This is a genomic window from Williamsia sp. R60 (genome assembly GCF_054063855.1).
Map to the genome: position 1 here is coordinate 964,813 of NZ_JBSSGR010000002.1, position 57,421 is coordinate 1,022,233.

At 65.3% G+C, this 57,421-nt stretch carries 53 protein-coding genes, 1 tRNA gene and 1 pseudogene (2 of these 55 running past the window's edge); 35 read left to right on the top strand and 20 right to left on the bottom strand.

The features are described from left to right. Together ACVWY6_RS11390 and ACVWY6_RS11395 are read left to right on the top strand one after the other, a co-directional pair. A protein-coding gene (locus ACVWY6_RS11390) for a methionine ABC transporter permease (protein WP_023962693.1) crosses the window boundary here: on the top strand, positions 1 to 352 show its 3' portion. 320 nt of this gene lie to the left of the window's left edge; 352 of the gene's 672 nt are visible here — the last part of the coding sequence; the start codon falls outside the window, past its left edge; it ends in the stop codon at positions 350 to 352. A 67-nt stretch (positions 353 to 419) separates the two neighbouring features. Next, a complete protein-coding gene (locus tag ACVWY6_RS11395; protein ID WP_457538082.1) occupies positions 420 to 1,091 on the top strand; it encodes a TetR/AcrR family transcriptional regulator in 672 nt (223 codons plus the stop codon). A gap of 97 nt (positions 1,092 to 1,188) precedes the next feature. Here ACVWY6_RS11395 and ACVWY6_RS11400 read toward each other — a convergent pair whose 3' ends face one another. After that, positions 1,189 to 4,755 (bottom strand): indolepyruvate ferredoxin oxidoreductase family protein, encoded by a 3,567-nt coding sequence (locus ACVWY6_RS11400; protein WP_457538084.1) that lies wholly within the window; start codon positions 4,753 to 4,755, stop codon positions 1,189 to 1,191. A gap of 268 nt (positions 4,756 to 5,023) precedes the next feature. On the opposite strand from ACVWY6_RS11400, the gene ACVWY6_RS11405 reads away from it, so the two are divergent. The 11 genes from ACVWY6_RS11405 (at position 5,024) to purH (ending at position 20,182) form a co-directional block, all read left to right on the top strand. Continuing rightward, the gene (locus tag ACVWY6_RS11405; protein WP_457538086.1) at positions 5,024 to 6,607 is read left to right on the top strand and encodes a carboxyl transferase domain-containing protein; all 1,584 of its coding nucleotides are present in this window, start codon (positions 5,024 to 5,026) and stop codon (positions 6,605 to 6,607) included. A 7-nt stretch (positions 6,608 to 6,614) separates the two neighbouring features. Then, complete coding sequence (locus tag ACVWY6_RS11410; protein WP_457538088.1) at positions 6,615 to 8,615, top strand: acetyl/propionyl/methylcrotonyl-CoA carboxylase subunit alpha; 2,001 nt, start codon at positions 6,615 to 6,617, stop codon at positions 8,613 to 8,615. Next, positions 8,612 to 9,784 (top strand): acyl-CoA dehydrogenase family protein, encoded by a 1,173-nt coding sequence (locus ACVWY6_RS11415; protein WP_116915954.1) that lies wholly within the window; start codon positions 8,612 to 8,614, stop codon positions 9,782 to 9,784. Before ACVWY6_RS11410 ends, ACVWY6_RS11415 begins: the two co-directional genes overlap by 4 nt. 5 nt (positions 9,785 to 9,789) lie before the next feature. Next, complete coding sequence (locus ACVWY6_RS11420) at positions 9,790 to 10,302, top strand: MaoC family dehydratase (protein WP_317713160.1); 513 nt, start codon at positions 9,790 to 9,792, stop codon at positions 10,300 to 10,302. Positions 10,303 to 10,343: 41 nt separating this feature from the next. After that, positions 10,344 to 11,174, top strand: a complete 831-nt coding sequence (locus ACVWY6_RS11425) for an HpcH/HpaI aldolase/citrate lyase family protein (RefSeq protein WP_457538090.1) — start codon at positions 10,344 to 10,346, stop codon at positions 11,172 to 11,174. 10 nt (positions 11,175 to 11,184) lie between these two features. Next, positions 11,185 to 12,816 carry an AMP-binding protein gene (locus ACVWY6_RS11430; protein ID WP_457538091.1) on the top strand — a complete coding sequence of 544 codons (1,632 nt, stop codon included), beginning with the start codon at positions 11,185 to 11,187 and terminating at the stop codon, positions 12,814 to 12,816. A 5-nt stretch (positions 12,817 to 12,821) separates the two neighbouring features. Beyond that, positions 12,822 to 14,771: an acetoacetate--CoA ligase gene (locus ACVWY6_RS11435; protein WP_457538590.1), complete on the top strand. Its 1,950-nt coding sequence runs from the start codon at positions 12,822 to 12,824 to the stop codon at positions 14,769 to 14,771. 128 nt (positions 14,772 to 14,899) lie between these two features. Then, positions 14,900 to 16,192, top strand: coding sequence for a DUF5336 domain-containing protein (locus tag ACVWY6_RS11440; RefSeq protein ID WP_457538093.1), 1,293 nt, complete (start codon positions 14,900 to 14,902; stop codon positions 16,190 to 16,192). 175 nt (positions 16,193 to 16,367) lie between these two features. Then, positions 16,368 to 17,897, top strand: a complete 1,530-nt coding sequence (locus ACVWY6_RS11445; RefSeq protein ID WP_457538095.1) for a cell division protein PerM — start codon at positions 16,368 to 16,370, stop codon at positions 17,895 to 17,897. Between the two features lie 114 nt (positions 17,898 to 18,011). Further along, the gene (gene purN, locus ACVWY6_RS11450; protein ID WP_457538097.1) at positions 18,012 to 18,620 is read left to right on the top strand and encodes a phosphoribosylglycinamide formyltransferase; all 609 of its coding nucleotides are present in this window, start codon (positions 18,012 to 18,014) and stop codon (positions 18,618 to 18,620) included. Then, on the top strand, positions 18,617 to 20,182 hold the full coding sequence (gene purH, locus ACVWY6_RS11455) for a bifunctional phosphoribosylaminoimidazolecarboxamide formyltransferase/IMP cyclohydrolase (protein WP_116915947.1): 1,566 nt from the start codon (positions 18,617 to 18,619) through the stop codon (positions 20,180 to 20,182). Before purN ends, purH begins: the two co-directional genes overlap by 4 nt. A gap of 70 nt (positions 20,183 to 20,252) precedes the next feature. Here purH and ACVWY6_RS11460 read toward each other — a convergent pair whose 3' ends face one another. From ACVWY6_RS11460 to ACVWY6_RS11470, 3 genes are all read right to left on the bottom strand, one after another. Then, a complete protein-coding gene (locus tag ACVWY6_RS11460) occupies positions 20,253 to 21,164 on the bottom strand; it encodes a MetQ/NlpA family ABC transporter substrate-binding protein (protein WP_457538099.1) in 912 nt (303 codons plus the stop codon). A gap of 134 nt (positions 21,165 to 21,298) precedes the next feature. Continuing rightward, entirely contained in the window at positions 21,299 to 22,015 is a 717-nt protein-coding gene (locus tag ACVWY6_RS11465) for a methionine ABC transporter permease (protein ID WP_457538100.1), read from the bottom strand. Continuing rightward, a complete protein-coding gene (locus tag ACVWY6_RS11470; RefSeq protein ID WP_116915945.1) occupies positions 22,012 to 23,016 on the bottom strand; it encodes a methionine ABC transporter ATP-binding protein in 1,005 nt (334 codons plus the stop codon). The genes ACVWY6_RS11465 and ACVWY6_RS11470 overlap by 4 nt, the downstream gene beginning before the upstream one ends. Before the next feature lie 203 nt (positions 23,017 to 23,219). Between ACVWY6_RS11470 and ACVWY6_RS11475 the strand changes: the two genes are divergently transcribed. Next, positions 23,220 to 23,948 (top strand): sulfite exporter TauE/SafE family protein, encoded by a 729-nt coding sequence (locus ACVWY6_RS11475; RefSeq protein ID WP_247208047.1) that lies wholly within the window; start codon positions 23,220 to 23,222, stop codon positions 23,946 to 23,948. A gap of 31 nt (positions 23,949 to 23,979) precedes the next feature. Here ACVWY6_RS11475 and ACVWY6_RS11480 read toward each other — a convergent pair whose 3' ends face one another. After that, entirely contained in the window at positions 23,980 to 25,245 is a 1,266-nt protein-coding gene (locus ACVWY6_RS11480; protein ID WP_457538103.1) for a CaiB/BaiF CoA transferase family protein, read from the bottom strand. A 121-nt stretch (positions 25,246 to 25,366) separates the two neighbouring features. On the opposite strand from ACVWY6_RS11480, the gene ACVWY6_RS11485 reads away from it, so the two are divergent. Both ACVWY6_RS11485 and ACVWY6_RS11490 read left to right on the top strand, forming a co-directional pair. Next, entirely contained in the window at positions 25,367 to 26,782 is a 1,416-nt protein-coding gene (locus ACVWY6_RS11485; RefSeq protein WP_457538104.1) for a sigma 54-interacting transcriptional regulator, read from the top strand. A gap of 76 nt (positions 26,783 to 26,858) precedes the next feature. Beyond that, positions 26,859 to 28,862: a vWA domain-containing protein gene (locus tag ACVWY6_RS11490; protein ID WP_457538106.1), complete on the top strand. Its 2,004-nt coding sequence runs from the start codon at positions 26,859 to 26,861 to the stop codon at positions 28,860 to 28,862. Positions 28,863 to 28,946: 84 nt separating this feature from the next. On the opposite strand, the gene ACVWY6_RS11495 is transcribed toward ACVWY6_RS11490, so the two are convergent. The 8 genes and pseudogenes from ACVWY6_RS11495 to rpmB all read right to left on the bottom strand — a co-directional run bounded on the left by ACVWY6_RS11495 (position 28,947) and on the right by rpmB (position 32,506). Beyond that, positions 28,947 to 29,579 carry a DUF1707 SHOCT-like domain-containing protein gene (locus tag ACVWY6_RS11495; RefSeq protein WP_317713154.1) on the bottom strand — a complete coding sequence of 211 codons (633 nt, stop codon included), beginning with the start codon at positions 29,577 to 29,579 and terminating at the stop codon, positions 28,947 to 28,949. A 96-nt stretch (positions 29,580 to 29,675) separates the two neighbouring features. Beyond that, a complete protein-coding gene (locus ACVWY6_RS11500) occupies positions 29,676 to 30,626 on the bottom strand; it encodes an AEC family transporter (protein ID WP_062800441.1) in 951 nt (316 codons plus the stop codon). A 76-nt stretch (positions 30,627 to 30,702) separates the two neighbouring features. Then, positions 30,703 to 30,990 (bottom strand): transcriptional regulator, encoded by a 288-nt coding sequence (locus ACVWY6_RS11505; protein ID WP_457538109.1) that lies wholly within the window; start codon positions 30,988 to 30,990, stop codon positions 30,703 to 30,705. Between the two features lie 13 nt (positions 30,991 to 31,003). After that, positions 31,004 to 31,468, bottom strand: coding sequence for a hypothetical protein (locus ACVWY6_RS11510; RefSeq protein ID WP_457538111.1), 465 nt, complete (start codon positions 31,466 to 31,468; stop codon positions 31,004 to 31,006). 56 nt (positions 31,469 to 31,524) lie between these two features. Continuing rightward, complete coding sequence (gene rpsR, locus ACVWY6_RS11515; RefSeq protein WP_023962742.1) at positions 31,525 to 31,770, bottom strand: 30S ribosomal protein S18; 246 nt, start codon at positions 31,768 to 31,770, stop codon at positions 31,525 to 31,527. A gap of 28 nt (positions 31,771 to 31,798) precedes the next feature. Beyond that, complete coding sequence (gene rpsN, locus ACVWY6_RS11520; RefSeq protein WP_023962744.1) at positions 31,799 to 32,104, bottom strand: 30S ribosomal protein S14; 306 nt, start codon at positions 32,102 to 32,104, stop codon at positions 31,799 to 31,801. Continuing rightward, positions 32,104 to 32,268, bottom strand: a complete 165-nt coding sequence (gene rpmG, locus ACVWY6_RS11525; protein WP_457538114.1) for a 50S ribosomal protein L33 — start codon at positions 32,266 to 32,268, stop codon at positions 32,104 to 32,106. The genes rpsN and rpmG overlap by 1 nt, the downstream gene beginning before the upstream one ends. Next, positions 32,269 to 32,506 (bottom strand): annotated as a pseudogene (rpmB, locus tag ACVWY6_RS11530) (50S ribosomal protein L28). Between the two features lie 104 nt (positions 32,507 to 32,610). Here rpmB and mrf point away from each other — a divergent pair. From mrf to ACVWY6_RS11585, 11 genes are all read left to right on the top strand, one after another. After that, on the top strand, positions 32,611 to 33,963 hold the full coding sequence (gene mrf, locus ACVWY6_RS11535; RefSeq protein ID WP_457538116.1) for a ribosome hibernation factor-recruiting GTPase MRF: 1,353 nt from the start codon (positions 32,611 to 32,613) through the stop codon (positions 33,961 to 33,963). Then, complete coding sequence (locus tag ACVWY6_RS11540; protein WP_023962750.1) at positions 33,960 to 34,226, top strand: type B 50S ribosomal protein L31; 267 nt, start codon at positions 33,960 to 33,962, stop codon at positions 34,224 to 34,226. The genes mrf and ACVWY6_RS11540 overlap by 4 nt, the downstream gene beginning before the upstream one ends. A 23-nt stretch (positions 34,227 to 34,249) precedes the next feature. Then, complete coding sequence (gene rpmF / locus ACVWY6_RS11545; protein ID WP_023962752.1) at positions 34,250 to 34,423, top strand: 50S ribosomal protein L32; 174 nt, start codon at positions 34,250 to 34,252, stop codon at positions 34,421 to 34,423. 126 nt (positions 34,424 to 34,549) lie between these two features. After that, positions 34,550 to 35,170, top strand: a complete 621-nt coding sequence (locus ACVWY6_RS11550) for a trimeric intracellular cation channel family protein (protein ID WP_116915939.1) — start codon at positions 34,550 to 34,552, stop codon at positions 35,168 to 35,170. Between the two features lie 108 nt (positions 35,171 to 35,278). Continuing rightward, complete coding sequence (locus tag ACVWY6_RS11555) at positions 35,279 to 35,965, top strand: response regulator transcription factor (protein WP_023962756.1); 687 nt, start codon at positions 35,279 to 35,281, stop codon at positions 35,963 to 35,965. Between the two features lie 84 nt (positions 35,966 to 36,049). After that, on the top strand, positions 36,050 to 37,483 hold the full coding sequence (locus ACVWY6_RS11560) for a sensor histidine kinase (protein WP_031333498.1): 1,434 nt from the start codon (positions 36,050 to 36,052) through the stop codon (positions 37,481 to 37,483). 230 nt (positions 37,484 to 37,713) lie between these two features. Further along, positions 37,714 to 39,321: a S1C family serine protease gene (locus ACVWY6_RS11565; protein WP_457538119.1), complete on the top strand. Its 1,608-nt coding sequence runs from the start codon at positions 37,714 to 37,716 to the stop codon at positions 39,319 to 39,321. Between the two features lie 3 nt (positions 39,322 to 39,324). Then, positions 39,325 to 40,014, top strand: a complete 690-nt coding sequence (locus ACVWY6_RS11570) for a MogA/MoaB family molybdenum cofactor biosynthesis protein (protein ID WP_243404389.1) — start codon at positions 39,325 to 39,327, stop codon at positions 40,012 to 40,014. A 579-nt stretch (positions 40,015 to 40,593) separates the two neighbouring features. Beyond that, complete coding sequence (locus ACVWY6_RS11575; protein WP_116915937.1) at positions 40,594 to 41,196, top strand: MspA family porin; 603 nt, start codon at positions 40,594 to 40,596, stop codon at positions 41,194 to 41,196. Positions 41,197 to 41,268: 72 nt separating this feature from the next. Then, entirely contained in the window at positions 41,269 to 41,910 is a 642-nt protein-coding gene (locus ACVWY6_RS11580) for an MspA family porin (protein ID WP_030170522.1), read from the top strand. Between the two features lie 262 nt (positions 41,911 to 42,172). Beyond that, positions 42,173 to 44,050, top strand: a complete 1,878-nt coding sequence (locus ACVWY6_RS11585; RefSeq protein WP_457538122.1) for a DUF222 domain-containing protein — start codon at positions 42,173 to 42,175, stop codon at positions 44,048 to 44,050. Positions 44,051 to 44,172: 122 nt separating this feature from the next. Here ACVWY6_RS11585 and mscL read toward each other — a convergent pair whose 3' ends face one another. From mscL to ACVWY6_RS11605, 4 genes are all read right to left on the bottom strand, one after another. Next, entirely contained in the window at positions 44,173 to 45,102 is a 930-nt protein-coding gene (gene mscL, locus ACVWY6_RS11590; protein WP_457538124.1) for a large-conductance mechanosensitive channel protein MscL, read from the bottom strand. Between the two features lie 92 nt (positions 45,103 to 45,194). Next, the gene (locus tag ACVWY6_RS11595; protein WP_457538126.1) at positions 45,195 to 45,866 is read right to left on the bottom strand and encodes an RcpC/CpaB family pilus assembly protein; all 672 of its coding nucleotides are present in this window, start codon (positions 45,864 to 45,866) and stop codon (positions 45,195 to 45,197) included. 93 nt (positions 45,867 to 45,959) lie between these two features. Further along, positions 45,960 to 46,289 (bottom strand): FmdB family zinc ribbon protein, encoded by a 330-nt coding sequence (locus ACVWY6_RS11600; protein ID WP_081906855.1) that lies wholly within the window; start codon positions 46,287 to 46,289, stop codon positions 45,960 to 45,962. 81 nt (positions 46,290 to 46,370) lie between these two features. Continuing rightward, the gene (locus ACVWY6_RS11605) at positions 46,371 to 46,997 is read right to left on the bottom strand and encodes a 5-formyltetrahydrofolate cyclo-ligase (RefSeq protein WP_457538592.1); all 627 of its coding nucleotides are present in this window, start codon (positions 46,995 to 46,997) and stop codon (positions 46,371 to 46,373) included. Positions 46,998 to 47,044: 47 nt separating this feature from the next. On the opposite strand from ACVWY6_RS11605, the gene ACVWY6_RS11610 reads away from it, so the two are divergent. The 8 genes from ACVWY6_RS11610 (at position 47,045) to crtI (ending at position 55,055) form a co-directional block, all read left to right on the top strand. Next, on the top strand, positions 47,045 to 47,995 hold the full coding sequence (locus ACVWY6_RS11610; RefSeq protein ID WP_023962785.1) for a UTP--glucose-1-phosphate uridylyltransferase: 951 nt from the start codon (positions 47,045 to 47,047) through the stop codon (positions 47,993 to 47,995). A 186-nt stretch (positions 47,996 to 48,181) separates the two neighbouring features. Then, positions 48,182 to 49,447, top strand: a complete 1,266-nt coding sequence (gene glp, locus ACVWY6_RS11615; protein ID WP_030170543.1) for a molybdotransferase-like divisome protein Glp — start codon at positions 48,182 to 48,184, stop codon at positions 49,445 to 49,447. Positions 49,448 to 49,456: 9 nt separating this feature from the next. Continuing rightward, complete coding sequence (locus ACVWY6_RS11620) at positions 49,457 to 50,110, top strand: GNAT family N-acetyltransferase (RefSeq protein WP_062800468.1); 654 nt, start codon at positions 49,457 to 49,459, stop codon at positions 50,108 to 50,110. A gap of 222 nt (positions 50,111 to 50,332) precedes the next feature. After that, positions 50,333 to 51,535, top strand: coding sequence for a divisome protein SepX/GlpR (gene sepX / locus ACVWY6_RS11625; RefSeq protein ID WP_457538130.1), 1,203 nt, complete (start codon positions 50,333 to 50,335; stop codon positions 51,533 to 51,535). Between the two features lie 40 nt (positions 51,536 to 51,575). Continuing rightward, positions 51,576 to 51,648, top strand: a tRNA-Ala gene (locus tag ACVWY6_RS11630). Between the two features lie 283 nt (positions 51,649 to 51,931). Continuing rightward, positions 51,932 to 52,507 (top strand): isopentenyl-diphosphate Delta-isomerase, encoded by a 576-nt coding sequence (idi, locus tag ACVWY6_RS11635; RefSeq protein ID WP_023962789.1) that lies wholly within the window; start codon positions 51,932 to 51,934, stop codon positions 52,505 to 52,507. Positions 52,508 to 52,545: 38 nt separating this feature from the next. Further along, a complete protein-coding gene (locus tag ACVWY6_RS11640; protein WP_062800471.1) occupies positions 52,546 to 53,463 on the top strand; it encodes a phytoene/squalene synthase family protein in 918 nt (305 codons plus the stop codon). Then, positions 53,460 to 55,055 (top strand): phytoene desaturase family protein, encoded by a 1,596-nt coding sequence (gene crtI / locus ACVWY6_RS11645; RefSeq protein ID WP_457538133.1) that lies wholly within the window; start codon positions 53,460 to 53,462, stop codon positions 55,053 to 55,055. The genes ACVWY6_RS11640 and crtI overlap by 4 nt, the downstream gene beginning before the upstream one ends. A gap of 20 nt (positions 55,056 to 55,075) precedes the next feature. On the opposite strand, the gene ACVWY6_RS11650 is transcribed toward crtI, so the two are convergent. From ACVWY6_RS11650 to ACVWY6_RS11660, 3 genes are all read right to left on the bottom strand, one after another. Further along, positions 55,076 to 56,191 (bottom strand): polyprenyl synthetase family protein, encoded by a 1,116-nt coding sequence (locus tag ACVWY6_RS11650; RefSeq protein WP_457538135.1) that lies wholly within the window; start codon positions 56,189 to 56,191, stop codon positions 55,076 to 55,078. A gap of 142 nt (positions 56,192 to 56,333) precedes the next feature. Further along, a complete protein-coding gene (locus tag ACVWY6_RS11655) occupies positions 56,334 to 57,119 on the bottom strand; it encodes a class I SAM-dependent methyltransferase (protein WP_457538137.1) in 786 nt (261 codons plus the stop codon). Beyond that, a protein-coding gene (locus ACVWY6_RS11660; RefSeq protein WP_457538138.1) for an alpha/beta hydrolase crosses the window boundary here: on the bottom strand, positions 57,116 to 57,421 show its 3' end. Its footprint extends 402 nt past the window's final position; 306 of the gene's 708 nt are visible here — the last part of the coding sequence; its start codon lies beyond the right edge, outside the window; the stop codon is at positions 57,116 to 57,118. The genes ACVWY6_RS11655 and ACVWY6_RS11660 overlap by 4 nt, the downstream gene beginning before the upstream one ends.

Sequence of the window (57,421 nt, forward strand, 5' to 3'; positions counted from 1 at the left end):
GTTCGTGATCGGGCGCGTGGTGGAGCAGAATCTCGTGGCCGTCGACCCGGGTGTGGTGGAGGCGGCGCGCGCGATGGGTACAAGCCGGCTTCGCACGTTGCTGACGGTGGTGATCCCGGAAGGTCTTGCGCCGCTTGTGCTCGGCTACACATTCATCTTCGTCGCGATTGTGGACATGTCCGCGATGGCGGGATACGTCGGTGGCGGGGGGTTGGGCGACTTCGCCCAGCAATACGGCTATCAGCAATTCAACTGGAAGCTCACCGTGGTGGTCATCGCGATGCTGATCGTGTTGGTGCAACTGGGTCAGTGGCTCGGGAACCGGCTGGCCAGGCGCGCGTTGCATCGTTGACGTGCGGTATGACGGCTGCGCGAACCCGTTCCCGACCCATGGGTCGGGCGGGTAACCTCAGCAGGCGATGACCACTGCATCAGCCGGAACTCCTGACGGGCCCGCAGAGCCCGCGGATGATGACGTCCACGAGTCGTCGGCAGAAACCCCGTCCGGACCCGCTCCGGTCACGCGCAGGGGTCTGGCGAAAGCGGCGCGGCGGCGGGAGTTGCTGGCTGCAGCGGCACGTCTGATGGCCGAGCGAGGATTTGCGGGGGTCCGTCTCGAAGACATCGGCGCCGCGGTGGGTGTCAGCGGTCCGGCGATGTACCGGCACTTCACGGGCAAGGACGCAGTCCTGGCCGAGATGCTCATCAGCATCTCGGAACGGCTCTTCGACGGCGGCCAATCGGTGGTCGCCTCCACCGACGGACCCGACGAAGCACTGGACGGTCTGATCGACTTCCACGTACGGTTCGCGACCACCGAGCCCGAGCTGATCCGCGTGCAAGATCGGGATTTCTCGTCACTCGCTTCCGAAGCCAGTCGCACGGTCAGGCGGCTACAGCGGCAGTACGTCGAACTGTGGGCCGACACGCTGATCCAACTCGATGGCTCGATACCCCGGCAGGAAGCGCGGACGCGGGTTCAGGCCGTGTTCGGACTGATCAATTCCTCGCCGCGACTCCCGGATCTGGATGCCCGGCGTCTGCACATGATCCTCGCTCGGATGGCTCACGCGGCTCTGCTGAGTTCGTGACCCCGGTGGTGCGACACCGCTGACCAGAGGTGACAGAACGCGAGGACGCCCACGTGCTCCTGGAGCGTCCTCGCGTACTGCGTGGGGTGCCGATGGTTCAGATATTCAGTGCCGCAGTGTGTTCGGCCACTGCTTCGCGGTACCGGGCCACGTTGCGCATCTTGATGTCTTCGTATCCGCGCACCATGTCGGGCAGCTCGGCCACCGCAACAGCCGAAGGCATGTCGTCGGCGGTCAGCCGGCCGTCCGCAAAGGCCTCCAGCAACCGGGTGATGAGTTCGCGGTACTCGACGATCAGTGCCCGCTCGGTCTCGCGGACCTTGGCACGCGCAAACGGATCGAGCTTGGTGCCACGCAGGCGCTTGGCTTTTGCCAGTGACTTCAGCGCAGGCGTGCCCCAGGCCCCGATGGCGATCTTCTTGCGCATGCCCAGCGACCGGAGAGTCGGCGGATGCAGGCGCACAGCAACTTTTGCGTCTTCACCGAACTGGCCGGCGACCTCGGCTGCGAACTGGTGGTCCTGCGTCAGACGTGCAACTTCGTACTCGTCCTTGTAGGCCATCAGTTTGAACAAGTTGCGCGCCACGGCGTCGGTGAGGCCGCCCACCTCGGGCCGGCCTTCGGCGCGTGCGACATCACCGACGAACCGGACGTAATCGGTTGCGTAGGAGACGCTCTGGTAGTCGATCAGTTCATCGACCCGGCGGCGCACCGTGCCCAGCACCTCGGTGCTCACACTGTCCAGCGACCGCGTGAGGGTGATGGCCCGGGTGCTGGGCTGCCATGGTGCGGGCGCCGGGTGTGCGGCCGCAACAGCAGATCTGACCGCCTCGCGATCGGCGACGATCTGCCGGCCGCGGCGAAACGCCTGCAGATTGCGTTCGACTGCAACGCCGTTGAGCTCGATGGCACGCTCGATCGATTCGGCCGTGATCGGCATGGCTCCCGACTGGAACGCCGCACCCACCAGGAGCATGTTGGCGTACTGCTCGTCCCCGAAGAGTTCGAGCGTGAGTTCGCCGGCGTCGAGGTAGATGCCTCGTTGCACCGACCGGTCGATGGACGACGCAATCTGTGCATCGCTGGGGTAGGACACCGAGGTGTCGATGACCATTGCGCCTGTCGGGATCTTGGTGGTGGAGACGATGGCGGTGGTCTTGAGGGGCGAGGCCACCTTCAGGTTCGCCGGGTCCACGCCGACGAGTCCGTCGCACGACAGGTAGAGGTCGCAGTCACCCGACGCGACTTTCGCCGCCTGTTCCACCACGCCCGAGCTGACCTTGACGTCGCTCACCACTGCGCCGCCCTTTTGCGCCAGCCCGGTCATGTCGACCGTGCGTGCCACGTGCCCGTCGAGAACGGCTGCGGTGGCGATCACCTGGGACACCGTGACAACCCCGGTGCCGCCGATACCCGTGACCCGGAGGGTGAATCCGTCGTCGATTAGTTTGGTGGCGGTGGGTGTCGGCAATACGTCGGCGTCGATGTTCGGCACCGTGTGGCGAACCCGAGCGGCCTCGCCGGGGGTGATCGTGACAAACGACGGGCAATCGCCTTTGAGGCAGGAGAAGTCGAGATTGCACGAACTCTGATCGATCCGGGTCTTGCGACCGAACTCCGTCGACACCGGATGCACCGACAGGCAATTGGACTTCTCGCCACAGTCGCCGCACCCCTCGCAGATCCGCTCGTTGATCATGACGCGCGTGGTGGGAGTCGGTTGCTCACCGCGCTTGCGCTTGCGGCGCTTCTCGGCGGCGCAGTGCTGATCGTGGATGAGCACAGTGACACCCTCGATGGCCGCGAGCTCCTGCTGGATCTGCATCATGTCGTCGCGACTGCGCACCTCGACCCCGGGCGGTAGTTGCAGGGAACGGGTGCGAATCGGATCGTCCGAGGTGACCACCACACGCCGAACCCGCTCGGCCAGAAGTAGTTTGGTGATCTGCGGCAGGTCCATCTGACCGACCGGGTTCTGTCCGCCCGTCATCGCGACCGTGCCGTTGAACAGCAGCTTGTAGGTGATGTTCGACCCGGCGGCGACCGCCGAACGCAACGCCAGCGATCCCGAGTGCATGAAGGTTCCGTCGCCGATGTTCTGCACGAAGTGTTTCTCGTCGACAAACGGGGAGATTCCCAGCCACTGCGCACCCTCGCCACCCATCTGTGTGACTCCGGCGATGTCACCGACCTGGTCGGGGTCCATGAGCAAGACCATGGCGTGGCAACCGATCCCGGCGCCCACCAATGTTCCGTCGGCGACTTTGGTGGAGCTGTTGTGCGGACATCCCGAGCAGAAGTACGGGCTGCGCACTGCCAGCGGTAGTTCGATGCGGCCCCGACTGCGACCGCTGGTCTCGAGCCAGTTCGTGGCTTCGGGGATCTGGTGGTGACGGGCGAGTCGGTTCGCGAGACCGCGGGTGACCGAGTCGATGTCGAGTTCGCCGAACCGCGAGAACAGGGTGGATCCGTCTTCGTTGGACTTGCCGACGATGTTCGGTACGTCCGGGCGGCGGAACAGGATGTCGCGCATCATCGTTTCGAGGAAGTCGCGTTTCTCTTCGACCACGATGACCTCGTCGAGCCCGGCGATGAACTCGGTCATGATCTCGCGCTCGAACGGGTACACCATGCCCATCTTCAGGATCCGGATGCCCAGGCGGCCCAGGTCGGCGTCGGTGATCCCCATCAGCCGCAGCCCTTCGCGGACATCGAGGTAGGTCTTGCCCGCCGCGACGATGCCGATCCTGTCGTCCGGGGTGCGCGAGACGATCCGGTTGAGCCTGTTGATGCGTGCGTATTCCATCGCGCGGGGCAGACGGATCGTCAGCTGGTTCTGTTCGAGCTCCATGAGGTTGGCGCCCAACAGCTTTCCGCTGGGGACATGTGGACTGGTACCGAGATCGCCGTAGATGGGGAGGATGCGGTCGGGGTGCACATCAGCGGTGGATGCCCCGTCGGCGACATGGGCGGAGATCTTCATCGACGTCCACAGGCCGGACACCCGAGACATGATCGCGGCGTGGACTCCGAGGTCGAGGATGTCCTGGGAGTCGGCGGGATAGAGGATCGGCATGTACAGGTCTGCCAGCGCCATCTCGGAGGCGCAGGGGACGGTGGAACTCTTGGCACCCGGATCATCGCCGACCAGGGCGACGGCGCCGCCGGTGGGGTGGGTGCCGATGATGTTGGCGTGCCGGAGGGCATCGGTGGCCCGGTCGAGGCCTGGTGCCTTGCCGTACCAGTAGCCGACCACGCCGTCGAGCGCACTGTTCTCTCCGCGGTTCGACAGTGTTCCGACCTGGGCTGCCACCTGCGAACCCATCACTGATGTCGCGGCGATCTCTTCGTTGAGTCCCGGGCGATGCACCACGTCGAAGGGGTCGAGGTACTTGGCGCGACGGGCGATCTCGAGGTCGTAACCGGCGAGCGGAGAACCCTCGTAGCCGGAGATGAAAGACGCTGTGCGCAGATTCTGCCTACGGTCGAGGCGGGCCCGGTCACGCACCATCCGGACCAGTGCCTGGATGCCGGTGAGGTAGACGGTCCCGGACTCGCGGGTGTAGCGGTCGTCCAGTGAGAAGGACTCGACGGAAGCGGCTGCTCCGCCCAGTGGATCGCGGTCGTGGTCGCCGTCGTGGTGGTTCTGCGTAACGAGGGTCATGGCTGTTTACCCGGCTCTCTATTGTGTTGTGCCGACCCGGGGGTGGTGGGTCGGAGCTTGTTCTTCGGTACCGCGATCGTACGTCAACCTGTGATGCGGGTCACGACGGATCTCAGCGCGTGCGGATATCGGGGGCAGGCGGTGTGTGTGGGCGTGGGCGGGATCGGTGAAACTTCGGCCGTGATGTCGCCAATCGCGTGACAATGGGTCTGCCAGCACTTACAGTGACTTCAGTTAATCGTTCCTAACTGAAAGGCGGTGGACGCCGGTGTCCACGACCGCAACCGCACCCCGGTGGCGTGCAACGCATGAAGCCAACGTGGCGGCTCTGCGTGCCCGACTGGATCGCGTGGCCCAGGGCGGCGGCGAGAAGGCGCGGGCCAGGCACCTGGACCGCGGGAAACTGCTGCCTCGTGACCGGGTCGACACGCTTCTCGATGCCGGGAGTCCGTTCTTGGAGATCGCGCCGCTGGCAGCCGAGGACATGTACGGGGGCAAGGCGCCCGCGGCGGGGGTGATCGCCGGCATCGGGCGGGTGGCCGGACGTGAGTGCGTGGTGATCGCCAACGACGCGACGGTGTCGGGCGGCACCTACTACCCGGTGACCGTGAAGAAGCACCTGCGAGCCCAGGAGGTGGCGGCGGCGAACCGGTTGCCGTGTATCTACCTGGTGGACTCCGGCGGCGCGATGTTGCTGCAGCAGGACGAGGTCTTTCCCGACCGCGACCATTTCGGGCGCATCTTCTTCAATCAGGCCAACATGAGTGCGGCAGGTATCCCGCAGATCTCGGCTGTGCTCGGGTCGTCCACAGCCGGTGGTGCCTATGTGCCGGCCATGAGTGACGAGACGGTGATCGTGCGCGATCAGGGCACCATCTTCCTCGCCGGACCGCCACTGGTGAAGGCCGCAACCGGAGAAGATGTCAGCGCCGAGGACCTCGGTGGCGGACTGATGCACTCGACCGTGTCCGGGGTGACCGACCACCTCGCGGACAACGACGAGGACGCGCTCGAACGGGTCCGGCGGATCGTCGCCACGCTCGGGCCGGCCGACCCCCCGCAATGGGACGTGCAGCCGGTTCGCGAACCTGTTGCGGCGCAGACCGATCTCTACGACGTGGTCCCCACCGATGCTCGTACCCCGTACGACGTTCGCGCGGTGATCGAGATCATCTGCGACGCCGGTCAATACGATGAGTTCAAGGCGGGATACGGGACGTCGCTGGTCACCGCATTCGCCCACATCCATGGCCACCCTGTCGGCATCATCGCCAACAATGGTGTGTTGTTCAGTGAAAGTGCGCTCAAGGGAGCGCATTTCATCGAACTGTGCGACAAACGCAAGATTCCTCTGGTGTTCCTGCAGAACATCACGGGGTTCATGGTGGGACGGGAATACGAGCAGGGCGGGATCGCCAAGAACGGCGCCAAGATGGTCACCGCGGTGGCTTGCGCTCGGGTGCCCAAGTTCACCGTGATGATCGGTGGATCGTTCGGTGCCGGCAACTATTCGATGTGTGGGCGTGCCTACTCGCCACGGTTTCTGTGGATGTGGCCCAATGCGCGCATCTCGGTGATGGGTGGACCGCAGGCTGCGGACACCTTGGCGACCGTGCGGCGCAACCAGATCGAGCGTGGCGGTCAGGAGTGGTCTGCGGAGGACGAGGAACAGTTCAAGTCGCCGATTCGCGAGCAGTTCGAATCACAATCGGACGCCTATTACTCCACCGCACGGCTATGGGATGACGGCGTGATCGATCCCGCCGACACCCGCACCGTGCTCGGGCTGGCGCTTGCCGCTGCGCGCAACGCACCGCTCGCGCCGGTGTCCTACGGCGTCTTTCGGATGTGATGTGGCGATGAAACAGATAGACACGGTATTGGTCGCCAACCGCGGGGAGATCGCCTGCCGGGTGATCCGCACTCTGCGGCAGGCGGGAGTCCGCAGCGTTGCGGTGTACTCGGACGCAGATTCTGATTCGCTGCACGTGGCCATGGCCGACGAGGCCGTCCGACTCGGCCCGGCCGCCGCGACCGAGAGCTACCTGAAGATCGACGCGGTGATCGCTGCCGCGCGAAGTGTCGGCGCCGATGCGGTGCATCCCGGATACGGATTCCTCTCGGAGAACGCGGCGTTCGCACGTGCACTGGCGGAGGCGTCGATCGTCTTCCTCGGCCCGCCGGCAGCGGCGATAGAGATCATGGGCGACAAGATCGCCGCGCGGGAGGCTGTGTCGGCCCGCGACGTCCCCGTGGTTCCCGGCATCTCCCGGCCCGGGCTCACCGACGACGACCTGATCGAGGCAGCGTCCGACATCGGGTTCCCCGTGCTCATCAAACCGAGCGCGGGCGGTGGCGGCAAAGGGATGCACCGCGTTGCCGATCCGGTCGACCTGCCCGCCGCGCTGCGGACCGCCCGGCGCGAGGCCAAGGCGGCATTCGGCGATGACACGCTGTTTCTCGAACGGTTCGTGGACACCCCGCGTCATATCGAGGTCCAGGTACTCGCCGATACCCACGGCAACGTGGTGCATCTCGGTGAGCGCGAATGTTCCCTCCAGCGACGGCACCAGAAGGTCATCGAGGAGGCGCCCTCGGCGCTGCTCGACACCGCCACGCGTGCCCGCATCGGCGCGGCGGCCTGCGACGCGGCGCGGTCGGTCGGCTACACCGGCGCCGGAACGGTGGAGTTCATCGTCTCGGCACACAAACCCGACGAGTTCTTCTTCATGGAGATGAACACCCGTCTGCAGGTGGAACACCCGGTCACCGAGATGGTCACCGGCGTCGACCTCGTCGACTGGCAGCTGCGGGTGGCCCGGGGGGACAAACTGGATTTCGCCCAGGACGACGTGACGATGACCGGCCACGCAATCGAAGCCCGGGTGTACGCCGAAGACCCTGCTGCCGGATTCCTTCCCACCGGTGGGTCCCTGCTCCTCGTGGACGAACCCGCCGGCCCTGGTGTCCGGGTCGACTCGGGCATCGTCACCGGAGACGTGGTGGGCAGCGACTACGACCCGATGCTCGCGAAGGTCATCGTCCACGGCGATGATCGAGCCGACGCCATCGCCCGTCTGGATGCAGCGTTGGCGCGCACCCACGTGCTCGGCGTTCGCACCAACATCGGGTTCTGCCGCCACGTGCTCGACCAGCCCGATGTTCGGGCCGCAGAGCTCGACACCGAGCTGCTCGACCGCCTCGTCGTCGACTACCGCGAACCCCCGCCCCCTTTCGAGGCACTGGCATTGGTCGGGCTTCACCGGGTGCGAACCGGTCGCAGCGGTGAGACACCGTGGACCTCGCAGGTCGGCTGGCGCATCGGTGGACCAGCACCTACGAGGACACGCCTGCAGGTCGGGGACGATGTGGTGACGGTTGCGGTGACCGGACCGGAGACCGACGCCCGCGTCACCATAGGTGACCGGACAGCCACAGCGTCGGTGTCCGGCGAGCGACTCACCCTCGACGGCATGACGTCGCGATGGCTGATCGTTCAGGCACCACCGAAGCCGGCCGCAGGCCACCGGACCGACAGTCCGGGGCATTACTGGGTCAGCGGCCCGGCCGGTACCTGGGAAATTGCCGAGTCGAAGATCCTGCGGTCGTCCATCGATGCCGAGGAACTCGGGGAGATCACCAGTCCCATGCCGGGAACCGTTGTCGCCGTGCTGCATCCAGGAGGCGAGTCGGTGGAGGCCGGTACGCCCGTACTGGTGGTCGAGGCGATGAAGATGGAACACACGCTGACCGCTCCACGTGCCGGTGACCTGTCGGTGGTGGTCGCAGTCGGCGACAAGGTCACCAGCGGCCAGCGGCTGGCAACGATCATCGACCACTCGGAAGGAAATCCCACATGACCATCACCGACGACCTGACGGTCGAGTACGACGAACTGCGCAGGACAGTGGCCGACTTCGCACAGTCGGTGGTTGCCCCGGTATCGGCCAAACACGATGCCGAACACACCTTCCCGTACGAGGTGGTGCGCCAGATGGGGGAGATGGGCCTGTTCGGTCTGCCGTTCGGTGAGGAATACGGCGGGATGGGAGGAGACTACTTCGCGCTGTCGCTCGCGCTCGAGGAACTGGGCAAGGTGGACCAGTCGGTGGCCATCACCCTCGAAGCCGGTGTGGGCCTCGGCGCCATGCCGATCTACCGGTTCGGTACCGAAGAGCAGAAGCAGAAGTGGCTGCCGGACCTGATTGCCGGCCGCGCGTTGGCAGGGTTCGGACTCACCGAGCCGGGCGCGGGCTCCGATGCGGGTGCCACCGCCACCACGGCCAAACAGGACGGCGACGAGTGGATCATCAACGGTGCCAAACAATTCATCACCAACTCCGGCACCGACATCACCTCGCTGGTCACCGTCACGGCCGTCACCGGAGCGCGGTCACCGGGGCCGGACGGGTCGGCCCGCAAGGAGATCTCGACGATCATCGTGCCCAGCGGCACAGAGGGTTTCACCGCCGAGCCCGCGTACAACAAGGTGGGGTGGAACGCGTCGGACACCCACCCGCTCAGTTTCAGTGACGCGCGGGTGCCCGCGGAGAATCTGCTCGGTGAACGCGGCCGCGGCTACGCCAACTTCCTGTCCATCCTCGACGAGGGACGGATCGCGATCGCGGCGTTGGCGACCGGGGTGGCGCAGGGCTGCGTGGACGAGAGTGTGAAGTACGCCAAGGAACGTCACTCATTCGGCAAGGCCATCGGCGAATACCAATCGGTGTCGTTTGCCATCGCCCGGATGGAGGCTCGCGCACACACCGCGCGCACCGCGTACTACCACGCGGCATCGAAGATGCTCGCCGGCAAACCGTTCAAGAAAGAGGCGGCGATCGCCAAGCTGGTCTCGAGCGAGGCCGCCATGGACAACGCACGCATGGCCACGCAGATCCACGGCGGCTACGGCTTCATGAACGAGTATCCGGTGGCACGCCATTACCGGGATTCGAAGATCCTGGAGATCGGCGAGGGCACCACCGAGGTGCAGTTGATGCTGATCGCGCGCGAGCTGGGTTTCGCATGACCGGCGTGAGCGAGACGGACCGCCAGAGCGAGGACTCGCCGCAGCCACGTCGGGTCACCCAGCGCGGCTTGTGGTTTGACGAGTTCGAGGTGGACACGGTGTACGAACACCGGCCAGGGCGCACGGTCACCGAGGCCGACAACGTCTTGTTCACCACCCTGACCATGAACACCCAGGCGCTGCATCTCGACGCGGCGTACGCCGCCGAACAACCGGGTTTCGGTGGGGAGCGACTGGTGAACTCGATGTTCACCCTCTCGACGATCGTCGGATTGTCGGTGAGTCAATTGACGCAGGGAACCCTGGTGGCCAATCTCGGTTTCTCGGAGATCGCGTTCCCCGCACCGCTCTTCCACGGTGACACGCTGTATGCCGAGACCGAATGCACGGGAAAACGGGAAAGCAAATCCAGACCCGGCGAGGGCGTGGTGTCATTGCGTCACATCGGAAGAAACCAGCACGGCGACGTGGTTGCTGTAGCTCAGCGGTCCACGCTCGTGCGCAAGCGCGTCACGTGAGGTCCAGACAGGTGGCGCACCGAGACATAGGAGGAGCACCGGTGACCAACTGGAGTCCGCCCGGCCCGGCCATTCTGTTCTGCCCCGCAGATCGTCCCGAGCGGTATGCCAAAGCTGCAGAGCGCGCCGACGCGGTCATCATCGACCTCGAGGATGCGGTGCGCCCTGAGGCACGCGAGGCCGCTCGCGAAGCGCTGATCAACAATCCGATCGACCCGAACATCACCATCGTGCGGATCAATGCCGCCGGCACCGGTGACCACTACCGCGACCTCAAAGCCCTCGCGCAGACGGCGTACCGCGTTGTCATGCTGTCCAAGAGTGAGACCGCCGAGGATCTGTCACAGGTCGGGTACCAGGTGATCGCCTTGATCGAGACCCCCGCCGGTGCCCTGGCCGTGGAGCAGATCGCCTCGGCGCCGAACTGCATCGGGCTGATGTGGGGCGCAGAAGACCTCGTCGCCGCCATGGGCGGGCGGTCGAGCCGGTTCAGCACCGGCGAAGCCAACACCGGACGTTATCGAGACGTGGTCAGGCAGGTTCGCGGAATGGTTCGGTTGGCCTGCGCAGCCCACGGGCGCTTCGCCGTCGACTCGGTACACATCGACATCGCCGACACCGACGGTCTACACGCAGAGGCGCTCGACGCGGTGAACCTCGGCTACGAGGCCACCGCGTGTATCCACCCGTCGCAGGTGGATGTCGTTCGAGCGGCCTACCGGCCCACTGACGACGAGATCCGTTGGGCGGAGCAAATTCTGGGTGCCGACAAAGACAACACCGGCGGGGTCTTCCAGGTCGGCGGGCAGATGATCGATTCACCCCTGTTGGGACAGGCGGAGGCGATCATGCGCCGCGCCGAATCACACTAGGAGCGCTTTCATGGCAACACCTGAGCCCTCGCACGCAGAGGGGCTGCCGCAACCGCCGCTGCTCACCGTCACGATCGGGGAGTCGTTGCGACAGACCGTCGAGGGATTCGGTGACAACGAGGCCCTGGTCGACGTCCCGACCGGTCGGCGATGGACCTACCGCGAGTTCCGTGATCAGGTGCGTGCGTTGGCTGCCGGCCTGGCTCGCAGTGGCCTGGTGCCTGGCGACCGAATCGGGTTGTGGGCCCCCAACTGTGCGGAATGGGTGCTGACTCAGTACGCGGCGGCGGAGTCGGGTCTGATCCTCGTCAACCTGAATCCGGCCTACCGCCAGACCGAGATCGAGTTCGCGTTGCAACAGTCGGGAACGCGCACCGTGATCGCTGCACCGCAGTTCCGCGACGCCGACTACGCCGGGATGCTCACCACCGCCATCGACAACTGTCCCGACCTCGCATCGGTGGTGCTACTCGGTTCCGATGAATGGTCCGAACTGCTCTCGACCGCAACACAATCAGAGTTGTCCGCACTCGACGACATCGCGTCGACGCTGACACCCGACGACCCGATCAACATCCAGTACACCTCCGGCACAACAGGTAATCCCAAGGGTGCCACCCTGTCCCACCGGAACATCCTCAACAACGGCTATCTGGTGGGGGAACTGTGCAATTACACCGACCAGGATCGGATCTGCATCCCTGTCCCGTTCTACCACTGTTTCGGCATGGTGATGGGAAACCTGGCGGCCACCACCCATGGGTCGGCGATGGTGATTCCGGCACCAGGGTTCGACGCCGCCAAGACGCTGGATGCTGTTGCGGGCGAACGCTGCACCAGCTTGTACGGCGTCCCGACGATGTTCATCGCCGAGCTCGCGCTGGCCGATTTCGACACCTATGACCTGAGCTCCCTGCGCACGGGGATCATGGCCGGATCGCCGTGCCCGGCGGAGGTGATGCGGCAGGTGATCGACAAGATGCACATGTCGGAGGTGTCCATCTGTTACGGCATGACCGAGACGTCGCCGGTGTCGACGCAAACGCGCTCCGACGACACGTTCGACCGGCGTGTGGGCACCGTCGGCCGGGTTGCACCACACCTGGAGATCAAGGTCGTCGACCCGGCCTCGGGGGACACCGTGCCCCGCGGCGACGTCGGCGAGTTCTGCACCCGTGGTTACAGCGTGATGATCGGATACTGGAACCAGCCCGACAAGACGGCCGAGGCCATCGACGGCGACGGCTGGATGCACACCGGCGATCTGGCCGTCATGGATGAGGACGGTTATGTCCAGATCACCGGCCGCATCAAAGACATGGTGATCCGCGGCGGTGAGAACATCTACCCCCGCGAGATCGAGGAGTTCCTCTACACCCATCCCGACATCCTCGACGCCCAGGTCATCGGGGTGCCGGATGAGAAATACGGCGAGGAGTTGATGGCATGGGTGCAATTGCGTGACGGCGTCAGCGATTTCACCGTCGACGATCTCCGCGCGTTCGCCGACGGAAAGATCGCGCGCCACAAGATCCCCAGATACGTTCACGTGGTCGAAGCGTTCCCGATGACGGTCACGGGTAAGATCCGCAAGGTCCAGATGCGGGAGAGTGCCCTGGACATCCTCGGAATCGGCCGATGAGTCGAATGGACGAGTTCGCCGAAGCGGTCGGTGCTGCCCGCGGACTGACGTTCAACGGGTACGACGATCTGTGGCAGTGGTCGGTGGACCGGCCCGAGCAGTTCTGGCGCGTGGTGTGGGACCACTTCGGCGTGCGAGCGACCGGCGGTAGCACGCTCGGCGACGCCGACTCCGATGTACTGCGCGATCCCGAGATGCCGGGTGCACGGTGGTTCCCAGACGTCTCCCTCAACTATGTCGACCAGATCCTGTCGCACACCGACCAGGGCGGTGTCGCCATCGTAGGGCTGAGCGAGGACGGTCGCCGTACCGAGATCACGTGGGGTGAACTTCCACAGCAGATCGTCGGTGTTGCAGCGACATTGCGTGAGATGGGCGTCGGGCGAGGCGACAGGGTGGTGGCCTACCTGCCGCATGTGCCCGAGGCCGTGATCGCGTTCCTGGCCACCGCTTCGCTCGGAGCGGTGTTCTCGGGCTGTGGCCAGGACTACGCGCCGGCCGGTGCTGCCGGCCGCTTTGCCCAATTGGACCCGCTGGTGATGATCTGGGCCGACGGCTATCACTACGGCGGCAAGTGGATCGACAAACGCGGCGACAGTGCGGAGCTGGCCGGAATGCTCCCGACGCTGACCGGGCAGCTGGTCGTGCGTACCGCCGAATCCGACCCGGAAGATGAGGATTCGGCCGACGGAGCCGTCGAGTTCTCCGTCGCCGCAGGCCGTTCGGCAGACCTGAAGCCTGAACCGGTACCCTTCGACCATCCGCTCTGGGTGCTGTTCAGCTCCGGCACCACCGGAAAGCCCAAAGGCATCATGCACGGCCACGGTGGGGTGGTGCTCGAACACCTCAAAGCCGTTGGCCTGCATGGTGCGATGAACCGCGACGACGTGTTCTTCTGGCAGACGGCCCTGAGCTGGATGATGTGGAACTACCAGGTCGCCGGTCTGCTGGTGGGGGCCAGGATCATTTGCTACAGCGGCCACCCGCTCAATCCGGATGCCGACAGGCTGTGGGGCTTGGTCGAATCGGAGAAGGTCACCTACTTCGGTACCAGTCCCGGACAGCTGCAGGCCTCTCGTAAGGCCGGGCTCCATCCAGGTACAGATCACGACCTCAGCGCGCTACGTACCATCGGCAGCACCGGTTCCACGCTCGCGGCAGATCTGTTCATCTGGGTGGATCAGAATGTGAGAGAGGGTATTCCGGTGTCCTCGATCAGCGGGGGGACCGATGTGGTGACCGCCTGCGCGGGCGGCTCGCCAGGCGTCCCGGTGGTGCCGGGCGAGCTGTCGGCGCGGTATCTCGGTGTCCAACTGGCCAGTTGGAGTGCGCACTGCGAACCGCTGATCGGCGAGGTCGGAGAGATGGTGATCACCACCGCCATGCCGTCCATGCCCGTGGGGTTCTGGAATGACCCTGACGGGGAGCGTTACCGGAAGGCGTATTTCGACCACCGGTGGGCCGCCGGCCCCCGTCCACATGTGTGGCGACACGGCGATTGGGTCACCGTCACCGAACGCGGATCCATCATCATCCACGGTCGTAGTGACGCGACGTTGAACCGCAACGGGATCAGGATGGGCTCGGCCGAGATCTACGAGGTGGTAGAGGGCATCGACCAGATCGCCGAGGGATTCGTGGTGGGGGTCGACGGCCCCGGCGGCGCGTACTGGATGCCGTTGTTCGTCACCCTCACCCCGGGTGCATCCCTCGACGAATCACTCGTCGCGCAGGTGCGTTCGGACATTCGGCACAGGCTGTCGCCGCGACACGTCCCCGACGAGGTGATCGTGGCACCGGGCATCCCACACACCCGGACCGGCAAGAAGCTGGAGGTACCGGTGACCGCGATCTTGGCTGGTCGCGCCGATGTCGCGGTGGACCCGCGGTCGGTGGACGCACCGGAATTACTCGATTGGTATCGACAGCAGGGCCGCGAACACAGCTGGAAGTGACGTAGTCCGTTTGTTGTCGCAGTCGAAATCAACGGTTGTCGTCACCAGTGGATGTACTAGCGTAAGGCGCGACATATAAATCCGCCGAGCAGCACGCGGGACGAACACCCTCAACAGCAGGAGTGAACATGAGCTATCAACCCGGTGGGTCCGGCTACGGTTCGCAGCAGCCGTACCAGGGCTCGCAGTACCCCGGCGCGGGGCAGCACGAATCAGGACAGCCGTCGTACAACCCCGGCTATGGCCAGCAGCCCGGTGGCGAGCAGGCGCAGAATCCCGGTTACGGCCAGGGCTACGGTCAGCCTGCACAGGGTTACGGCCAGCAGCCCGCCGGCCAGCAGCCCGCCGGTCAGCAGGGCTACGGGCAACCGTCGCAGCCATACGGTCAGCAGGGTTACGGCCAGCAGCCGGCCCAGGGCTACGCCCAGCAGGGCTATGGACAGCAGGGTTACGGACAACAGGGTTACGGCCAGTCACAGGGGCCCAAGGGGCTGCCCGCCGATCTCGCGAAATACCTTGCCTATGCCGTCGGCGCACTGGGCCTGATCAACTTCTTCCTCGGCTTCGCACCCGCGTTCGACGCCGAAGGCTTCGACGTCGACCAGAACAACCTGTTCCTCAGACTCCCCACGGCCATCGCGCTTCTCGGGGCAGCCGGTCTCATCGCGCTCACCACAGCGCTCCTCCGGCAGAACGCCAAGCTCAGCGGGATCGTTGCCGCGCTGTCGGTCATCGGCGCATTGGTGTTGCTGTTCCAGTTCTTCACCAAGGGTGACATCGACGCCGGAATCGGATTCATCCTCGCGATCGTCTTCGCCGTCCTCCAGGCCGCCGTCGCCATTGCGTGGCTCCTCACCGAGGCCGGGATCATCAAGACCGCTGGTTCTGGCGCCTCGAACGCCAGCGCGGACACCGCGTCGAACAGCACGGGTCAGCATTCGAACAGCAGCCTGACCGGCGACCAGGGCACCAGCTACGGCCAGGCAGGCGACCAGAGCACCGGATACGGCCAGGCAGGCGGATACGGCGCGGCCTCCTCCTACGGCCAGAGCAGCGGAGCCACGGCTGCCGGCTCAGGTGACCAGCATTCCGGTGGTCACCAGGCTGCGCCCGGTCAGAGCAATCCCTACGCACAGTCGGGTTACGGGCAGCAGGGCACCGACTCGGGTTCGATCGGACTGGGCAAGTCCGATTCCGGGCCTGCCGGATCGTCGGATGCCACCACGGTGGTCCCGTCGAGCCCGTCGTCGCCGTCCACGGCTCCAGGTCAGCCGAGCACGCCGTCGTCGGCTCCGGGAACGAGCAGCTTCGGCGCTCAGCCCGGTGCTTCCGCGCCGTACGAGGCCCCATCGACGCCGTCGGGTGAGCAGCAGAACCCCTACGGCGACCAGACCACGCAGTTCAAGTCGCCGGAGCGCTGACCAAGCACTTCGGTCCAGGTCAGGAGGAGCCGGCCATCACACGATGTGTGGTGGCCGGCTTTTTCGTGTGCCCGTGACGTCTGCCACCGCACGGGTGTAGGGGAGGCCGCTCGTCTTGCCGACCGCTCGGCGCGCCTGACCATCTGTTCGCCGGGCAAATGACACCCTGACAAGGGTGGCCAGCTCTACAGCGGAAAATCTCGCCGCGCGTCTGCGTGAGATGCGCCGGACCCGCCGCGCCGACGAGGTGGGCGCCGCGGACTCGGCACGGGCACTTGTTCGCCTGGCGTTCGGGACCACTGCGATCACCCTCGCGATCCTGGTTGTCATCGCCGCGCTGACCCTTGTTGCGGTCGGTGACGGGCTCGGCAGTCTGCCTGCCACCGTTGCGTCCATGTGGCTGGGCATCCATCAGATCCCACTCACCATCGGCGAGGTCACCATCGGGGTCCTGCCGTTGGCCCCGACCCTGCTGATGGTGGCTGCGGTGGCGCGGGCCACGACGCGGGCAACAGATGTCGACCGTCCTCACAGCGAGGTGACGGCCGTGATCCTCTCGGCCATCGGCGGGCCCCTTCTCGCCACCATCCTGTCCCTGGCGGTGGTGATGGACGCATCCACCGTGATGACCATCCAGAGCCCGGATGCGTTGCTGGCCTTCGCCTGCACGTTCGCAGTGCATGCAGTCGGCGCCGGAATCGGCGTGGGCCTCAAATGGTGGTCCACCCTGGTCGTGCGCGCAGGAGTTGCGGACTGGGTCCTCAAAGGACTTCGCTGTGGAGTCGTTGCGGTGACCGCACTCATGACGCTCGGCGCGATGGTGGTGGCAGTGCGGCTGGTGATCAACTGGTCGGTGGCCGGCGACCTGCTCGCGGCCGGGAACGGCTGGATCGGTGGTCTCGGACTGACGTTGCTCTCCATCCTGTACCTGCCGAACATGGTGATCGGTGCGGCGGGCGCCTTGGTCGGGGCGCCGGTGGCCGTCGGCGGGGCAACCGTCGACCTGTTCGGATCACAGGGCGGTCAGGTTCCGCCACTGCCGGTACTCGCCGCGCTTCCCGATGGCGGAGCCGGGCATTGGACAGCGCTGCTGCTGATCGGGATCGCGGGCACAGCGCTCTTCGTGGGCCGGCTCTGTCTGGACAAATCGCTGCTGCGCAACATCCGGATGGTGGTGGTCGCGGCCGCGACCTCATCGCTCTTCCTGGTGATCGCCAGCGTGCTGGCCGGTGGCGAGTTGGGCGTTCTGGGCAAGGTCGGCGCCAACCTGCCGGTGGCCGGGGTGTTCATGTTCGGGTGGATCGCCGTGATCGGATCGGTGACGGCCCTGGTGTACAGCGCGTTGCCGAGCAGACGCCGCGCGCGGTCGAACATCATCGATGATGACTACTACGACGACGACGGCCGTGGCGAAGAAGGCCGTTCGGACACCGACGACGAGGGCGTCGAGTCTATTCCGGTGGTCGACGAAGCAGCCATCGAATTCATCCCCGTCGACGAGCAGACCCCGCTCGACGACGACCACGAGTTGTCGCCGGAGCCGGGCCGACCCGAGGTGATTGTGGACGGCTGGGACCCGGAGGACTGGGCCCTGGACGAGGTGTGGGACGACACCGGCAGTGTGGTGGTCGACGAGCCCATCGACGCCGCCGAAGGCGAAGAACTGGTGTCGACCGACGACTTCGGTACCCGGCGCACCCGCTGAATCGGAGGCCATTAGGCTCGGTCCGAGCGACGCAGCCGCCCGCCCGAGGTCCTGTTTTCAGATGGCGGACCCGGCTACGCCCCACCGAGTTCGAGGAGAATCACCCTGGACGCCATGCCGTCAGCCACACCGGTGACCGTCGTGATCCTTGCGTCGGGCGCCGGCAGCCTGGCGTCGGCCCTGCTCGACGCCGCAGAGGACGACGAGTATCCGGCCGACGTGGCGGCGGTCATCTGCGACCGTGACTGTCCTGCTGAGCAATCCGCGCGTCGGCGAGGTACCCCCACCGCAGTGGTGGCCCTGGAGGGCGACCGCACCGAATGGGACCGCCGGCTCACCGACACGGTCGCGGGTTACGCGCCCGACCTGGTGGTGTCCGCCGGGTTCATGAAGATCCTGGGCACGCACTTCCTGGAACGCTTCGGCGGCCGGACGATCAACGCGCATCCGGCGCTCCTGCCCTCGTTTCCGGGCGCGTATGCTGTGGCCGCCGCGTTGGAGCACGGCGTCAAGGTCACCGGTTCCACGATCCACCTCGTGGACGGCGGGGTGGACACCGGCCCGATTCTCGCCCAGGCGCCCGTCGCGATCAGCCCAGGCGACGACGAGATCACGTTGCACGAACGAATCAAGATGGTCGAGCGAGTGCTGCTGGTAGCGGTTGTGCGTTCGATTGCCACCAAAGGTGTTGTCATCGAAGGACGAAAGGCCCACATTCCGTGAGTAGTGACCTGCAGCGCAAACCGTTCCGACGTGCACTGGTCAGCGTGTACGACAAGACCGGGCTCGCGGAGCTTGCCGAGGGGCTGCACGCCGCCGGCGTCGAGATCGTGTCGACCGGTTCGACCGCGAAGAAGATCGCCGAGTCCGGTGTACCGGTGCTCGAGGTCTCCGAACTGACGGGCTTCCCGGAATGCCTCGAGGGCCGGGTCAAGACGTTGCATCCCCGGGTGCACGCGGGCGTCCTCGCCGACACCCGCAAACCCGACCACCTCGACCAGCTCGAGGAACTCGGCATCGAGGCCTTCGAGCTCGTGGTGGTGAACCTGTACCCGTTCACCGAGACGGTGGCATCGGGCGCTAGTCCGGACGAATGCGTCGAGCAGATCGACATCGGCGGTCCGTCGATGGTGCGCGGTGCCGCAAAGAATCACCCATCGGTGGCCGTCGTGGTGGATCCAGGGGACTACGCGACCGTCCTGACCGCGGTCGCTGACGGCGGGTTCACGTTGACCGAACGGCAAGCGCTCGCGGCGAAGGCATTTCGGCACACCGCCGACTACGACGTGGCCGTGGCCTCATGGATGAGTTCGGTTGTCGCGCCCGAGCCCGAGGGCTCGTTGCCGACGTGGATCGGCAAGAGCTGGGAACGGTCGTCGGTGTTGCGGTACGGCGAGAACCCGCACCAGTCCGCGGCATTGTTCGTCGGTGGCTCCGAAGCCCCCGGGCTGGCGCAGGCCGAACAGTTGCACGGCAAAGAGATGAGTTACAACAACTACACCGACGCCGACGCTGCGTGGCGGGCCGCGTACGACTTCGGTGAACCTGCGGTCGCGATCATCAAGCACGCCAACCCCTGTGGCATCGCGGTCGACGACGACATCGCGGCGGCGCACCGTAAGGCCCATGCCTGTGACCCGGTGAGTGCATACGGCGGCGTGATCGCCGCCAACCGCCCGGTGAGCATGGAGATGGCCGAGCAGGTCGCCGAGATCTTCACCGAGGTGGTGGTTGCGCCCGGTTTCGAGGACGGCGCACTCTCGGTGCTGACCCGCAAGAAGAACGTTCGTGTACTTCTGGCGCAGCCCCCGCAACGCGCGGGCCTGGAACTGCGCCCCGTGTCGGGCGGGTTGCTGGTCCAACAGCGCGACATCCTCGACGCGAGTGGCGATTCGCCCGAGAACTGGCAGCTGGTTGCCGGTGACCCGGCCGATGACGCGACCCTCGCCGATCTGGTGTTCGCCTGGCGCGCATGCCGCGCCGTCAAGTCGAATGCGATCCTGCTGGCCAGTGACCAGGCGTCGGTCGGTGTCGGGATGGGCCAGGTGAACCGGGTGGATTCGGCACACTTGGCGGTCAAGCGAGCCGGCGAACGAGCGATGAACAGCGTAGGCGCGTCCGACGCCTTCTTCCCCTTCCCGGACGGTCTGCAGGTGCTGATCGACGGGGGAGTGAAAGCCGTTGTGCAGCCCGGTGGTTCGATCCGCGACAACGAGGTCATCAGTGCCGCACACGATGCCGGCATCACGCTGTACCTGACAGGTGCGCGGCACTTCGCCCACTGACGAACGACGCGGCGCCCTCGTGGCGGTGCTCCCAGATCGGGACCGCCACGAGGACACCGCATCGACGTGATCAGATGGGCAGCAGGATGTTCTTCACCTGAGGGTCGGTGGCCAGGTACTTCTGTACCGCAGGGTCTTTGAACACCTGCACCAGCTTCTTGATGTTCTCGGTGTCCTTCCACTTGGTGCCGATGGTCAGCTGGCCGGCGAACTCGTCGGGTGCCGGCGGCGCGAAGATCTGCTTCTTGATGTCGATGTCGGCGGCGAGGTAGTACTCGGTGTAGCCGACGGCGGCATCGATGTCGGGCAGTGCGCGCGACTGCGCCGCGAAGTCGAGCAGTGTGAACTGCAGGTTCTTCGGGTTGGAGACGATGTCCTTCTGGGTGGCCTTCCACTTGTCTGCCGCCGGGTTCAGCTCGATCAGACCGGCACGCTCGAGCAGCCACAGGCCCTGCGCCTCATTGGCGGGATCGGAGTACAACGACACGGTGGCGCCGTCGGGCAGCTGCGCGGGGTCGGTGTACTTGTCCGACCAGATGCCGAATCCCCAACGGAAGACCGGGGTTGCGGCTTCTTCCTTGAAGTCGGGGTTGGCTTCCAGTACCTGACCCAGCCACAGCTTGTGCTGGTAGATGGTTCCGGCGACCTCGCCGTCGCTCACCGCTCGGTTGATGGTGGTGCTGTCGGCCAGCCCCTTGAACTTGATCTTCAGGTCGTACTTCGGGGCGACCTCCTCGGCGATGAAGTCGACGAGCGCCTCCTCGGCGGCGTTGCCTTCGGCCGTGGCGATCTCGAGAGTCGCACCGGCGGTTTCGTTGGGTGACTTCGAATCCGAACCACCCCAGAACCGCCATCCGACGAACGCGAGTACCACCGCGACGACAACGCCGATCGCGATGTACAGCGGAAGTCGCCTGCGGGACTTGATGTCGAAGCCGCCGGGATCGCCGCTTCCGGTGGGGCGCTCAGTTGTGGACGTCATGGTCATCTCCTCATCGGTGCAAAATCAGGGGTGGGCGAAATCAGTGGGTGTGCAGATGAAAACGGCACGGCCGTGCGCGCAGTGGGTGTTGCTTCCCGCGACAGGGTGGTCGCGGTGGTCGAGCGGGTACGGTGTCAGGCGTGCGACCGGGCGCGGATGGTCTGTCCCGGCGTGAGGTGACGGACCAGCGCATCGCCGACGATCTGGATGAGTGCCACCGTGATCACCAAGGTCACGATGGTCGCGATCATCACGCCGTGATCGAAACGCTGATAGCCGTAGGTGACGGCGATGTAGCCGAGACCGCCGGCGCCGATCGTCCCCGCGATGGCCGAGTATTCGATCATCGCGATGGTGTTGATGGTGAGGCCGCCGACGATGTTCGGAAGTGCCTCGGGTACTTGCGTCTTCCAGATCACCTGACCGTTGGATGCGCCCGACGCGCGGGCCACATCGATCACCGCTCGCGGCACCGACCGCAGCGAGTTCTCCACGATTCGGGTGAAGAAGGCGATGCCCGCCAATGACATCGGGACAACGGCAGCGGGTATGCCGATGTTGGTTCCGGTGATCAGGCGGGTGAGCGGGATGATCGACGTCATCAGGACAAGAAACGGCAACGAGCGGCCGATACTGATCACCCACGACAGCGGTGAGTGGAAGACCTTGTTCTCGAACAGGCCGCCAGGCGCCAGGTTGTGGATCGTCGCGCCCAGTGGCACACCCACAAGCAGCACGATCACCATCACTATCGACACCATCGTGAGGGTGTCGACGAACGCCGGGATCAGCAGATCCGGGATCTCGTCGGTGGGTACGGTGATCGCCGCGAGGTGCGTGATGTCGCTCATGCCGCGACCTCGACCACGGGCTTGGCGGGCAGGCTCGTCGAGAGCCCATGGCGGGCTGCGCTTTCCAGGAATGCTCCGGCGAGCTCGTCCGGTACCGAGACCGTGATCTCGCCGACGGACACACCGTCGACCACCTGTACGGCGGCTCCGAGGATCGAGATCGGCACGGACAGCTCGGATCCGATGCGGCTGATCCAGTCGGCAGGCACCGATGCCGAGTTGTAGGTGAGTTCGAACGAGCGTTGGCCCGGCTCGGGATCGGCAGAGGTCCCCCGTGGACGCAGCGATCGCCCTAGGACGGAGGTGGAGTCGGTGAGAAGGTCCACCAGCGAACCTTTTTCGACGATCCGGCCCGCATCCAGGCGGCCGACGCTGTCGGCGACCTTCACGATGGTGTCCATCTCGTGGGTGATGAACACCACCGCCAGGTTGAGTTCTTCGCGCACCTCGCGCAGCAGTTCGAGGAAGGAGTCGGTTGTCTGCGGATCCAGACCCGACGTCGCCTCGTCGGACAGCAGCACCGAGGGGCGCAGGGCCAGGGCACGGGCGATGCCCACACGCTGTCGTTGCCCTCCGGACAACTGGTGGGGATACAGGTCCGCGCGGTCGGTGAGGCCGACCCTGTCGAGGAGCTCGGCCACGCGGTCGCGTGTCTGTCCTTTGGTGACGCCGAGGAATTCCAATGGCAGCGCCACGTTTTCGGCTGCCGTCCGCCGCGAGAGCAGGCTGGACGACTGGAAGACGGTGCCGATGCGCCGGCGGGCATCGCGCAGGGCCCGGGTGCTCAACTCGGTCAGGTTCTGGTTGTTCACGACGACCTTGCCCGACGTGGGCCGTTCGAGGAGGTTGAGGCAGTGCGCGAGGGTGCTCTTGCCGGCGCCGCTCGGTCCGACGATGGCAAAGATCTCGCCGGGGTCGACGGTGAAACTGACGTCGTCCAGCACGGTCGCGGCCGTCGGCCCGGTGCCGTAGATCTTCCCGAGCTTTTCTACTTCGATCACGAGGTGGTTCTTTCCAGGAGACAGGGACGGGCGTCCCCGGCACACGGATGCGCCGGGGGCGTCGGGTATGACGGAAATGGTGCGCAAGGGTGCGTGTTTGGCACAGCTTTGCGATCATCGTGACTCCAAGTGGACTGCGGACAGTCCGATGTGCCGGGGTGCTGGCCGGTACCCGCGAGGGCAAGGCGGAGTAGATTGCCGCTGTGGCAGAACTGGCATTCCTGATCGCCGCCGGTTTCCTATCCGGTGTGGTGGGTTACGTGACGGGGATCGCCTCACTCGTCAGCTATCCCGCATTGCTGATTGCCGGACTGCCCCCGCTGACCGCGAACATGACCAACACGGTCGCGTTGATCCCCGTGGGGGTCGGCAGCACTGCTCAGGCGCGGAACTCGTTGACCTTCGACAGGCGTCTTGGCCTCTGGTGTGTTGCCGCCGCGGTCGGGGGAGTGCTGGGATCGGTTCTGCTCCTGTTGACCCCGGCGGGGGCCTTCGAGGCGATCGTCCCGTACCTGGTGGCCACCGCCGCCCTGGCAGTACTCGGCCAGCCGCTGATCCGGCGGATCGCCGGCCATCGCGACGCGCCCCGGGTTTTTGTGGCGGGCATCGTGGTGATCGGCGTCTACGGCGGCTACTTCGGGGCCGGCGCGGGCATCATCTTCACCGCACTCGCCCTCATCCTCACCGCGCAGCCACTCGGCCAGGCGACATTGATCAAGTCGGTGTTGTTGTGTGCATCGAATGCTGTTGCCGCATTGGGCTTTGCCATCTTCGGCGACGTGGACTGGTCCTCGGCAGCGGCGATGGGGCTCGGTTGTCTCGCCGGCGGTTGGATCGGCCCACCCGTCGTGAACCGGCTGCCCGTCGCGGTGCTCCGGGTTGCCATCGCGCTGGCGGGTTTCGGTCTGGCCGCCTGGCTCGGACTGCGTTGACGAGCGCCGAACTCGGCGCTTGAGTGGCGACTCAGACAACGCCTTCGTCGTGCAGGGCCGCCACTGCGTCCGGGCTCAAACCCAGTAGCGCGCCGAGGACTTCGCTGTTGTGGTAGCCGGGAACGGGAGCGCCGGCGTTACGGATGCTGCCAGGGGTGCCCGTCAGGTGCGGCACGATACCGGGACCCAGCACGGTGTCGTTGATGCGCTCATCGAAGTGCTCGGCGATCATGCCCCTGGCGATGAGTTGCGGATCACGGATCACCTCGGCAACCGTATTGATCGGCCCCACAACCACTCCCGCGGCGGTGAGGAGTTCGATCAGCGCGTCGCGCGGCTGCTCGGCAGTCCACTGGGCGATCAGCTCGTCGAGCTCGTCCTGGTTCTCGCCGCGCGCACCGTGTGTGGCGAAACGGGGTTCGGTGCTGAGTTCGGGCCGGCCCATCGCCGTGCACAGCCGGGCGAACACGGTGTCCTGATTCGCGCCGATGACAACAAGCGAGCCGTCTCCGGTGGGGTAGATGTTCGACGGCGCGATGCCGGCCAGTCGGGTGCCCGAGGGCCCACGGACCACGCCACCCTGGTCGTAATCGGGGATCGTCGATTCCTGGATCGCCAGGCATGCCTCGTTCAGAGCCGTGTCGACGATCTGGCCCTCCCCGGTGACGGTGCGGCGGTACAGCGCCGCGAGAGCCCCGTGCACCGCGAACATCCCTGCCAGGGTGTCGCCCAGTGACAGCGCGATCCGTGGCGGAGGCTGATCGGGATATCCGTTGAGATGGCGGAGGCCGCTCACCGCTTCGGCCACGGACGCGTACCCGGCCCGTCCTGCGTCCGGTCCGGTCTGCCCGTAGCCCGACACCCGCACCAGGATGATGCCCCGGTTGCGCTCGCGGAGGACGTCGTAGCCGAGGTCGAGCTTCTCCAGGGTGCCCGGACGAAAGTTCTCCACGATGATGTCGGACTGGTCGACCAGTTCGAGGAACAGTTCGCGTCCGCGTTCGCTGCGGAGGTCGAGGGTGATCGCACGTTTGTTGCGCGCGTACACCGTCCACAGGAATCGGTGACCATCGCGTTCGGCCTGACCCCACCCGCGCAGCGGGTCGGGCAAGCCGGGCGCCTCGATCTTGATGACGTCGGCGCCGAGGTCACCCATCAGGCGGGCGCCGAACGGCCCCGCGATGAGGGAACCGAGTTCGAGCACCCGGATACCGTCGAGAGCGCCGGCGGGCGGGGTACCACCGCTGGGGGAAGTGCTCGACTCTTCGGCCGGTTCCGACGGTGTGGGTGGCGTCATCGGTCAAGTGTCGCCAATGGCCGCGAACCCACACCCAATGGGGTGCGCCGGAGGCCGCCCCGTGTTCCTCTGCGGGCGTAAACAAGTGCACTCCGGCGACGAGGCTCGTAGCGTGGACATGGTGAGCACACCCCACACCACGAACACCCGCTCTGCCCACCCCTCTCCACGGACCCTGGGGGAGTTGCGTGCCTCCGGCCACGTACAGCGCAGCGTCAAAGACGAGATACGCAACAACCTGCTGTCCGCACTCCGGTCGGGCACCGATCCCTGGCCCGGGATCCTCGGGTTCGAGACCACCGTCCTGCCCCAGCTCGAGCGTGCGCTGATCGCCGGCCACGACGTGGTGATGCTCGGTGAACGCGGCCAGGGCAAGACGCGTCTGCTGCGCACGATCGTCGGCCTGCTCGACGAGTGGACCCCAGTCATCGAAGGCTCTGAGCTCGCCGAGCATCCGTACGAGCCCGTCACTCCCGGCTCCATCCGCAAGGCTGCAAACCTGCAGGAGGACCTACCCATCGGGTGGCTCCACCGCAGCGAGCGCTACAGCGAAAAGCTCGCCACCCCTGACACCTCGGTGGGCGACCTCGTCGGCGACGTCGATCCGATGAAGGTCGCCGAGGGCCGCAGTCTCGGTGATCCCGAGACCATCCACTTCGGGTTGATCCCGCGCGCGCACCGCGGCATCGTGGCGATCAACGAGCTGCCCGACCTCGCCGAGCGCATCCAGGTCGCCATGCTCAACGTGATGGAAGAACGCGACATCCAGGTCCGCGGGTACAGCCTCCGGCTGCCGCTGGATGTGGTGCTGATGGCCAGTGCCAACCCCGAGGACTACACCAACCGCGGCCGCATCATCACGCCTCTCAAGGACCGTTTCGGCGCCGAGATCCGGACCCACTACCCGATCGAGTTGGTCGACGAGATCGCGGTGATCGAGCAGGAAGCCGATCTCACCGCGTCGGTACCCACGTTCATCGTCGAGATCATCGCCCGCTTCACGCGGTACGTGCGCGACCACCCGTCCATCGATCAGCGTTCCGGCGTCTCCGCGCGGTTCGCCATTGCGGGTGCCGAAACGGTTGCCGCCGCCGCTCTGCACCGCGCCACCATCCTGGGCGAGGACCTCGCGGTCGCGCGCGTCGTGGACCTGTCCTCGGTGATCGAGGTGCTCCGCGGCAAGGTCGAGTTCGAGTCGGGTGAAGAGGGCCGAGAGATCGAGATCCTCGAACACCTGCTGCGCAAGTCGACGGCGGACACCGTGCGTGCCCATCTCGGTGGTGTCGACCTGGCCACGCTCGTCACCGCGCTGGAAGCCAGTGACCCGATCATCACCGGTGACCGGGTGTCGGCGAGGGAGTTGCTGACCTCGATGCCCGAGGGCACCGACCCCGTCGTGACAAAGATCGCCGAGCGCCTCGAGGCGACGGACGACGGTGAACGGGCCAGCGCGCTGGAGCTCGCCCTGGAGGGATTGTTCTTGGCCCGCCGGATCGGCAAAGAAGCCGACGAGGCAGGCCGGACCGTGTACGGCTAGGCCGACACCGGGTTCCGCGGCCGGTCCGCGGAACCGGCGTCGGTCGGTTATTCAGACATATTGGACGGGAAAAAGCATGGCCCGCAATAATTTCCATCGCGCTCGGTATCTCCGCTACTCCGGGGGGCCGGACCCCCTGGCGCCGCCGGTGGACCTGCGTGAGGCACTCGACGCCATCGGCGACGACGTGATGGCCGGTGGGTCACCGCAGTCGGCGATGCGCGAGTTCCTGCGGCGCGGCAGCGACAGCATGCGCGGCCTCGACGAACTCCGCGAGATGGTGAACAAGCGTCGCGAAGAACTGCTCAAATCGCGCAACCTCAACGGCACCTTCGAAGAAATCCGTGAGCTGCTCGACTCGGCAGTTCTCGAGGAACGCAAGCAGCTCGCCCGCGACCTCGACGACGACGCCCGGTTCGCCGAGATGCAGATCGAGAACCTGCCTCCGTCCACCGCTCAGGCGGTGCAGGACCTGGCCAATTACGACTGGCGCAGTCCGGCGGCCAAAGAGAACTACGAGAAGATCAAAGACCTGCTCGGTCGTGAACTCCTCGATCAGCGATTCTCGGGTATGAAGGAGGCGCTCGAGGGCGCCACCGAAGAGGACCGGCAACGTATCGCTGACATGCTCAAGGACCTGAACAAGCTGCTCGCAGCGCACAACAACGGCGAGGACACCACCGAGCAGTTCGGTGAGTTCATGGACAAGCACGGCGAGTTCTTTCCCGAGAACCCCCGCAACACAGACGAGTTGATCGACTCGCTGGCCGCTCGCAGTGCTGCGGCCCAGCAGTTCTACAACTCGCTGTCGGAGGAACAGCGCGCCGAACTCGATCAGCTGGCGCAGCAGGCATTCGGTTCGCCCGACCTGATGGACCAGCTCTCGCAGATGGATTCGCAATTGCGAGCCGCCCGGCCCGGGATGGGCTGGGACGAAGGTCAGAGCTTCGAGGGTCAGCAGGGCATGGGGATGGGCGAGGGTGCCGGCGCGCTTCAAGACCTCGCCGAGCTCGAGTCATTGTCGGAGCAACTGGCGCAACAGTATTCGGGCGCCCACCTCGACGATGTGGACCTCGACGCACTGGCCCGTCAGCTCGGCGACGATGCCGCTGTCGACGCCCGGACACTTGCCGAACTCGAGAAGGCACTCAAAGAACAGGGTCTCCTCGAACGCGGCAACGACGGTCAGCTCCGGCTGTCTCCCAAGGCCATGCGTCAGCTGGGTCAGTCGATTTTCCGGGATGTCGCCGAACAGTTGTCGGGTCGAGGTGGCGACCGCCAGACCCGGCGTTCGGGATTGGCCGGCGAACCCACCGGTTCCAGCCGGGAATGGGAGTTCGGTGACACCGAACCCTGGGATGTCACCCGCACGGTGTCGAACGCGGTGTTGCGCACCATGTCCGAGGATCGCGACAAGCTGCACGCAGGCAATGCGATGCTCCGGGACGGCGTCCGTATCGACGTCCGCGACGTGGAGGTCGGTGAGACGGAGGCCCGCAGTCAGGCCGCAGTCGCCCTGTTGGTCGACACATCGTTCTCGATGTGGCTGGAGAACCGGTGGACGCCGATGAAGCGCACAGCGATGGCGCTCAACCACTTGATCTCCACACGCTTTCGCAGTGATGAACTGCAGTTGATCTCCTTCGGCCACTACGCCAAGACGCTGGAGATGTCCGAATTGATCGGGCTCGACGGGATGCGGCAGCAGGGGACCAATCTGCACCACGCATTGCTCCTGGCGCAGCGGCACTTTCGTCGCCACCCCAACGCGCAGCCGGTGGTTTTGATCGTCACCGACGGCGAGCCGACAGCACATCTGCTGCCCGGTGGCGAACCGTTTTTCTACTACCCGCCGCACCCGGCGACGTTGTCGGCGACGGTGCGAGAGTTGGACAACGTCGCGAGGATGGGTGCCCAGGTGAGTTTCTTCCGGCTGGGTGACGACCCCGGGCTGGTGCATTTTGTGGACCAGATGGCACGACGGGCATCGGGTCGGGTGGTGGCACCGGATCTCGATGGTCTCGGCGCCGCCGTGGTCGGCGACTACCTGGGCACCAAACGGCGTCGCGGGCGTCGCTGATCACTGTCGCACCGATGAGATACGAGATGAGGACGCCCCGGCTGTAGCCGGGGCGTCCTCATTTTTGGATCATGCAGGTCGAAGTCAGGTCGCGTCGTGTGGACGGCGTCGCACCACTTCCACCCCACCCATGATGGCCAGGCCGCTGACGGTGATGATCGGGCCTCCCGGAATGCCTTTGCCCTCGGCGTTGCGACTGCCTCCGAACCCGCCCATGATGCCCATCCCGGTGATCCGGACGGTCGCGTCGTGCGGAACCACGATCTCGATCCCGCCCATGATGGTGTTGGCGCGGATGGTCAGGTGGTCGGCCGTGAACTCCGCGTCGCGCAGGTCGATCTCGACACCGCCCATCAGGGCGAATGCGTTGAGATGTTCCCCGACCGCAACCGGACCCTTGAGTTCCGAACCGCTCATGATGGCGATGCGGCTGGTGATCACCTCTACACCTGCCGACGGGGTGGTGACTCGCCGGCTGGTCGCGACCCCAGCGGTGGTCAGCTGGTTGACCGGCAGATCGTCGGTGAGCTCGTCGAGCTCTCCGAATGTCTTGGCGGCAACAGCCTTGGCGGCCCGCTCTTCGTATTCGACGGGACTGAGATGACCGGAACTCATTGCAGATGACAAAATGTCATGAACGAAGTTTCGGTCGGCGTCGCTGGCCCGGAGGCGACTGCGGCCTTCGCGCTCATCATCATTCGGTACCAGATCACTCACCGCTACGAGGTTAGTCCCACCGGTGGCTGCGGCCAACCGCCACAGGATCGTTCGTCGTGCGAAGGGCTGGTCCGGTGCCCGTGACCATGGACCGGTTCAGGCGAGCAGAAGCGCGATGAGCATGATCGCCGGGATCGAGAGGAGGGTGGTCACCAGGGCGGAATCGCGTGCGAGCACCACGCCCCGTTGATAGCGGTTCGCGTACACCAGAACGTTTTGTGCGGTGGGCAATGCGGCGATCACCACCAGCGCGAAGAGTTCGTGCCCGGTGGCGTGGAAGGCGTAGCGAGCGACCAGGTACACCAGCACCGGTTGCACCACCATCTTGAGCACCGATGCCAGCGCGACGTCGCGGCGTGGGCTCTCGCCCTTCTGCAACACGGAGACCCCGGTCAGTGAGAGACCGAACACCAGGAGTGCGCCAGGGACCGAGGCGTCCCCGAGCATGTCGAACGGTTCCATCACCGCCTCGGGCAGTGTCACACCGATCAGTGACACGACGAGACCGGCCGCACCGCCGAGCACGATGGGGTTCGTGAACGGGGTGACCACGGTGTCGCGCAGTGAGATTCGGCGACGTGAGCCTGATTCGTCTGAGTCGCGCAACGCGGTCAGGTCGAGTGTGGTCAAGGCCAGCGGCGAGTACACCATGATCTGAAAGAGCAGCAGCGGCGCCACAAACGATGCGTCGTCGAGCACAAAGATGGCGATCGGTATCCCGAGATTCGCGCTGTTGACGTAGGAAGCAGACAACGCGCCGATCACGGCTTCGGGTATCGCGCGACGCAGCAGCAGTCGCGCCAGGGCGAAGTAGATGGCGCCCACCACAAATGCGCTGCCACCGGCGACCACAAGGGTGGTGGAGAACACGTCGGCGAGGTCGGCCTTCGCGAGGGAAGAGAACAGCAGTGCCGGCGTGCAGACGAAGAACACCAAGCGCGACAACACCATCACCGCGCCCGGGCCGAGCGCCTCGGTACGGCCGAGGACATATCCGACGGCGACCACGATGAAGATCACCGTGAACCCTTGGATGACGCCGGACATCCGGGCAGTCTATGGACCCCGAAGATGTGCCCTTTTGGTGGGGGTCACCAGGGTTTGGCGTCGCCAGAAGGGCACACTATCGGGGGTCGAGCAGGGTGCGGAGGGCTTTCGAGTGTGCCTCGTACGCCCGCCGTCCCGTGGTGCTGACCCGGTAGGTGGTGCTGCTGCCTCGTCCGAGGCCCTCTTTCGACGCGCGGACGTACCCGGCCGACTCCAGTGCCGACATCTGTTTCGAGAGATCAGAATCAGTGAGGCCCAGATGTTCTTTGAGGAAACGGAACGACGTCGACGAGCTGTTGACGAGAATCGCCATGGCCGCCAGTCGTTTCGGGGCGTGGATGACCGGATCGAGACCTTCGATCATGAGTGCCGGGTCATCATGAGAGCCGGGCTCGGGTCGCCTCCGCGGCGAGCTCGTACCGTTTTTCGTAGATCACCAATCCGCCGGTCACCAGCACAAAAGCCACTGCGGCAGCCGTCGCGACACCACCCAGCCACCACGACACCGCGACCAGCGCCGCAACCGCAGGCAGCGCCATGAAGTATCCGCGCCAGACGACGCCGATCTCCGCAGGCGGTCGTCCGCGGCCGGGCTGCGGCAGAGACCCGTGACGGCGTTGCATCCAGTTGATGAACACGATTTCGAGGACGATCAGGATTGCCAGCGTCCCGACGAAGAGCGGAATGCTCTCGCGCCACCAGGCGAACGCACCGATCATTCCCGCCGCCCAGGCGCCGATCACCGGGTAGTACCACCAGGGCGTCGGGGGGTAGTCGAGATAAGGGGCGGCCTCTGCTCGCTCGGCCACCCGCAGCAGCTCGCGTGCCTCTTCACTTTCCATGATGGAAAGTTTAAGAATCGCTTTCCACTTGTGCAAGTGGAAAGCGATCCGTCGGACTATCGGGACGAACCGGGGTAGGGGAGCAGCGCCATCTCGCGCGCGTTGCGGATGGCGGTGGCCACCTGACGTTGCTGCTGGGGGTCGAGTCCGGTGATGGACCGGCTGCGGATCTTGCCGCGGTCGGACAGGAACTGGCGCAGCAGTGCGGTGTCCTTGTAATCGACCGTGGTCACACCAGCGGCCAGCAACATGTTGCGTTTGCGTTTGGCCGGGAGGTCGGTTTTTGCGGGGCGTCGTGCCATCGATCAGGTCCTGTCGTGAGAGTGATTGTCACCAGCTGGATTTGGTGATACCGGGCAGTTCCCCGTTGTGCGCCATCTGACGCAGCCGGATTCGCGAGAGGCCGACTTTGCCGATGTAGCCGCGGGGACGACCGTCGACGGCGTCGCGATTGCGGACCCGGGTGGCGCTGGAGTCGCGGGGCAGGCGCTGCAGGGCCAACTGAGCGTCCGCTCGTTCCTGGTCGGTGGACGACGGCCGACGGATGATGTCCTTGAGCGCCGCACGGCGTTCGGCGTAACGGGCGACGATCACCTTGCGCTGTTCGTTGCGCTCGATCTTCGATTTCTTTGCCATCAGCGTTCCTCTCGGAAGTCGACGTGACGCCGGACCCGTGGGTCGTATTTGCGCATCACCATGCGGTCGGGGTCGTTACGGCGATTCTTGCGCGTGACGTAGTTGTATCCGGTCCCGGCTGTCGACTTCAGCTTGATGATGGGCCGTATCTCATTGCGTGCCATTCAGATTCGTTCTCCTCGTGCTCGGATCTGGGCGACTGCCGCCTCGATTCCGATTCGATCGATGGTCTTGATGCCTTTGGCGGACACGGGTCAGCGTGACGGTGCGGTGTTCGCTCGGCAGGAAGTAGCGCCGACGCTGGATGTTCGGATTCCAGCGGCGATTGGTGCGCACATGCGAATGCGACACCTGTTTGCCGAAACCTGGTTTGCGGCCGGTGACCTGGCAGTGCATGGACATGGGCGCGCCTCCTGTCTCTAATGGGAATCATTGTCGACAACGTGCGAATTGGACTGTACATTCAACCTCGACCAAATGAAAACCATTCCCGATAGGAGCTGCCTGTGACCCGCCTGGTCAACAAGACCCCGCTGGTGATCGTGACCGGCTTCGACCGCGAGGCGACGGTGCGCAGTGCGGAGGCGCTCGGCCTGCCGGGGACGACTGTGGTGCACCACGATCTAGGCCTCGTGGACGCCGGAACCATCGTCCGAACGGTCACCTCGATCGACTTCAACGGTGAGAAGACCTCGCGCACAACACAAACCGCACTCGATCACGGATGTCTGTCGTGTGCACTCCGCGAAGACGTGCTGCCCTTGCTGCGGGCCCTGCACCGCCGCTCCAACGTCGACCGGATCGTTCTGGCCCTCGACCCGGCCATCGAACCCGAACCCATGGCTTTTGCAATTGCCAGCACGGTGGTGGCCGGCGTCCCCGGTCAGGTCGACGGCCCGGCCGGTCTCGACGTGGAGATCGAGGCGGTCATCGGGTGCGTCAACGAAGGTGAGTGGCTGCGCGACGCAACCGGCGACGAGGCCCTCGACGAGGACGATCGGTTCCAGACCGCCGACGACGAGCGGTCCATCGCCCAGCTCGCGGTCGGGCACGTCGACTTCGCCGACGCCCTGGTGGTCCACGGACAGGCTGACAACGGATGGGCCGGGGCGCAGCTGTTCGCCGTTCTCAAGCGGCTCAACCCGACAGCGCCCATCATCATGGAACTGCCGAGGCGTCCACTGACCGCCTCGATCATGCGCAACCTGATCTCGGCCATCCCGCCCGGCGCGCGCCGAGGCCGGATCACCGGGCCGCACGACCCGCTGCTGCGCGGGCAGCCGCCCCTCGATGCCGACTGCGGAGTCGCGGTGGTCGAGTTCCATGCCGATCGGCCGTTCCATCCGGAACGCCTGCACGACGCGATCGACATACTGCTCGACGGTGTTGTCGCCTCCCGCGGTCGGCTGTGGCTGGCCACCCAGCCCGATGAGGCGCTGTGGCTCGAGAGTGCGGGCGGCGGCCTACGCATCGCGACCGGTGGCACCTGGCTCGCGGCGATGTCCGACGACGAGGCCGCTGCGGCCGACCCAGAGCGCGTCGCGATGGGATCACTGCGTTGGCATCCCCTCTACGGCGACCGCAGCAGCTCGATCGTCGCGATCTCGTACCGCGCCGAACCCGCGCGAATCCGATGGGCGCTGAGCAGCGCACTGCTGACCGACGACGAGCTGTCGGAGGGTCAGCAGGGCTGGGATCGGTTCACCGATCCGTTCGGTGTGGCCCACGCCGACCCCTGCCAGGACGTGCTCGACGAGCGCGCTCTGCTGGCGGGAACAGACCCACCCATCGAATGGTTCAAGCAGGCAGAGGGCTCGGCTGGACAGCAGACGAACCCGGAACGGAAGGACAAATCATGAAGGCGAACATCCACCCCGACTACCATCCGGTGATCTTCAAGGACTCGTCGACAGGCAAGGCGTTCCTGACCCGTTCCACACTGACGTCCGACGTCACTTTGGAATGGGAGGACGGTAACCGGTATCCTCTAGTGGTTGTCGATGTCACGTCCGACTCGCACCCGTTCTGGACTGGTGCGCAGCGCGTGATGGACACCGCAGGACGTGTGCAGAAGTTCGAACGCCGATACGGTCGCCGGACTCGCGCGAACCAGGGAACTTAAACGAAGAAATGAAGGGCTGAATCATGGCTGTACCGAAGCGCCGGATGTCGCGGTCGAATACTCGTAGCCGCCGTTCGCAGTGGAAAGCGGACAACCCCGCCTTGCAAGAGGTGAAGGTCGGTGGCGTCGCTCATCGCGTGCCCCGTCGCCTTGTCAAGGCGGTCAAGCTGGGCATCGTCGACCTCGACAAGCGCTAACAGCCACACAGCCGACAACAGGGACTGGCCGTCGATCGACGGTCAGTCCTTTGTTGTGTCCGGAAGGTACCCCGGAGAGCATGGTGACTCGTCGGGGCCGCACAGATCGAGAACTGGGAGTCCGCGATGCTGCAGGACGTCCTGAACTACGCCGGCGTTGCGGTGTTCGCCTGCTCAGGCGCACTGGTCGGCGTCCGCAAGGACTTTGATCTGTGGGGCATTCTCTCGATGGGTGCGGCCACGGGTGTCGGTGGCGGGATAGTGCGCGACCTCCTCCTCGGCATCACCCCACCGACCTCGGTCCAACACTGGCCCAACCTCACCATCGCCGTGGTCGCCGGTCTGATCACCTTCTTCTTCCATCCTGCGTTCCGGGCGTTGTTCCCGGCCGTCCTGATGCTCGATGCGGTCGGGATGGGTGTATTCGCGGTGTCGGGCGCGTTGTTGGCGCTCGAACGAGACTCGAGTTCGATGGCTGCGGTGCTCATCGGGATCACCACCGCGGTGGGTGGTGGCGTGATCCGCGACGTGCTCGCCGGTGAGGTCCCCCTGTTGCTTCGACCCGCCGACCTCTACGCCGTCCCCGCGATGTGCGGAGCTCTGGCCGTGGTGATCGCCGACGGCACAGGTCTGCCGATCTGGACCGGTCTGGTGGCGGGGGCGACCCTGGCCTTCCTGTTGCGCGTGGGAAGCCTGCGATTCCGATGGCGACTGCCGATGGCCCCGACGCGCCGGGTCGGGGGATGAGTGCGCGACGGGTACGAAGTCCGCGTGCGACGGCTTCAGAACAAGAAAACTGGCGCGTCGCAGGGGATTACTTAGCGCACTCTCAGTCGTGGAAGTAAGACTGTTGTCATGCGCATACTGGTTGTGGACGACGATCGTGCCGTTCGCGAGTCTCTGCGCCGGTCCCTGACGTTCAACGGGTACACGGTGCTCACGGCGGGGGATGGCGTCGAAGCCCTCGAAAAGATCAATTCCGACCGTCCCGAGGCGGTGGTGCTGGACGTCATGATGCCGCGCCTCGACGGGCTCGAGGTGTGCCGTCGCCTCCGAAGCACCGGCGACGATCTCCCCATCCTGGTCCTCACCGCTCGCGACTCGGTGTCCGAGCGGGTCGCCGGACTCGATGCGGGGGCCGATGACTACCTGCCCAAACCCTTTGCGCTCGAAGAGCTGCTCGCACGTCTGCGGGCCCTGATGCGCCGCGCGACAGCCGAACCGCTACCGGACTCGGAGGCGATGACCTTCGAGGACCTCACGATGGATCCGGTCACGCGCGATGTCACCAGAGGCGAGCGCCCGATCAGTTTGACCCGCACCGAGTTCGCCCTGCTCGAGATGCTGATGGCCAATCCGCGCCGTGTGCTCACCCGCAGTCGCATCCTCGAGGAGGTCTGGGGTTACGACTTCCCGACGTCGGGCAACGCACTCGAGGTGTACGTGGGATACCTCAGGCGCAAGACCGAGGCCGAAGGCGAGTCGCGCCTCATCCACACCGTGCGGGGCGTGGGATACGTCCTGCGGGAGACTCCTCCGTAAATCGTGAGCTTCTATCACCGTCACCCGCCGGTCCCCGGCGAAGCCCCGCCGGCAGGCGTGGTGACCGCACAGCGGCCGATACAGATGGCTTCGGCCCCGGATCTGCCCCGGCAGATGCGTAAGCCGACGCCGTTGACCCGGACCATCTCGCTGCGTTGGCGCATCACGATCCTGTCCGCCACGGTGGTGGGCATCGCGGTTGCCGTGATGGCTGCCGCGGCTTTTGCGGTCGTCTACCGGGCCATGTACGCCGACGTCGATTCGCAGCTCACCAACCGGGCCAACGGGATGACCGAACTGGCCCGGATCGGGGTCCTCGACGACTCGCCCGAATCACTGGTGGCCGGCACGGTGTTCTCCACAGACATGTCGGTGGCACTGGTGATGCCCGGGGGCCGTGGATTCCAGATCGGCGGCGTTCCCTACGGCGAGTCCGAACGCGATGTGGTGGACGGGAAAGCGGAGTCGTCGCTGCGGACCGCGAAGAACCAGCGGGTGCTGGCCCGCAAGCTCAACGACGGCAACACCCTGATCATCTCGCAGAGCCTTCGCGACACCGACGACGTGCTGCACCGATTGGCCTGGGTGCTGGGGGTGATCGGTGGCTGCGGGATCATCCTGGCCGCGGTCGCCGGGACGACCGTGGCGCGTGCCGGACTGCGGCCGGTCGCGCGGTTGACCCGGGCCGCCGAGCGAGTGGCGCGCACCGACGACCTCACGCCCATCCCGGTCATCGGCAACGACGAATTGGCCAGGCTCACCGAGAGTTTCAACCTGATGCTGCGGGCGCTTGCCGAGTCGCGAGACCGGCAGAGCCGGCTCGTCGCGGACGCCGGCCACGAATTGCGCACGCCGCTGACGTCATTGCGCACGAATCTGGAGTTGATGATCGCGTCGAGCCAGCCGGGTGCGCGGGCGGTGCCCGAATCGGACATGGCCGAGCTGCGAACGGACGTGATGGCCCAGATCGAAGAACTCTCCACGCTCGTGGGCGATCTCGTCGATCTCGCGCGTGAGGATGCGCCCGAGGTGGTGCACGAAGAGGTCGACCTCTCCGAGGTGGTGGACCGCTCTCTCGAGCGTGTCCGCCGCCGGCGCAGCGACGTCGACTTCGAAGTGCACGTCACGCCCTGGTTTGTCTTCGGTGAGAGTGCCGGGTTGTCGCGGGCCGTGCTCAACGTGCTCGACAACGCGGCGAAGTGGAGTCCGCCCGGCCGGCCCGTGGAGGTCCGGCTGGCTCAGATCGAGCCGGATCGCGCGATTCTGACCGTTGCCGACGCCGGCCCTGGTATCCCGCCCGAAGACCGGCAACTGGTCTTCGAGAGGTTCTACCGGTCCACCGCGTCCCGATCCATGCCCGGCTCGGGGCTGGGGCTGGCGATAGTCCGTCAGGTGGTGGACCGCCATGGCGGCACGGTGACCGCCGGTCAGTCCGAACTCGGAGGCGCCCTGGTGACGATCAGCCTTCCCGGGTCGCCGGTACCGGCCGAGATCGCGCCCCAGGTGGTCCAGCAATAGGTTCTGATCGAGCGGTGTCGACCGTTCGGCGGTCGTTCGAAGGGTCTGACTTCTCTGTCCGTCGATCGGCGGCTTTGTTTGGCGAAGCCCCTGCGGGGAACAATGAAGGGGAAACAAACAGCACTGTCTCAGCCCCGTCTCAGGCCGACACAGCAAGGTATTCCTCAGTGCCGGTAAATGTTGCGGCATCGGGGAGCGCAGGGTGCGCCTGGCAGAAAGCAAAAATCGACATGGTCGGCAGCAACGATGACGAGCGCGGGACGAACCGCGACACCAGTTCCTTTCCGGGAGAGGGCATCTCGCAATCACCGGGACAATCGCATCCCAGCGGGTCCGCTGATCGGCCTGACGGGCCGAGTAACGCCGGACCGCAGGACAACCCCTATGGACGAACCTCGGCGTTCGAGCCCCGACAGCAGGATTCGTCGGGTGAGCAGACGGCACAGTTCGGTACCTCCGGCATGAACGGACCTTCCGGACCTTCCGGCCCCTTCGGGCAGTCGTCGGAGGGTGCATCCGCAAGTCGCGGTCCGGGTGGTTACGGCTATGGCGCTCAACCTGATCCGTATGCTCCGTCCGGGCGATTCGCGCAGCCGAACCCGTATGGGGCCTACTCCCACGGCGGGGGGACGGGTACCAACCCCACCAGTCAGATCCCGGCTCCTGGGGCCGGCCAGAACCCGTACGGGAGCTCGCCACAGCAGTTCGGCTCCCCGCCGCCCGCACGTAGCGGACGTTCGGGCGGAGCCAAAGCCGGATTGGCGGCTGCCGCAATTGCTTTGGTGCTCGTCGGCGGTGGCATCGGAGGTGTGGTCGGAGCCAATGTGGCCGACGATTCATCGGGATCGAGATCAACCACCAGCGAGAGTGTGCTCGGTGGCGACCGCGACAACAGCCAACCGGTCCAGGCCCCCGCCGGCTCGACGCAGGAAGTCGCGGAGAAGGTCACGCCGTCGGTCGTGTCGATCGAGGTGGAGGGCAGCCAGGCGTCCGGGTCCGGCTCCGGCATCGTGCTCACCGCGGACGGCACCATCATGACCAACAATCACGTGGTCGCCGGTGCGGGCAACAATCCGGACCTCACCGTCACGTTCAGTGACGGCAGCACGGCAGCCGCGCAGATCGTGGGTGCCGACCCGATCTCTGACATCGCCGTGATCAAGGTCGACAAGTCCGGCCTCACCCCGATCGCCGTCGGTCGCTCCGACAATCTTGTGGTCGGTCAGGAGGTCATCGCGATCGGGTCGCCGCTGGGGCTGAACGGCACGGTCACCACGGGAATCATCAGCGCACTCAACCGTCCGGTGTCCACACAGGGTGAGCAGGGTGGCCAGGCGTCGGTGATGGATGCCATCCAGACCGACGCGGCGATCAATCCGGGCAACTCCGGTGGTGCGCTGGTCAACGCCAACGGCGCCCTCATCGGCGTCAACACCGCGATCGCCAGCCTCTCCCAGGGCGAGACCGGCGGAAGCATCGGCCTCGGGTTCGCCATCCCGGTGGACCAGGCGATGCGCATCGCGGACGAGCTCGAGAAGACCGGTAAGGCGACACAGGCGGGGCTGGGCGTCACAGTGCGGTCGGGGGCACCGTCAGCTGACAGCCCCGGCGCGCTGATCAACGAGGTGACGTCGGGTGGAGCCGCCGCGAAGGCAGGCATCCCGAGTGGTGCGCTGGTCACCAAGGTCGACGATCGTGTGATCGCCTCCGGAGACGCGCTGATCGCGGCGGTGCGGTCGCACGCTCCGGGCGACCAGGTGACCATCACGTACGTCACCAACGGACAGACAAAGACCGCGCAGGTCACCCTCGACACCCTGGACACCGGAGGACGCTAGACCGTGAAACACATCGACGATCACATTGGTACCCGACTGCGGGCAGTCATCCCCATCCCGACCGATAGAGTTCCTGACGGAGATGGTGCTATCTCAGTCCTGGGTATCGGCGAGGCAGATGTCGTCGCCGCGGACGCCGCGGCGGAACAGCTCGCCGTCCGCACAGGGGAGATCGAAGCGGAAGGACAGCGCATGAGGTCACTGAACTTGGCCGAAGAGGATCTGGGTCGGGCCCTGGTGGTGATCGTCGATGACCGGGCCGCCCATGGTGAGGACCAGGCCTTGATCGGTCCTCTGGTGGGGGAGTTGCTCGAAGAAGCCGGTTTTCACGTCGACGCGGTGGTGGCGGTGGAGTCCGACGAGGTGGAGATCCGCAACGCCCTCAACACCGCGGTCATCGGCGGGGTGGACTTGGTGATCTCGGTCGGCGGCGTGGGGGTCGGTGGTCGTGATGTGACTCCCGAGGCGACCGCGGATCTACTCGATCGCAAACTGCCGGGTATCGAAGAGGCCTTGCGCAGTTCCGGATTGGCTGCCGGCGCGATGGATGCCGGGCTGTCACGCGGGCTTGCGGGTGTCTCGGGGCAGACGATCGTCGTCAACTTGGCCAATTCGCGGGCCGCTGTTCGTGACGGCATGGCCACCATCACCCCGATGGCGAAACACCTGATCTCGTCGATCAGCAACTTCTGATCGGGTCCGATGAGCGACTCGAAAGACGGTAAGCGAACCAAGACTCGGGCCGAGTTAGAGAAGGTTTTTGGCGAGGAATTGCCTCTGACCAGCAGTGATGAGCGACCGATCGGTCGAAGTGATGAAGGTCACAGTAACGCCGATATGCGTGGGGACGAATGGTTTATCGAGAATCGCCCGCCACATCACGGCTGAATCGCGATTCGGTCACGGCCCGGTTCCTGGACTTTTCCTGATAACTCACTGAATTTGCTGCAACATCAATAATTATTCATTCGCTTGAGTGAAGTTCCCTTTCCAGACACGACTGCTGCGAAGTGTTGCCCGCCCCTGTTCCTGGGGCTAACGTTCCGCTCGATACGGCCAGTACCAGTGCGGGGGTTGGGCGTATCCCGTGCGACGTCCCCAATGGCGACCGCGGTGTGGGCAAGGTGTTCGGCTGAGATTTACCTACCGGAAACTACGGGCATCCAAGCCCGTTAACTGCCCGGGTAGAAGATTCCGCTGAACCTTTTGGTCACTTCGAGCTCACGATTTGGTTGAGCTTGGATTACACAGCAATCCTGTGAGAGGGAACGAATGAGCAAGATCAACATGTTCGGTCTGCGCCGCGTTGTCGGCGTTGGTGCGATTACCGCGGTTGCCGCCATTGGCCTGGCCAGCATGGGCGCAGGAAACGCCGCCGCAGGACCCCTGCCCAGCGGCAGCAAGGTGACCCAGGGTGTCGACGGCACCGTCGTCAAGATCAGCCGCACCGGCGAGGCCGCTTACCCGGTCCCGTCTTTGGCGAACAACGGCGCAGGCCGCGCCGCAGAGGTGTCCGGCCTTGTCACCGTCACCGCCGGTGGCGCCAGCGGTACCCTGACCACCGGCTACATCGTCGGCTGCCAGGTCGACATCACCGGTCTCGAAGGTGGCCTGAACGCCTCCATCGATTCTTCTTTGAGCCTGGGCCTCGACGGCTCGCTCTCGTTCCCGCTGGCACCCGGTGAAGCGGCTTTCGTCCCGCTCGGCACCAAGACCTTTGAGGGCGGCGTTGCAAGCGTCCAGTACAAGCGTCAGGGCATCGAGGTGCAGCAGTGCGGCGGATACGCCCAGGCTCGCGCCTTCACCACCGTGCAGACCGAGGGCAACTACGTCATCAAGTCGACCCTCTACGGCGCCCCGTTCAGCCTGAACTGATCGTCGGCAGATAAACCAACTAGTCTGAAATCTCATCTGCCGCAAGCAGATTCATATTCCTGAAGGGGAATCATGCGCAACAAACTCTCGCGTCGTCTCGCCGCGGTGGCCGGCATCGCCGGTGTCTCGGCCATCGCACTGTCCTCCATGGGTGCCGGCGGCGCAGCTGCCGGCGCTCTGCCCGGTGGCGTCGCCACCCAGAAGCTGATCGACGGCTCCAACGTCACCGTCACGCTCAAGGACGAGTTCGTCAACATCCAGCCGTCGACCGTGGCGGTTCCGACCAGCCGCAACGTGTGGCTGTCGGGCAAGGTGCTCGTCACCGTCGACGGCGAAGCCGAAGGCGCCACCGTCGAAGCCGGTTACGTTGTCGGCTGCCAGCTCACCTTCGGTGCCGGCGGCAAGGCCGGTATCGGAACCTCGCTGGATCTCTCGGCTCCCGGCACCCCGTTCACCACCCCCGAAGCCGGCCTCAGCGGCGGTCTGACCCTCGGACCCGGTGAGGCCACCTACGTGCCGATCCTGTCGTCCGACGACGCCACCGACTTCAGCTTCGAGGGCAACGCCGGCGGCATCGCTTACAGCCAGGAAACCGTCAAGATCGACGGCTGCGCCGGATACGCCGAAGGACAGGCGTACGTCAAGGTCACCGTCGACACCCCGTCGGTCACCGGCATCGTCACCCTGTGGGGCTCCAAGTTCAGTCTCGGCTGATAAAAACATCCCTGCTGCTTGACAACTGAACAACCCGAAAGCCGGACCACCGCAAGGTGTTCCGGCTTTCGGTGTTTCACCAGGATGATGAAATCGCTGGTGTTGGCCGGGTAGGCGCCGAGGCGGCGGGCGAGGAGAGTTCGAACATGTGTTCGACAATCTGTGGATATTGGGCTACATTGGTTGTAGGGAATCGTCCTGACAACAGAAGCACTCCGCATCTGTTGTCAGCGTTCGCTTTTCGGTTGACTGGGGGGTCATCATGTCCGACGGTGCTGTCATCGATTCGCCTGTGGTGGGCGCGGTGTCGGGTCTGGAGTCGGCGATCGATCAGCTGGCCGAGGTGAGTTTGACGGGTCTTTCCGACGAGGATTGTGTACGTCTGGTCGACCGGTTGGAGGTCGCGTCGCGGCGGTTGCAGTCCGCAGGTCTGCCGGTGTTGCGGGAAGTGGTTGTGCGGCGTGCGTATTCGAAAGTTGGATGCTCTTCGCCGGCTGCGATGTTGACCTCGCTGGCACGGCTGCGCCCGGGTGCTGCCCGAGCTCGGGTGGAGGCGATGGACGCGTTGACGCCGTCGGTGACTCCCAGCGGTGAAGTTGTAGATGCTCGGTTCCCGAACACAGCAGAAGCGTTGCGCGAGGGTGTGATCGGACTTGATCACGCCGGGGTGGTGGCGAGGGTGATGGCAAAGATTCCGCACAAGGTCGATGCGGAGAAGCGGACAAATACGGAGGTGGCGCTGGCTGATCTGTGCCGCAAGCACACTCCTGGCCAGGTAGAGGCGATCGGTGAGCGCATCGTCGAGTACTTGGATCCCGACGGGACGTTGGTCGATGACACCGACAGGGCCCGGAAACGTGGATTCAGCGTGGGGAAACCGGCCACGGATCTCATGTCGACGGTAGCTGGGCATCTGGACCCGGTGACCCGGGCCTTGCTGGATGTGATGCTCGCGGTGTGGGCCGCTCCGGGGATGAACAATCCTGATGATCCGCTGTCGCCCTCAGGTGCGGCCGATGATCCGACGGTGGACAAGGACCTCTTGCAAGCTGCGGCAGACAACGACACCCGCAGTGCGGCGCAGCGCAATCACGATGCGGTGAAGTCGATGCTGATGTACCTGCTCGAATCGGGGCAACTGGGCAAGACGCATCACGGATTGCCCGTGCAGGTCATCATCAACATGACCAAAGACCAGCTCGATCAGTACATGCTCGACCAGGTGCCGCCAGAAGGCGTTCACGGAGAGGACGTTTCGGGATCTGAGTTTGAACCCGGTCGAGCGCCGGCGTTAGCAGCAGAATCAGGCCGTGAACCGGAGCCAGGCTGCACGCCGGAGCCAGACCGCGAGGTGGAGCTAGCCCGCGAGGTGGAGGGCACGCCAGAGCCGGCATCAGAGCGGGATCCAGACCGTGAAGCGGAGGGCGTTCACCCGTACCCGGAGACCCGCTGGGAGGATCCGAGCTGGTTGCCTTCGGTCACTGGTGGGCCGACGCGACCGTACGGGTCGGGGCTGGTCTACACGGCGACCGGTGCGGTGTTGCCGATCGCTGATGCGTTGAGGCTTGCAGTGCGTTCCGACAAGACGTTGGCCATTTTTGCGAACCATTCGAATGAGCCGTTGTTTCTGGGCCGAGCACGCCGGTTGGCCAGTGAGGCGCAACGTCTGGCGATGTTTGCCGCGTACAGAGGGTGTTCGCATCCGGGTTGTTCGAATCCGCCGTTGTGGGCCGAGGCGCACCATGTTCGCGAATGGGCGCAGGGCGGGTTCACCGACATCACTCACCTGGCTCCGGCATGCCCACAACACCACCAACTCGTCGGACCGGGGGAGCATCAGTGGCAGACGGTGATGATCACCGACGGGCCCGACGCAGGGCGGTGTGCCTGGATCCCACCAGCACTGCTGGATCCGGAGCGACAACCCCGGGTCAACCGTGCCCACCACCCGGACGAAGCCATCATCGAGGCCCGTCAGAGCATGCTCGCCCGCCGCAAAGCCGAACTCGAACAACGCAATCGAGAACTCAGTCCTCAACCACCAGATTCACGACCCACCAGACCGTCGGAGAACAACCCTCCGCCTGAAGCCCCGCTCCCTCCAGGTGCTCCTCAGACCGCGGATGTCCTCGTGGAATAGGGGCAGTGGAAAATAAGAACAGCGAAGCAGCAGGAACGGCGTGCCGTGATCCGAGATCGCTGGGCCCTCGACAAAAACTATCGCCCCGGCCTGAGCCGGGGCGATAGTCGATCTCGAAATGTTTACGGGCTGCTGTGCCTGCCGCCGCCGTTGTGGTCGTCGCGACGTCCCGGTGGGGGCCCGTAGTTCGGTGGTGGACCGGTGAGCGGGTCGTAACCGGGTGGCGGGCCGGTCAACGGATCGGGGCGGTAACCCTGCCCCTGATCTTGCCCCTCATGCTGCGACGGGTTCGGGCGGGGCGGCGGCGCCGGGTTGTACCCGGGCGGCGGGCCCGGCGGCTGCTGATAACCGGGAGGCGGTCCACCAAGCGGCGGCTGGCTACGCGGCGGCAGACCGCCCTGGGGCGGCTGTCCCTGCGGCGGCTGGCCGATCGGTCCTAAGCCACCGGTAGGCGGACCCTGCGTCGGATAGACGTTCGCGCCACCGACCCGGTCCGACTGCTGCGAAGAGAACTGCTGCGTACCGGCAGAAGACGCGCCTGCGCCGGCGGCGGCCGGACCCGAGTAAAGCGGACCGGACTGCGGGCCGTCGTCGCCACGCCGGTCGATGAGAGCCTGATCCTTCTCACTCGTCGCGCCGGCGATCTTGGCCTTCTCCTCGGCGGGATCCTTGCCTTGGAGAATGTCGCGGATCTCGGCGAGCAACTCCGACTCGGTCTGGGCCGCGGCGTCGTCGCCGTCGCGCGCTGCGAGCGTCTTCAACTTCTCGTACGGCATCACGATCAGGAAGTAGACAACCGCGGCAACGATCAGAAAGTTGATGGCGGCGGCGATGAGGGCGCCGATGTCCACAAACGTTTCCGGATTGCCGGACCTGATGGTGAATCCCAGCCCCTGCGCGGAATCGGTGCCACCGATCGAGTTCACCAACGGTTGGATGATGTTGGTGGTGAACGCTGTGACGATCGCGGTGAAGGCAGCACCGACGACCACGGCGACAGCGAGGTCGATGACGTTTCCCCGCATGAGGAAATCTTTGAAGCCCTTGAACATGTAGTGACCCTTCCCACGAGGGAAACGAGCTCTAATTGCAGTCCGCTGATCCTAACCAGCGGTCGCGGAATTTGCCGTTCACAACATGCAGTTCAGTGAAAAACGAGTGTGATCGGAGCAGTGAGGGTGGCCGCCGCGACCACGTGCGCGTCGCGCTCCGGCAAGGCGAGAACGGCAAGTCGGGCATCTGACCCCGTCCGCGAACCTGACTCCTGCGACACGAGTGCGACCACTGCTCCCTTGGTCAAAACCTTTGTCGCCGATGACTCTTCAGTGGTACCGGAATCGTCGATGCTCAGCACGTCGACCACGTCTCCTTCGCGGAGGAGATCGATCACCGCTGTGTCGGCCACCTTGACCGGAACCAGGCGCGCATCGGGACGCTGCATGATCTGAGCTGGCAGGCGACTGGTGAGAACGCGCGAATCGGTCAAGATCTCGCCCGCCCGTACCGGGCCGGTCACCGTCTTGTCCAGGAAGTCGGCTGCGTCGTCGACTGTGCCTGCCGGGAGGTCGCCCGGACGGAACTCGCGCGTGGTCAGGTCGCCGATCGTGAGGGGTTGCCCAGGGCTGATGTCATGGGCCGCGATCACCGCCTGCCGCAGTTCCTCGGTGCGGCCCGCCGTCAGTGCGGCCACGAGCGCGACCGCCAACAGCACGATGGCACAGGCGCGGCGGAGGAGCAGCGACCGTGTCCATCCGGGCCTGACGGCATGACGGACACGGTCGGAGAGTGTTGGGTTCAGAGCATTGCGCGCGGCCATGGGCGAACGTTATGGCGATTGCCATCCGTCGTCCGCTTGGTCAGGCACCGATATGAGGTTGCCTGTGCACAGTCCACTGTGTGTGGACAGGTGTCAGGAAGCAGCCTTGGCAGTGGTCGAACTGCTGGACGTGCTGCTCGACGAGCTGCTGCCCGAATCCGTCGACTTCGCTGCAGGCGCCGATTCCTTGCTGCCGGAGTCGGACTTCGACGAGTCGCTCGAACTCGACTCGCTGCTCGTGGTGGTGGAGCGGCTGTCGTTGCGGTAGAAGCCGCTGCCCTTGAACACGATGCCCACGCTGTTGAACAATTTGCGCAGCTTACCGGCGCATTTAGGGCATTCGGTGAGCGAGTCGTCGCTGAAAGATTGCACGATGTCGAAGCGGTTGTCGCACTGTGTGCAAGCGTACGAATATGTGGGCACCGAAAACCTCCGAAGGTGTTAAGCCGAGAACGTTGTGGATTCTACCGTCGAACTGGCACTCTTCGTTAACGAGTGCCAAGGTCAGCTTGTTCCCAGTCGTCTGAACCCCTCGCCGGGTGTCAGGCTCCAGCCCATCGGCACGTCGAAGTCGTCCGATGGCAGCTCGTCCACCAGCTCGTCGTCGAACACCACGGCTACCAGTTTGTCTGTGTCCACCTCTGGTATCGACCGGTCGTAGTAGCCGGCTCCACGACCGAGTCGAATACCGTGGCGGTCGACCGACAGCGCCGGGACCAGGATCAGAGCGGCATCGCCGAGCGCGTCAGGTGAGGCGCAGTCCTCACCGGGCTCCAACAGTCCAAATCGTCCTTCATGCAATGACTCCGGTCCGTCGTACCAGGCCCAACGCAGCGGGGCAGGCGGGCCCGCCGCCACCTTCGGCAGCAAGACCCGGAAGCCTCCCTCGCGCAACACCTCCAACATCGCAGTGGTGCCCGGTTCGCTCCCGATCGGGACGTAGGCCGCAATGACGGCGCCCGGCTCCACCCGCGGACCGCCCTCGGGGAGGTTCGCGATCCACGTCACAATCGAGGCATCCAGGCTCGCCTTAACCTGGGGAGACAGGCTGTCGCGACGCTCGAGGGCGAGCTTTCTCCAGGTTGCTTTGTCGATGAAAATCGGTACGCCCCTCTCATGTTTGGCGATCAGCCGATAGGTTTACTCACACACCAGTGTGATCAACCTAGGGTGGGAAAATGACTGAAGCGCAGACCAGCCCGGCCAACGAGGTCGAATACGAGTCCGTTCCGGGCACGCCGCCCATTCCGCGAACCGCAATTGTGCCGGCCGCCGGCTTGGGTACCCGTTTTCTTCCGGCGACCAAGACAGTGCCGAAAGAGCTCCTTCCCGTGGTGGATACACCCGGTATCGAATTGGTGGCCGAAGAGGCCAAGTCGGCCGGTGCCGAGCGACTGCTGATCATCACGTCGCCGGGTAAAGACGGTGTGGTCGCGCACTTCGTCGAAGACCTGGTGCTTGAACACACCCTCGAGTCCCGCGGCAAAGACACCATGTTGGCCAAGGTGCGGAACGCGCCATCGTTGCTGGAGGTCGCGTCGGTCATCCAGGAGAAGCCTCTCGGACTCGGTCATGCGGTCGGATGCGTCGAGGCCAAACTCGACGACGACGAGGATGCTGTCGCGGTGCTGTTGCCCGACGACCTGGTGCTTCCCAACGGCGTCCTGGAGGTGATGGCCCGAACACGCGCCAAGCGTGGCGGCACGGTGCTCTGCGCCATCGAGGTCCCGACCGAGAAGATCAGCGCGTATGGCGTATTCGACGTCGAAGAACTTCCCGATGCTGCAAATCCCAATGTGATGAAGCTGAAGGGAATGGTCGAAAAGCCCGAGGCAAAAGACGCACCCTCTAATTATGCGGCAGCAGGGCGTTACATCCTCGACCGCGCAATATTTGATGCATTGCGACGAATTGAACCCGGCGCAGGCGGCGAATTGCAGCTAACCGATGCCATCGCTTTGTTGATTGACGAGGGTCATCCGGTTCACGTCGTGGTTCACCGCGGAACTCGCCACGACCTCGGGAACCCGGGCGGGTACCTGAAGGCGTCGGTCGACATCGCCCTCAACCGTGAGGATTACGGTCCCGAATTGCGCGAGTGGCTGGTCGAACGCCTCGGGTGCAACTGACCTCCGACCCACAACAGCACCCGGTTCAATGCGCTGATGCGATGGCGCGCGGCGATCCCTGGATGCGAGAGAACGGAAATCGCCGGCAAACCAGCTAACGTCAGTCGTCAGAACTACGACACGGCGACCCGTTGGCATGGCGAACGAGCACTATCGCGCCGCCACGGCGATTGAAGGAGGCGATCGGTGCGTTCGGTGGAAGATCACCTGAGCCGAGTGACCGCCGCGGCAGTGGCTCCCAGGCCGGTGCGCGTCGCGATCTCGGAGTCACAGGGCCTGCTCTGTGCCGAAGAGGTTGTTGCCGACAAGCCGTTGCCCGGGTTCGATCAGGCTGCCATCGACGGATATGCCGTTCGCAGTGTGGATGTCGCCGAAGCGGGCACCATCGCCGATGAGGAGTCGGAGTCGCCGGGAGACCAGGTGATCGTCGTCCTGCCGGTGGTGGGGGAGTTGAAGGCGGGTTCGCGGACGCCCACGCGGCTCCAGCCAAGGCAGGCGGTCAGGGTGGAGACCGGAGCTCCGTTGCCGACACTCGCCGACGCCGTGGTGCCCAAGCGGTGGACCGACGGCGGACTGCCCAAGGTCCGAATCGGTCATGCCGTACGCAGCGGGCAATACGTCCGGCACGTCGGCGATGACGTCCAGCCCGGTGACGTAGCGGTCCGAACCGGAACGATCATCGGTCCCGCGCAGGTCGGTCTGCTTGCCGCAGTCGGTCGCGACCGCGTGCTGGTGCATCCGCGGCCACGACTTTCCGTCATCTCCATCGGCGGCGAACTGGTCGACATCGACCGGACGGCCGGTGGCGGTCAGGTGTACGACGTCAACAGTTACGCGCTCGCCGCGGCTGCTCGTGACGCCGGCGCAGACGTCAACAGGGTCGGCATCGCCGACAGCGAGCCGTCGCAACTCCGTGAACTGGTCGAGGGGCAGCTGATTCGTTCTGAGATCGTCGTGATCACCGGCCCGGTCGGTGGGGCGGCCTCGGAATCGATTCGCGAGGCCCTCTCGGAGCTGGGCGAATTGGAGATCGAACGCATTGCGATGTACCCGGCCTCGGTCCAGGGTTTCGGCCAGCTGGGCCGCGACGAGGTGCCCACCTTCCTTCTTCCGGCGAACCCGGTCTCGGCGTTGGTGGCTTTCGAAGTGATGGTGCGACCGCTGATCCGGATCGCGCTCGGCAAACGCCAACCGATGCGGCGAGTGGTACGTGCCCGCACGGTCAGCCCCATCACCTCGGTGGAGGGAAGGCGCGGATATCTGCGTGGTCAGCTGATGCGCGATGAGCAGACGGGCGAATACCTAGCTCAGGTGATCGCAGCCGCAGACGGTGGATCACATCTGCTCGCGGGCTTGGCAGAGGCGAACTGCTTGGTCATCATCGAGCCGGAAGACGTTGAATTACGCGCCGGCGATGAGGTGGACGTCGCATTCCTGGCTCAGCGGGGGTGAGAGTGCACCGTGCGCGCCTGGAGCAGGGGTGACACCGGCCGCCGTGGATGGCCGGCCAAGCTCGGGCCGATATCCGTTGCGGGAGGCGCGGTTACGGTACGTCCGGTCCGGCTGCGTGACGCCAGGGTGTGGAGCAGGCTTCGCATCGAGAACCAGAATTCGCTGTTGCCGTGGGAGCCAACGGGCGTCGGCTTGTGGTCGGCCCGGCACAACCCGGCGGCCTGGCCGGGTCTGCATTCGGTCCTGAGGGCCGAGGCAAAGGCAGGGAACATGCTGCCGTTTGTCATCGAATTGGACGGCGAATACTGCGGACAACTGACGGTGGGCAACATTCAGCGTGGCGCGCTGCGCAACGCATGGATCGGATATTGGGTGGATGCCGCGGTCACCGGACGTGGAGTGGCAACGGGCGCACTGGCACTCGGCGTCGACCACTGTTTCGGACCGGCGGGTCTGCACCGACTCGAGGCCACCGTGCAGCCTGCCAACGCGGCGTCGCTGGCGGTACTGCATAAGGTGGGATTCCGTGACGAAGGCCTGCTCAAGCGCTACATGGACGTCAACAGCGCTTGGCGGGACCACCTGTTGCTCGCGTTGACCACCGAAGATCTCACCAGCAGTGCCGTGGACACATTGATCCGCAGCGGCCACGCCACGGCCTGAACCCCTGCGCCCACATGCCTCTCTGCTCGCGCTGGGAGGCCGCTCCTCTCCGATCACCGCGTGATCACCCACAGATGGAACGAATCGGCCGGGACATCGGCGCGTCGGCGCTGGTTGGGCAGCGGTGAGCCATAGCCTGATTCCTATCGTCTGTTACAGGTGTGACTGACGCGTACTCGACCGGCCGGTCGGGGCGAGATTGCCGACAGGAAGGAGCTGCCCATGCCGAACTCGTTGCTGTGGGTGTGTCTGGTGGCGATCTGGCTCTTTGTTCTGGTGCCGATGGTGGTGAAGTCGCGTCCCACCGTGCGCAAGACCACCGATGCCGCAATGTCGACACGGGTGCTCTATCGAGGTGGCCGGGCCATCGCCAAGACCCGTCGTCGTATGGCTGCAGGCCGTCATCCGCACGATCCCGACTGGGAACCCCCGGCGCGTGAGTACCGCAAGACCGCAAAGGCAACGGCTGCAACAGATGCCGTTGACGTCGAGGACGCCACGAAGACCAAGGTTCCGGCCGGCAAGTCCGAGCCTGCTTCGGTCTCGGTGAAAACCGTTGCAGCTGCGGCTCAGACAAAGACTGTCGACACCAGTGACAGTGATGCCGACGCGACCACGGACGACAAGACGGTTGTGGCTGAAGCTGCCGACCTCAAGTCATCCGACCACCGCGACGCCGTTGCTGAGCGCGATGACGAAGATGCAGACGCAGATCGCGATGATCGGGGCGTCGAGGACGCTGAGCTCGTTGATGCAGAGCTCGAAGACGCGGACCATGACGACGCAGACCATGATGACGCGGAGAACGACGCAGATTACGAGGACGCCGACCACGAGGACGCGGACTACGACGACGGCGACTACGAAGACACTGACCACGCCGACGACGACTACGACGACGATCTCACCGACGAGGACATCAGCGCCGACGAGGCTGCGGATCAGGCGGAGCAGGACGAGGTCGCCCGGCGTGCACGTCGCGGAGGCTTCGACCCCGAGGCCGATCGCGAGCGCAGCGACAAGCGCTACCGGTTCCGCCAGCGTGTGATGGCCGTGCTCGGGGTGCTGGCGCTGCTCGGCATCGCGGCCGGCTTCTTCCTGGGTTCGGTCGGCTGGATCATCGCCGCGGCCACGGTTGTCGCGCTGGTCGGCTACCTTGCCTTCTTGCGCCGCGCGGTGCGGAACGAACAGCGCATCCGTCGTCAGCGGATGCAGCGGCTCGCCCGGGCCAAGCGCCTGGAGGAAGAACGCCGCGCGCACCCCGAGGTCGACCCCCGGGCCGAGGTGCCCCGCAGACTCCGTCGGCCAGGCGCCATCGTGCTGGAGATCGACGACGAGGACCCGATCTTCGACCACCTGCCGCGGTTCGAGCACCGCGAAGAGGTTGTCCGTGAACCCTCGTACCGGCGGGTGGTGGGGCAGTAGTCCCGCCCTGTTAATCTTGTCGAGTCGCTCACGCGGCAAAGGGGCTATAGCGCAGTTGGTAGCGCGTCTCGTTCGCATCGAGAAGGTCAGGGGTTCGATTCCCCTTAGCTCCACAGAAACACCGGGCCGAATATGCGCCAGTTACCCAGAAACGCTCCACCTACAGGTGGAGCGTTTCTGCGTATGTGGAGCGTTTGGCTCGGATCAGCCGCTGGAGGAGTGACCAGGACTCTTTCGGGGTATCCGAAGACAAGCAGCGCCGGTCCAGACAGCGTTTTCTCGGTTGTGCGCATGTCCGGAGGGGACCAAAAACTTCTTCTGGTCGTAGTCGTCCGCTCTGTGAGCGGTTCCGAATACCAGGAGAGGAACATACACACCCGAAAAGACGAGGTATGCATGACCGACGACTTGGTGGTTTTGGCAAGCGCTGACGGACGTCCGTGTGGGACGGCTGACCGTGCGACCGTGCACACCTCACATACCCCCCTGCATTTTGCATTCTCGTGCCATGTGGTCGACGAGGGCCGCCTGCTGATGACCCGGCGTGCACTTAGCAAGCGGACATGGCCCGGCGTGTGGACCAATTCTTTCTGTGGGCATCCGCGGCCCGGTGAATCCGTCGAGGACGCGATCTACCGTTATGCGCAACGCGAGCTGGGCATCGATGTCGAGGATCTGCGTTGTGTGCTACCCGACTTCCGCTACCGGGCCGTCGATTCCAGCGGCGTGGTGGAGAACGAGATCTGTCCGGTGTTCGTCGCGAGCCCGGTGGGGACGCTGCGGCCGGACCCGGACGAAGTCGCCGAATACGCATGGTCCGACATCTCCGATGTGTGGGCAGTTGTCGAACGTGCCCCGTGGGCCCTGAGCCCGTGGCTCGTCGAACAGATCCGGTCGATGCCCGCACCCGACCCCTACGGTCTCGACGCACATCCCAACTGGCTGCGGGCGCAGATGGAGGTCAACCGATGACCCTGCGAGCCGGTGGACCGAAAGCGAGGGCGAGTCGAATGGTGCAAACACGTGGGCGCATGGATGCGATGGCGCCGTATCTGCGGTACGACGCGGCAGCCGACGCCAGTGCAGCGTTGGTGATCCGTTGCTACTCTTCGTCTTTCGGGCTCGCGACCCGAATGCTCGGTGGGCAGGTGCGGCAAGACGTCCGCAACATCTACGCATTGGTACGGATAGCAGACGAAGTGGTGGACGCCCCTCGGCCTGGTCAGGACGGCGTCGACCGGCTGGTGGAGCTCGACAAGCTCGAACAGGACACCTTCGCGGCGATCGAAACGGGATCGAGTGCCAATCTTGTTGTTCATGCGTTCGCGAGGACCGCTCGTCGAGTCGGGATCGACAAGGAACTCGTCGCCCCGTTCTTTCATTCGATGCGCACAGACCTGCAGCGCACGAAGCACGACTTCGCGAGCCTCGGAAGCTACATCTACGGCTCAGCTGAAGTGATCGGCTTGATGTGCCTGTGCGCGTTTGTGGCCGGAGAACCCAACCCCTCCGGTCGCTACGCGGAGCTGGCGCCCGGCGCCCAGCGCCTCGGTGCCGCATTCCAGAAGATCAACTTCCTCCGGGACTTCGGCGACGACAGCGACGGACTCGGACGGCAATATCTTGTCGGCCTCCAACCCGACGACCTCGACGAAGAGATCTGGAGCAGCTGGCTCGACGACATCGAGATGGACCTGGCCGCGGCCGCGGAGGTCATTCCACGGCTACCGCGAGGCTCTCGCGTGGCAGTGTGTACCGCGCACGACCTGTTCGCCGAACTGACCCGGCGCCTGCGGGCGACGACGGCGGCGCAAGCTCGGCTGACCAGGGTGCGCGTGCCCACGCCGGAGAAGGCGCGCATCGCGGCGAGAGCAGCCCTGCGCCGTGGGCGGCCTCACGACATCGATACGGAGAACAGCTTCAAGTGACCGCACCATCGAAAAAAGTAGTCATCATCGGCGGCGGTGTTGCGGGGCTGGCCACCGCTGCCCTGTTGGCCCATGACGGCCACGACGTCGACTTGGTCGAGAAGAACGATGATCTCGGTGGCCGTGCCGGCTCCTGGGAGCACAAAGGATTCCGTTTCGACACCGGACCGTCGTGGTGGCTGATGCCCGAGGTGTTCGACCACTTCTTCGATCTGCTCGGGACGTCCACCGAAGAGCAGGTCAACCTGGTTCGTCTCGAACCGGGCTATCGGGTGTTCTTCGAGGGCGCCGACGAGAAGATCGATGTCGAAGGTGACGAGGAACGTAACCGGGCACTGTTCGAGAGCATCGAGCCAGGTGCCGGAGCGGGCTTGGGCGATTACCTCGACTCCGCCCGGCATGCCTACGACATCGCCGTCAAACGTTTCCTCTACACGAGTTTCGATTCTCCGCGAGCCTTCCTCGGCCGAGACGTGTTGCGCAACGCGCCGAAGCTGGCCGAGCTGCTCACCAGGTCCTTGCAATCGTTTGTCTCGCAACGATTCTCGGATCGACGACTGCAGCAGGTTCTCGGCTACCCGGCGGTGTTCCTCGGTTCTTCTCCGGAACGCACCCCGGCCATCTACCACCTGATGAGCTGGCTCGATCTCGCTGACGGGGTCCGTTACCCCGACGGGGGTTTCACCACGTTTGTCGAGGCGCTGTGCAGGCTGGCCGCCGACAACGGGGTGCGATTGCACACCGGTACGGCAGCGACCGCCATTCTCACCCGGCCGCGGGCCGACGGCAGGCGGGGTCGCCGGGTAATCGGGCGACGTCGCGACGAGGTTGTCGGGGTGCGGGTCGCTGACGGCCATGGCACCCAACGGGATATCGCGGCCGACATCGTCGTGGGCGCCGCGGACCTGCACCACGTGGAGACCCGGCTGCTGCCGGAGCATCTGCAGACGTTCCCTCAACGGTGGTGGGACAAGGCGACTTCGGGGCCCGGCGCTGTCCTGGCGTATCTGGGTGTGCAGGGGAGTCTTCCTGAACTGGCTCATCATTCGCTGTTCTTCACCGACGACTGGACAACCAACTTCGACGCGATCTTCGAGTCCCCGACGCACATGCCGGATCCCGCATCGCTGTACGTGTGCCGCCCGTCCGCGACGGACGACTCGGTGGCGCCCGTAGATCACGAGAACATTTTCATCTTGGTGCCCTCGCCTCCGGATCCCGGTCTGGGACATGGGGGCATCGACGGTGCCGGCGCACCCGACATCGAGAAGGTCGTGGACCAGGCTGTTGCGACGATCGCCTCGTGGGCGAACATCCCGGATCTCGCCGAGCGGATCGTCGTCCGGCGGTCGGTGGGGCCGGCCGACTTCGTCGACAACGTCAACTCGTGGTCGGGTGGTGCACTCGGTCCGGCGCATACGTTGCGGCAGAGTGCTTTCCTGCGCGCTACCAACCGCTCCCGCAAGGTGGAGGGCCTGTTCTATGCCGGGTCGAGTACCCGCCCCGGTATCGGTCTGCCGATGTGTTTGATCAGCGCGGAGCTCATCCGCAAACGCCTCATAGGAGACCGGACCGTCGGTCCGTCCCACTGACGCGCCTTGCCGAAGAGCGCTCAGGCTTGGCGCCAGACACACTTCTCGATGAGGGTGGTCAAAGCCTGCCGGGTGACGGTGTCCACCGGCAGTGCCTCGACGATTTCCATTGCGTCGCTGGTGAGTTCACCGATCCGCGCTTCGATGGCCTGATCGGCGCGGGTCTCGGTGAGCACCGAACGCACGGCCTCGAGGTCGGCGTCGGTCAGTTCGGGATTGCCCAGCGAGCGCCTGAGGATGTCTTTCTGCGCGTTGTCGGCACGCGACTCGGCGACCGCCATCAGCAGGGTGCGCTTGCCTTCACGAACATCGTCGATCGCTGGTTTACCGGTGATCTGAGGGTCGCCGAACACGCCCAGGAGATCGTCACGCAGCTGGAAGGCTTCGCCGGCGGTCAGCCCGATCTGGTCGTAGAGGTGCAGGAGCGTGTCATCGGCACCGGCGATCGCGCCACCGAGTCGGAGCGGATGGCTGATCGTGTACTTGGCGCTCTTCAATCGCAGGATGAGGTCGGCGCGGCGGCGGGAGGTGGCGGCCTCGGTCTGGCTGAGCATGTCGAGGTATTGGCCCGCATAGGCCTCGTCGCGCATCTGCGACCAGATGGCCCGAACCGCGCGGCGTGACCTCGGATCGAGAGCGTCGGTGGCCATCGCGGACAAGTCGTCGGACCACGACAGACACATGTCGCCGACCAGGATGGCAGCCGCCGAGCCGTGTTCGTCACCGTCGCCGAGTCGTTGCTGTCGCGCGTGTTCGGCCGTGAAGTGGCGGTGCATCGTGGGCAGGCCGCGCCTGGTGTCGCTGTTGTCCATCAGGTCGTCGTGGACAAGTGCGGCGAAGTGGAAGAGCTCGATCGCCGCTGCCATCTCGGCGACGCCGGCAGCCAGTTCGCCTCCGGTCACACCGTATGAACCCCACATGCAGAACTGAGCGCGTAGCCGTTTCCCGCGGTCCAGGCTGTCGGTGACGGCCGTGGCCAGGGGCGTGACCTCCGCGCTCAGATCACTCATCGCGGCCGAGTGGTCGGAGACATGGGCGGTGAGCACGGCGTTGACAGCAGTGACGATCTCGTGGCTTCGGTCCTGGAGCAGATCGTTCGAGATCGGCGCCTCGGTGTGGTGATCTACTGACGTCATGTGGCGTTCTCCGTCCCCGAGCGGCGATCAAACTGTTGAGTCGTTGCATTGGTTGCTTCGGAACAGAACACGAATCGGATGGGTGGTCGGCGCATCGACTGATGGCCGGTTTACACAGGCACCGTTCCCGCAGGCGATCAGGTCACTGAGCTTCGGGCACGCGGGCCGTGACGAGCCAGGCCCGCGCGTCGAACCAGACACCGTCTGCACGTTGGTGGCTCGCCAGCATGTCGCGCAAACGCCCCGTCGCCTGTTCCGCTTCGGGCGGACTCAGCCGTGCCATCGTGCCGGCAACGTTCGCGAAGCCACCGACCCAATCGAGGGCGGCGTGGACATCTCGGCCGTAGAAGACCGGCTCATGGACGCCGTCGACGACGCCGTCGACAAACCCGGCGTCGCTCATGATCGCCGTGACGGTTGATGGATCGGCGAGTGAGAACGCATCGGGTACCTGGCCGGGGCCCGAGGGGCCGGTCGCGGCGAGGGCACGGGCGATGGCCGAGCTCCATTCGTTGTGCTCGCGTGCCTGCCACACGAGCATGGCCAGTCGCCCGCCCGGCCGTATCGCGCGTCCGATGTTGGTGAACGCTGCGACCGGGTCGCCGAAGAACATGGTTCCGAAGCGACTGATCGCCACATCGAACCCGCCCGGTGTGAACGGATGGGTCTGTGCGTCCGCGACCTCGAACGTCACGGTTGAAAGTTGCTCGGCATCAGCGATTTCGCGGGCTCGCTCGATGGCGGATTCGGAGATGTCGATCCCGAAGGCATTGCCGGCGTGAGCTGTTCGCGCCGCCTGGCGCGTGGAGTGTCCGGTTCCACACCCGATGTCGAGAACGCGGTCGCCGGCTCTGACCGCGCAGGCCCGATGCAGTGGTTCGTCGTAGAGCGACAATTCGGCGTCGTAACCGTCGTAGATGTCTGTCATGGCAGCACCTGGCCGCCGTTCTCCTGCCCGACGCTCGCAGGCGCCAGGCCCTGCTCGGCCGCGTAGGTGTGGAGGCGGTCTGCCAGGTCGAGTGGTCGACTGAGCGCGGGGGTGTGTCCGCCGTCCATCTCGTCAGGGGTGATGCCGAGTCGCTCGGAGACCACCCGGCGTAGGTAGGCAGCAGGGAACACCCGGTCCTCCCGGCAGATCAGCACTCGGGTGGGGACATCAGGCCAGGCGCGCAGAGGTATCGGTTCCTCGGCCCGCGCCTCGGACTCATCGCGACCTTTCGCCACGGCCTG

What these genes read in the sequence shown, in the direction of transcription:
- rpmG (WP_457538114.1), bottom strand. Translation starts at nt 32,268, where the DNA reads ATGGCACGCAATGAGATACGGCCCATCATCAAGCTGAAGTCGACAGCC.
- ACVWY6_RS11440 (WP_457538093.1), top strand. Translation starts at nt 14,900, where the DNA reads ATGAGCTATCAACCCGGTGGGTCCGGCTACGGTTCGCAGCAGCCGTAC.
- ACVWY6_RS11585 (WP_457538122.1), top strand. Translation starts at nt 42,173, where the DNA reads ATGTCCGACGGTGCTGTCATCGATTCGCCTGTGGTGGGCGCGGTGTCG.
- ACVWY6_RS11500 (WP_062800441.1), bottom strand. Translation starts at nt 30,626, where the DNA reads ATGTCCGGCGTCATCCAAGGGTTCACGGTGATCTTCATCGTGGTCGCC.
- ACVWY6_RS11655 (WP_457538137.1), bottom strand. Translation starts at nt 57,119, where the DNA reads ATGACAGACATCTACGACGGTTACGACGCCGAATTGTCGCTCTACGAC.
- rpsN (WP_023962744.1), bottom strand. Translation starts at nt 32,104, where the DNA reads ATGGCAAAGAAATCGAAGATCGAGCGCAACGAACAGCGCAAGGTGATC.
- ACVWY6_RS11595 (WP_457538126.1), bottom strand. Translation starts at nt 45,866, where the DNA reads ATGGCCGCGCGCAATGCTCTGAACCCAACACTCTCCGACCGTGTCCGT.
- ACVWY6_RS11395 (WP_457538082.1), top strand. Translation starts at nt 420, where the DNA reads ATGACCACTGCATCAGCCGGAACTCCTGACGGGCCCGCAGAGCCCGCG.
- ACVWY6_RS11640 (WP_062800471.1), top strand. Translation starts at nt 52,546, where the DNA reads ATGGTGCAAACACGTGGGCGCATGGATGCGATGGCGCCGTATCTGCGG.
- ACVWY6_RS11555 (WP_023962756.1), top strand. Translation starts at nt 35,279, where the DNA reads ATGCGCATACTGGTTGTGGACGACGATCGTGCCGTTCGCGAGTCTCTG.
- ACVWY6_RS11575 (WP_116915937.1), top strand. Translation starts at nt 40,594, where the DNA reads ATGAGCAAGATCAACATGTTCGGTCTGCGCCGCGTTGTCGGCGTTGGT.
- ACVWY6_RS11430 (WP_457538091.1), top strand. Translation starts at nt 11,185, where the DNA reads ATGGCAACACCTGAGCCCTCGCACGCAGAGGGGCTGCCGCAACCGCCG.
- ACVWY6_RS11550 (WP_116915939.1), top strand. Translation starts at nt 34,550, where the DNA reads ATGCTGCAGGACGTCCTGAACTACGCCGGCGTTGCGGTGTTCGCCTGC.
- idi (WP_023962789.1), top strand. Translation starts at nt 51,932, where the DNA reads ATGACCGACGACTTGGTGGTTTTGGCAAGCGCTGACGGACGTCCGTGT.
- ACVWY6_RS11465 (WP_457538100.1), bottom strand. Translation starts at nt 22,015, where the DNA reads ATGAGCGACATCACGCACCTCGCGGCGATCACCGTACCCACCGACGAG.
- ACVWY6_RS11565 (WP_457538119.1), top strand. Translation starts at nt 37,714, where the DNA reads ATGGTCGGCAGCAACGATGACGAGCGCGGGACGAACCGCGACACCAGT.
- sepX (WP_457538130.1), top strand. Translation starts at nt 50,333, where the DNA reads ATGCCGAACTCGTTGCTGTGGGTGTGTCTGGTGGCGATCTGGCTCTTT.
- ACVWY6_RS11560 (WP_031333498.1), top strand. Translation starts at nt 36,050, where the DNA reads ATGGCTTCGGCCCCGGATCTGCCCCGGCAGATGCGTAAGCCGACGCCG.
- ACVWY6_RS11650 (WP_457538135.1), bottom strand. Translation starts at nt 56,191, where the DNA reads ATGACGTCAGTAGATCACCACACCGAGGCGCCGATCTCGAACGATCTG.
- ACVWY6_RS11540 (WP_023962750.1), top strand. Translation starts at nt 33,960, where the DNA reads ATGAAGGCGAACATCCACCCCGACTACCATCCGGTGATCTTCAAGGAC.
- mscL (WP_457538124.1), bottom strand. Translation starts at nt 45,102, where the DNA reads ATGTTCAAGGGCTTCAAAGATTTCCTCATGCGGGGAAACGTCATCGAC.
- ACVWY6_RS11610 (WP_023962785.1), top strand. Translation starts at nt 47,045, where the DNA reads ATGACTGAAGCGCAGACCAGCCCGGCCAACGAGGTCGAATACGAGTCC.
- ACVWY6_RS11505 (WP_457538109.1), bottom strand. Translation starts at nt 30,990, where the DNA reads ATGATCGAAGGTCTCGATCCGGTCATCCACGCCCCGAAACGACTGGCG.
- ACVWY6_RS11580 (WP_030170522.1), top strand. Translation starts at nt 41,269, where the DNA reads ATGCGCAACAAACTCTCGCGTCGTCTCGCCGCGGTGGCCGGCATCGCC.
- ACVWY6_RS11410 (WP_457538088.1), top strand. Translation starts at nt 6,615, where the DNA reads ATGAAACAGATAGACACGGTATTGGTCGCCAACCGCGGGGAGATCGCC.
- rpsR (WP_023962742.1), bottom strand. Translation starts at nt 31,770, where the DNA reads ATGGCACGACGCCCCGCAAAAACCGACCTCCCGGCCAAACGCAAACGC.
- ACVWY6_RS11415 (WP_116915954.1), top strand. Translation starts at nt 8,612, where the DNA reads ATGACCATCACCGACGACCTGACGGTCGAGTACGACGAACTGCGCAGG.
- ACVWY6_RS11400 (WP_457538084.1), bottom strand. Translation starts at nt 4,755, where the DNA reads ATGACCCTCGTTACGCAGAACCACCACGACGGCGACCACGACCGCGAT.
- purN (WP_457538097.1), top strand. Translation starts at nt 18,012, where the DNA reads ATGCCGTCAGCCACACCGGTGACCGTCGTGATCCTTGCGTCGGGCGCC.
- ACVWY6_RS11510 (WP_457538111.1), bottom strand. Translation starts at nt 31,468, where the DNA reads ATGGAAAGTGAAGAGGCACGCGAGCTGCTGCGGGTGGCCGAGCGAGCA.
- ACVWY6_RS11480 (WP_457538103.1), bottom strand. Translation starts at nt 25,245, where the DNA reads ATGACGCCACCCACACCGTCGGAACCGGCCGAAGAGTCGAGCACTTCC.
- ACVWY6_RS11460 (WP_457538099.1), bottom strand. Translation starts at nt 21,164, where the DNA reads ATGACGTCCACAACTGAGCGCCCCACCGGAAGCGGCGATCCCGGCGGC.
- rpmF (WP_023962752.1), top strand. Translation starts at nt 34,250, where the DNA reads ATGGCTGTACCGAAGCGCCGGATGTCGCGGTCGAATACTCGTAGCCGC.
- ACVWY6_RS11490 (WP_457538106.1), top strand. Translation starts at nt 26,859, where the DNA reads ATGGCCCGCAATAATTTCCATCGCGCTCGGTATCTCCGCTACTCCGGG.
- ACVWY6_RS11435 (WP_457538590.1), top strand. Translation starts at nt 12,822, where the DNA reads ATGGACGAGTTCGCCGAAGCGGTCGGTGCTGCCCGCGGACTGACGTTC.